Source organism: Allobosea sp. (genome assembly GCF_017308075.1).
GTDB lineage: Bacteria > Pseudomonadota > Alphaproteobacteria > Rhizobiales > Beijerinckiaceae > Allobosea.
The window spans coordinates 1-55,790 of the sequence record NZ_JAFKFX010000042.1 but is presented as its reverse complement, the minus strand read 5'-3'; the positions used below and the strand labels follow the sequence as shown (position 1 = coordinate 55,790).

58 protein-coding genes and 3 pseudogenes (1 of these 61 running past the window's edge) are annotated in these 55,790 nt (G+C 63.1%); 31 read left to right on the top strand and 30 right to left on the bottom strand.

Features of this window, described 5'->3' with window-relative positions; all coding sequences use genetic code 11:
* The 6 genes in view from J0J10_RS22040 to J0J10_RS22015 are tightly spaced (at most 47 nt apart) and all read right to left on the bottom strand, a layout consistent with a single transcriptional unit that may run on beyond the window.
* Positions 1-585 carry the 5' portion of an ABC transporter substrate-binding protein gene (locus tag J0J10_RS22040; protein WP_291649198.1) on the bottom strand. 360 nt of this gene lie to the left of the window's left edge, so 585 of the gene's 945 nt are visible here — the first part of the coding sequence; it begins with the start codon at positions 583-585; its stop codon lies beyond the left edge, outside the window.
* 47 nt (positions 586-632) lie between these two features.
* Positions 633-2,402, bottom strand: a complete 1,770-nt coding sequence (locus J0J10_RS22035; protein ID WP_291649196.1) for an amino acid ABC transporter permease/ATP-binding protein — start codon at positions 2,400-2,402, stop codon at positions 633-635.
* A 26-nt stretch (positions 2,403-2,428) separates the two neighbouring features.
* Positions 2,429-2,956: a GNAT family N-acetyltransferase gene (locus J0J10_RS22030; RefSeq protein ID WP_291649194.1), complete on the bottom strand. Its 528-nt coding sequence runs from the start codon at positions 2,954-2,956 to the stop codon at positions 2,429-2,431.
* Positions 2,957-2,970: 14 nt separating this feature from the next.
* On the bottom strand, positions 2,971-4,149 hold the full coding sequence (locus J0J10_RS22025; RefSeq protein ID WP_291649192.1) for a M20 aminoacylase family protein: 1,179 nt from the start codon (positions 4,147-4,149) through the stop codon (positions 2,971-2,973).
* The gene (locus J0J10_RS22020) at positions 4,146-5,498 is read right to left on the bottom strand and encodes an LLM class flavin-dependent oxidoreductase (RefSeq protein ID WP_291649190.1); all 1,353 of its coding nucleotides are present in this window, start codon (positions 5,496-5,498) and stop codon (positions 4,146-4,148) included. The genes J0J10_RS22025 and J0J10_RS22020 overlap by 4 nt, the downstream gene beginning before the upstream one ends.
* A gap of 29 nt (positions 5,499-5,527) precedes the next feature.
* Positions 5,528-6,499, bottom strand: a complete 972-nt coding sequence (locus J0J10_RS22015; RefSeq protein WP_291649188.1) for an MsnO8 family LLM class oxidoreductase — start codon at positions 6,497-6,499, stop codon at positions 5,528-5,530.
* A gap of 439 nt (positions 6,500-6,938) precedes the next feature.
* Here J0J10_RS22015 and J0J10_RS22010 point away from each other — a divergent pair, with 439 nt between their 5' ends.
* Together J0J10_RS22010 and J0J10_RS22005 are read left to right on the top strand one after the other, a co-directional pair.
* Positions 6,939-7,865 carry a LysR substrate-binding domain-containing protein gene (locus J0J10_RS22010; RefSeq protein WP_291649186.1) on the top strand — a complete coding sequence of 309 codons (927 nt, stop codon included), beginning with the start codon at positions 6,939-6,941 and terminating at the stop codon, positions 7,863-7,865.
* Between the two features lie 353 nt (positions 7,866-8,218).
* Positions 8,219-8,845, top strand: coding sequence for a GNAT family N-acetyltransferase (locus tag J0J10_RS22005; protein WP_291649184.1), 627 nt, complete (start codon positions 8,219-8,221; stop codon positions 8,843-8,845).
* A gap of 257 nt (positions 8,846-9,102) precedes the next feature.
* Here J0J10_RS22005 and J0J10_RS22000 read toward each other — a convergent pair whose 3' ends face one another.
* The 9 genes from J0J10_RS22000 to J0J10_RS21960 all read right to left on the bottom strand — a co-directional run bounded on the left by J0J10_RS22000 (position 9,103) and on the right by J0J10_RS21960 (position 17,952).
* Complete coding sequence (locus tag J0J10_RS22000; RefSeq protein ID WP_291649182.1) at positions 9,103-10,839, bottom strand: CopD family protein; 1,737 nt, start codon at positions 10,837-10,839, stop codon at positions 9,103-9,105.
* A gap of 40 nt (positions 10,840-10,879) precedes the next feature.
* Positions 10,880-11,233 (bottom strand): copper homeostasis periplasmic binding protein CopC, encoded by a 354-nt coding sequence (gene copC, locus J0J10_RS21995; RefSeq protein WP_291634457.1) that lies wholly within the window; start codon positions 11,231-11,233, stop codon positions 10,880-10,882.
* 37 nt (positions 11,234-11,270) lie between these two features.
* Positions 11,271-12,077: an ABC transporter ATP-binding protein gene (locus tag J0J10_RS21990; RefSeq protein WP_291649180.1), complete on the bottom strand. Its 807-nt coding sequence runs from the start codon at positions 12,075-12,077 to the stop codon at positions 11,271-11,273.
* Positions 12,071-13,090, bottom strand: coding sequence for an ABC transporter permease (locus J0J10_RS21985; protein WP_291649179.1), 1,020 nt, complete (start codon positions 13,088-13,090; stop codon positions 12,071-12,073). The genes J0J10_RS21990 and J0J10_RS21985 overlap by 7 nt, the downstream gene beginning before the upstream one ends.
* Positions 13,077-14,096 carry an ABC transporter substrate-binding protein gene (locus J0J10_RS21980; RefSeq protein WP_291649177.1) on the bottom strand — a complete coding sequence of 340 codons (1,020 nt, stop codon included), beginning with the start codon at positions 14,094-14,096 and terminating at the stop codon, positions 13,077-13,079. Before J0J10_RS21980 ends, J0J10_RS21985 begins: the two co-directional genes overlap by 14 nt.
* 49 nt (positions 14,097-14,145) lie before the next feature.
* Positions 14,146-14,682 (bottom strand): OsmC family protein, encoded by a 537-nt coding sequence (locus J0J10_RS21975; RefSeq protein ID WP_291649174.1) that lies wholly within the window; start codon positions 14,680-14,682, stop codon positions 14,146-14,148.
* Between the two features lie 469 nt (positions 14,683-15,151).
* Positions 15,152-16,156, bottom strand: a complete 1,005-nt coding sequence (locus J0J10_RS21970) for a PLP-dependent cysteine synthase family protein (protein ID WP_291649173.1) — start codon at positions 16,154-16,156, stop codon at positions 15,152-15,154.
* A gap of 453 nt (positions 16,157-16,609) precedes the next feature.
* Entirely contained in the window at positions 16,610-16,951 is a 342-nt protein-coding gene (locus J0J10_RS21965; RefSeq protein WP_291649171.1) for a hypothetical protein, read from the bottom strand.
* A gap of 548 nt (positions 16,952-17,499) precedes the next feature.
* Positions 17,500-17,952 carry a hypothetical protein gene (locus J0J10_RS21960; protein ID WP_291649169.1) on the bottom strand — a complete coding sequence of 151 codons (453 nt, stop codon included), beginning with the start codon at positions 17,950-17,952 and terminating at the stop codon, positions 17,500-17,502.
* A 359-nt stretch (positions 17,953-18,311) separates the two neighbouring features.
* Between J0J10_RS21960 and J0J10_RS21955 the strand changes: the two genes are divergently transcribed.
* Together J0J10_RS21955 and J0J10_RS21950 are read left to right on the top strand one after the other, a co-directional pair.
* On the top strand, positions 18,312-18,575 hold the full coding sequence (locus J0J10_RS21955) for a hypothetical protein (RefSeq protein ID WP_291649167.1): 264 nt from the start codon (positions 18,312-18,314) through the stop codon (positions 18,573-18,575).
* A complete protein-coding gene (locus J0J10_RS21950) occupies positions 18,556-19,824 on the top strand; it encodes an AAA family ATPase (protein ID WP_291649165.1) in 1,269 nt (422 codons plus the stop codon). Before J0J10_RS21955 ends, J0J10_RS21950 begins: the two co-directional genes overlap by 20 nt.
* Positions 19,825-19,965: 141 nt before the next feature.
* On the opposite strand, the gene J0J10_RS21945 is transcribed toward J0J10_RS21950, so the two are convergent.
* The gene (locus tag J0J10_RS21945) at positions 19,966-20,505 is read right to left on the bottom strand and encodes a lipocalin family protein (protein ID WP_291649163.1); all 540 of its coding nucleotides are present in this window, start codon (positions 20,503-20,505) and stop codon (positions 19,966-19,968) included.
* A 1,455-nt stretch (positions 20,506-21,960) separates the two neighbouring features.
* A complete protein-coding gene (locus J0J10_RS21940; protein WP_291649161.1) occupies positions 21,961-22,224 on the bottom strand; it encodes a hypothetical protein in 264 nt (87 codons plus the stop codon).
* 582 nt (positions 22,225-22,806) lie between these two features.
* On the opposite strand from J0J10_RS21940, the gene J0J10_RS21935 reads away from it, so the two are divergent.
* The 6 genes from J0J10_RS21935 to J0J10_RS21905 all read left to right on the top strand — a co-directional run bounded on the left by J0J10_RS21935 (position 22,807) and on the right by J0J10_RS21905 (position 26,595).
* Positions 22,807-23,346, top strand: a complete 540-nt coding sequence (locus J0J10_RS21935; RefSeq protein ID WP_291649159.1) for a hypothetical protein — start codon at positions 22,807-22,809, stop codon at positions 23,344-23,346.
* A 187-nt stretch (positions 23,347-23,533) separates the two neighbouring features.
* The gene (locus J0J10_RS21930; RefSeq protein ID WP_291649157.1) at positions 23,534-23,776 is read left to right on the top strand and encodes a hypothetical protein; all 243 of its coding nucleotides are present in this window, start codon (positions 23,534-23,536) and stop codon (positions 23,774-23,776) included.
* A 109-nt stretch (positions 23,777-23,885) separates the two neighbouring features.
* Entirely contained in the window at positions 23,886-24,239 is a 354-nt protein-coding gene (locus tag J0J10_RS21925; RefSeq protein ID WP_291649155.1) for a hypothetical protein, read from the top strand.
* Between the two features lie 319 nt (positions 24,240-24,558).
* On the top strand, positions 24,559-24,753 hold the full coding sequence (locus J0J10_RS21920; protein WP_291649153.1) for a hypothetical protein: 195 nt from the start codon (positions 24,559-24,561) through the stop codon (positions 24,751-24,753).
* A gap of 426 nt (positions 24,754-25,179) precedes the next feature.
* Complete coding sequence (locus J0J10_RS21915) at positions 25,180-25,509, top strand: hypothetical protein (protein WP_291649152.1); 330 nt, start codon at positions 25,180-25,182, stop codon at positions 25,507-25,509.
* Positions 25,510-26,175: 666 nt separating this feature from the next.
* Positions 26,176-26,595 (top strand): DUF669 domain-containing protein, encoded by a 420-nt coding sequence (locus J0J10_RS21905; protein WP_291649150.1) that lies wholly within the window; start codon positions 26,176-26,178, stop codon positions 26,593-26,595.
* Between the two features lie 278 nt (positions 26,596-26,873).
* Here the strand turns inward: J0J10_RS21905 and J0J10_RS21900 are convergent, their stop codons facing one another.
* Entirely contained in the window at positions 26,874-27,410 is a 537-nt protein-coding gene (locus tag J0J10_RS21900; protein ID WP_291649148.1) for a DUF1236 domain-containing protein, read from the bottom strand.
* 73 nt (positions 27,411-27,483) lie between these two features.
* On the opposite strand from J0J10_RS21900, the gene J0J10_RS21895 reads away from it, so the two are divergent.
* Together J0J10_RS21895 and J0J10_RS21890 are read left to right on the top strand one after the other, a co-directional pair.
* Positions 27,484-27,735 (top strand): XRE family transcriptional regulator, encoded by a 252-nt coding sequence (locus tag J0J10_RS21895; RefSeq protein WP_291649146.1) that lies wholly within the window; start codon positions 27,484-27,486, stop codon positions 27,733-27,735.
* 95 nt (positions 27,736-27,830) lie between these two features.
* Positions 27,831-28,886 carry a tyrosine-type recombinase/integrase gene (locus tag J0J10_RS21890; RefSeq protein ID WP_291649144.1) on the top strand — a complete coding sequence of 352 codons (1,056 nt, stop codon included), beginning with the start codon at positions 27,831-27,833 and terminating at the stop codon, positions 28,884-28,886.
* 210 nt (positions 28,887-29,096) lie between these two features.
* On the opposite strand, the gene istB is transcribed toward J0J10_RS21890, so the two are convergent.
* Positions 29,097-29,936, bottom strand: coding sequence for an IS21-like element helper ATPase IstB (istB, locus tag J0J10_RS21885; protein ID WP_291649250.1), 840 nt, complete (start codon positions 29,934-29,936; stop codon positions 29,097-29,099).
* A gap of 415 nt (positions 29,937-30,351) precedes the next feature.
* On the opposite strand from istB, the gene J0J10_RS21880 reads away from it, so the two are divergent.
* Positions 30,352-30,537: a hypothetical protein gene (locus tag J0J10_RS21880; RefSeq protein ID WP_291639912.1), complete on the top strand. Its 186-nt coding sequence runs from the start codon at positions 30,352-30,354 to the stop codon at positions 30,535-30,537.
* A 430-nt stretch (positions 30,538-30,967) separates the two neighbouring features.
* Positions 30,968-31,744, top strand: coding sequence for a transglutaminase-like domain-containing protein (locus J0J10_RS21875; protein ID WP_291649142.1), 777 nt, complete (start codon positions 30,968-30,970; stop codon positions 31,742-31,744).
* Positions 31,745-31,961: 217 nt separating this feature from the next.
* Here the strand turns inward: J0J10_RS21875 and J0J10_RS21870 are convergent, their stop codons facing one another.
* The 5 genes from J0J10_RS21870 to J0J10_RS21850 all read right to left on the bottom strand — a co-directional run bounded on the left by J0J10_RS21870 (position 31,962) and on the right by J0J10_RS21850 (position 35,853).
* Positions 31,962-32,150: a hypothetical protein gene (locus tag J0J10_RS21870; RefSeq protein WP_291649140.1), complete on the bottom strand. Its 189-nt coding sequence runs from the start codon at positions 32,148-32,150 to the stop codon at positions 31,962-31,964.
* Between the two features lie 140 nt (positions 32,151-32,290).
* The gene (locus J0J10_RS21865; protein WP_291649138.1) at positions 32,291-32,509 is read right to left on the bottom strand and encodes a hypothetical protein; all 219 of its coding nucleotides are present in this window, start codon (positions 32,507-32,509) and stop codon (positions 32,291-32,293) included.
* A 47-nt stretch (positions 32,510-32,556) separates the two neighbouring features.
* Positions 32,557-32,811 (bottom strand): hypothetical protein, encoded by a 255-nt coding sequence (locus J0J10_RS21860; RefSeq protein ID WP_291649136.1) that lies wholly within the window; start codon positions 32,809-32,811, stop codon positions 32,557-32,559.
* Positions 32,812-32,974: 163 nt separating this feature from the next.
* Complete coding sequence (locus J0J10_RS21855) at positions 32,975-35,050, bottom strand: catalase (RefSeq protein WP_291649248.1); 2,076 nt, start codon at positions 35,048-35,050, stop codon at positions 32,975-32,977.
* A gap of 407 nt (positions 35,051-35,457) precedes the next feature.
* Positions 35,458-35,853: a PRC-barrel domain-containing protein gene (locus J0J10_RS21850; protein WP_291649135.1), complete on the bottom strand. Its 396-nt coding sequence runs from the start codon at positions 35,851-35,853 to the stop codon at positions 35,458-35,460.
* 274 nt (positions 35,854-36,127) lie between these two features.
* On the opposite strand from J0J10_RS21850, the gene J0J10_RS21845 reads away from it, so the two are divergent.
* The 14 genes from J0J10_RS21845 (at position 36,128) to J0J10_RS21780 (ending at position 49,233) form a co-directional block, all read left to right on the top strand.
* Entirely contained in the window at positions 36,128-36,412 is a 285-nt protein-coding gene (locus J0J10_RS21845) for a PepSY domain-containing protein (protein ID WP_291649133.1), read from the top strand.
* A 26-nt stretch (positions 36,413-36,438) separates the two neighbouring features.
* On the top strand, positions 36,439-36,975 hold the full coding sequence (locus J0J10_RS21840) for a general stress protein (protein ID WP_291649131.1): 537 nt from the start codon (positions 36,439-36,441) through the stop codon (positions 36,973-36,975).
* A 67-nt stretch (positions 36,976-37,042) separates the two neighbouring features.
* Entirely contained in the window at positions 37,043-37,555 is a 513-nt protein-coding gene (locus tag J0J10_RS21835; RefSeq protein ID WP_291649129.1) for a cupin, read from the top strand.
* A 72-nt stretch (positions 37,556-37,627) separates the two neighbouring features.
* Positions 37,628-38,188 carry a type 1 glutamine amidotransferase domain-containing protein gene (locus J0J10_RS21830; protein WP_291649127.1) on the top strand — a complete coding sequence of 187 codons (561 nt, stop codon included), beginning with the start codon at positions 37,628-37,630 and terminating at the stop codon, positions 38,186-38,188.
* 196 nt (positions 38,189-38,384) lie between these two features.
* On the top strand, positions 38,385-39,374 hold the full coding sequence (locus J0J10_RS21825; RefSeq protein ID WP_291649125.1) for a L,D-transpeptidase family protein: 990 nt from the start codon (positions 38,385-38,387) through the stop codon (positions 39,372-39,374).
* 168 nt (positions 39,375-39,542) lie between these two features.
* Entirely contained in the window at positions 39,543-39,836 is a 294-nt protein-coding gene (locus J0J10_RS21820; protein ID WP_291649123.1) for a SemiSWEET family sugar transporter, read from the top strand.
* A 1,041-nt stretch (positions 39,837-40,877) separates the two neighbouring features.
* Positions 40,878-41,123, top strand: a complete 246-nt coding sequence (locus tag J0J10_RS21815) for a hypothetical protein (RefSeq protein ID WP_291649121.1) — start codon at positions 40,878-40,880, stop codon at positions 41,121-41,123.
* 125 nt (positions 41,124-41,248) lie between these two features.
* Positions 41,249-41,896, top strand: a complete 648-nt coding sequence (locus J0J10_RS21810) for a cytochrome c oxidase assembly protein (RefSeq protein WP_291649120.1) — start codon at positions 41,249-41,251, stop codon at positions 41,894-41,896.
* On the top strand, positions 41,874-43,022 hold the full coding sequence (locus J0J10_RS21805) for a c-type cytochrome (RefSeq protein ID WP_291649119.1): 1,149 nt from the start codon (positions 41,874-41,876) through the stop codon (positions 43,020-43,022). The genes J0J10_RS21810 and J0J10_RS21805 overlap by 23 nt, the downstream gene beginning before the upstream one ends.
* The gene (gene coxB, locus J0J10_RS21800) at positions 43,019-44,002 is read left to right on the top strand and encodes a cytochrome c oxidase subunit II (protein WP_291649117.1); all 984 of its coding nucleotides are present in this window, start codon (positions 43,019-43,021) and stop codon (positions 44,000-44,002) included. Before J0J10_RS21805 ends, coxB begins: the two co-directional genes overlap by 4 nt.
* Complete coding sequence (ctaD, locus tag J0J10_RS21795) at positions 43,999-46,551, top strand: cytochrome c oxidase subunit I (protein ID WP_291649115.1); 2,553 nt, start codon at positions 43,999-44,001, stop codon at positions 46,549-46,551. The genes coxB and ctaD overlap by 4 nt, the downstream gene beginning before the upstream one ends.
* A gap of 35 nt (positions 46,552-46,586) precedes the next feature.
* Positions 46,587-46,880 (top strand): hypothetical protein, encoded by a 294-nt coding sequence (locus tag J0J10_RS21790; protein ID WP_291649113.1) that lies wholly within the window; start codon positions 46,587-46,589, stop codon positions 46,878-46,880.
* Positions 46,881-47,449: 569 nt separating this feature from the next.
* On the top strand, positions 47,450-47,707 hold the full coding sequence (locus tag J0J10_RS21785; RefSeq protein ID WP_291649111.1) for a hypothetical protein: 258 nt from the start codon (positions 47,450-47,452) through the stop codon (positions 47,705-47,707).
* A 338-nt stretch (positions 47,708-48,045) separates the two neighbouring features.
* Complete coding sequence (locus tag J0J10_RS21780) at positions 48,046-49,233, top strand: YihY/virulence factor BrkB family protein (RefSeq protein WP_291649109.1); 1,188 nt, start codon at positions 48,046-48,048, stop codon at positions 49,231-49,233.
* A 28-nt stretch (positions 49,234-49,261) separates the two neighbouring features.
* Here J0J10_RS21780 and J0J10_RS21775 read toward each other — a convergent pair whose 3' ends face one another.
* The 6 genes and pseudogenes from J0J10_RS21775 to J0J10_RS21750 form a co-directional block, all read right to left on the bottom strand.
* Positions 49,262-49,489 carry a DUF6894 family protein gene (locus J0J10_RS21775; RefSeq protein WP_291649107.1) on the bottom strand — a complete coding sequence of 76 codons (228 nt, stop codon included), beginning with the start codon at positions 49,487-49,489 and terminating at the stop codon, positions 49,262-49,264.
* 42 nt (positions 49,490-49,531) lie between these two features.
* Positions 49,532-50,269: a Crp/Fnr family transcriptional regulator gene (locus J0J10_RS21770; protein ID WP_291649105.1), complete on the bottom strand. Its 738-nt coding sequence runs from the start codon at positions 50,267-50,269 to the stop codon at positions 49,532-49,534.
* A gap of 362 nt (positions 50,270-50,631) precedes the next feature.
* Complete coding sequence (locus J0J10_RS21765) at positions 50,632-51,675, bottom strand: sensor histidine kinase (RefSeq protein WP_291649103.1); 1,044 nt, start codon at positions 51,673-51,675, stop codon at positions 50,632-50,634.
* Between the two features lie 22 nt (positions 51,676-51,697).
* Positions 51,698-52,111: a response regulator gene (locus J0J10_RS21760; protein WP_291649246.1), complete on the bottom strand. Its 414-nt coding sequence runs from the start codon at positions 52,109-52,111 to the stop codon at positions 51,698-51,700.
* 26 nt (positions 52,112-52,137) lie between these two features.
* Positions 52,138-53,577, bottom strand: a complete 1,440-nt coding sequence (locus tag J0J10_RS21755) for a sensor histidine kinase (RefSeq protein ID WP_291649101.1) — start codon at positions 53,575-53,577, stop codon at positions 52,138-52,140.
* Positions 53,578-53,794: 217 nt separating this feature from the next.
* Positions 53,795-54,454, bottom strand: a pseudogene (locus J0J10_RS21750) (PQQ-dependent sugar dehydrogenase); the annotation flags it as partial.
* Between the two features lie 51 nt (positions 54,455-54,505).
* On the opposite strand from J0J10_RS21750, the gene J0J10_RS21745 reads away from it, so the two are divergent.
* From J0J10_RS21745 to J0J10_RS21735, 3 genes and pseudogenes are all read left to right on the top strand, one after another.
* Positions 54,506-54,820, top strand: coding sequence for a transposase (locus J0J10_RS21745; RefSeq protein ID WP_291649098.1), 315 nt, complete (start codon positions 54,506-54,508; stop codon positions 54,818-54,820).
* A 109-nt stretch (positions 54,821-54,929) separates the two neighbouring features.
* Positions 54,930-55,514: pseudogene (locus J0J10_RS21740) on the top strand (IS30 family transposase); the annotation flags it as partial.
* A 4-nt stretch (positions 55,515-55,518) separates the two neighbouring features.
* Positions 55,519-55,644 (top strand): annotated as a pseudogene (locus tag J0J10_RS21735) (IS3-like element ISMxa1 family transposase); the annotation flags it as partial.
* Positions 55,645-55,790: the final 146 nt, after the last annotated feature.

Here is a 55,790-nt window from a genome sequence, read left to right as displayed (position 1 = left end):
GGCCTTGATCCAGCGCAGCAGGATCTGCTCCTGATTGGTGCCGGAGCCGACGATGACCTTGAGGCCGGCGACGTCCTCCGGCTTGGCGATCTCCTTGATCGCGCTCTTGCTGCCGACATAGAAGCCGAGTTGGTCCTTGCGGTAGGTCGAGAAGTCGAACCGCTCCTTGCGCTGTTCGGTGACGGTGACGTTAGAGATCGCCGCGTCATACTTGCCCGAGGTGACACCCAACGGCCAGTCGGCCCAGGCCACCTGCACCACCTCCAGTTCGAGACCCAGCCCGTCGGCGATCAGCCGCCCGATATCGGGCTCGGACCCGACGATGATCCTCTGATTGTCGGTCGCATTGATGCCGAACGGCAGGCGCTGTCCGGTCGTCGCGATGGTGAAGGTGCCGGGCTTGGCGAGCTTCACGTCCTTGCCGAGCAACTTCACCGCTTCCGGCACGACCTCGGCGCGCGGCTGCGCCTTCTGCACGGAGGTCAGATCGAACTGCTGCTGGGCGAAAGCCAGCGAGGGGGCGAGCGCGACAAGCGCAACGAAGCCGAGCGCAACGCGGCGCGGCATGGCGAGGGAATGCGTCATGAGCATCAGCCTTTCAATCTTCGGAGAGAACGCGTGTTGGAAGGGGATCAAAGGACCTTCGCGAGGAATTCCGCCGTACGCGGATGCTCGGGTGCGCCGAGCACCTTTTCGGGCGCGCCGACCTCGACGATCCGGCCGGCATCCATGAAGACGACCGTGTCGGCGACTTCGCGGGCGAAACCGATCTCATGGGTGACGATGACCAGCGTCGCGCCGGAGCGGGCGAGTTCCTTGATGACGGCGAGCACTTCGCCGACCAGTTCCGGATCGAGCGCGGATGTCGGCTCGTCGAAAAGCAGCGCCTTGGGCTTCAGCGCCAGGGCGCGGGCAATCGCGACGCGCTGCTGCTGGCCGCCCGAGAGCTGGCGCGGATAGGCGTTCACCTTGTCGAAGAGGCCGACGCGGGCAAGCAGTTCGCTTGCGGCGGCTTCCGCTTCGGCGCGGGCGACGCCGCGCGCATTGACCGGCGCCTCGACGATGTTCTCGAGCGCCGTCAGATGCGGGAACAGGTTGAAGTTCTGGAACACCATGCCGACATCGACGCGCCGGCGGAGCACCTCTCTCTCCTTCAGCTCGTAGAGGAGCTCGCCCTCCTGCCGATAGCCGATGAGCTGGCCGTCCAGCGTGATCACGCCGCGGTCGAGGCGTTCGAGATGGTTGATCGAACGCAGCAGCGTCGACTTGCCGGACCCGGAGGGGCCGATGATCGCGGTGACCGATCCGGACGGCAAGGTGAGCGAGACGTCGTCCAGGACCTTCAGCTCGCCGAAGCTTTTCGAGACGTTGCGGATGGTGATCTCGCCCCCGCGACGCCAGACCAGCGGAGCGGGAACCACCGGCGCGGCGGAGGCGGCGGCCGGCGGCACGGCGGGCGCGGCCCTGCGCGCGAGACGGCGCAGCAACGGATCGAAGATCGAGGGCGGGAGATGCCGGAGCGCGCCGCGGGCATAGTAGCGCTCGATCTGCGCCTGGACCACGGAGAGCACGGTCAGGATGACGAGATACCAGACCGTCGCCACCATCAGCAGCGGGATCACCTCCAGGTTGCGGCGGTAGATCACCTGTACGGTGTAGAACAGTTCCGGCAACGCCAGGATGTAGACGTTGGAGGTGCCCTTCGCGAGGCCGATAATGTCGTTGAAGGCCGTCGGGATGATCGAACGCATCGCCTGCGGCAGCACGATGCGGAAGAATTGCCGCTGCCGCGGTAGGCCGAGGGCCGCGGCGGCCTCATGCTGGCCCTGGTCGACGGAGAGCAGCCCGCCGCGGATGAACTCGGCCGAAAAGGCGGCCTGGTTCAACGTGAGGCCCAGCACTGCCGCCATGAAGGGGCTGATGAGCTGCGTGGTGGGATAGGAAAAGAAGTTCCAACCCGTGAAGGGCACGCCGAGCGAAACCGTCTCGTAGAGATAGCCGAGATTATTGAGGATCAGCAGGAGCACGATCAGCGGGATTGAACGGAACAGCCATACGAAGGTCCAGGACACCGCGGCCAGAGGCACCGAGCCGGATAGCCGTGCCAGCGCCAGGAGAGCCCCGATGGAGAAGCCGAAGAGCGCACCAAGCAGCGTCAGCAGCAAGGTGCGGCCGAGCCCAGCGATCACCGGCTCGGAGAAGAACCATTCGGCAAAGACGTCCCAGCCCCAGCGCGGATTGCCGAGCACGGAGTTCACGACCGAGAAGACGAGGACGAGCGCGAAGGCTCCGCCGACGAAGCGCCAGGGATGACGGGCCGGCACGATGCGCAGGCCGGCCGCGTCGAGGCGCGGCTGGGACAGGGGTACGGCGGCCGCAGAGCCGTCGACGGCGAGAGACATGTCAGGTTCCTCTTCGGGATTTGGGCTCAGGCCGGGAGGGCGGCCGCATCGGCCAGCGCGCTCAAGGGCGTGGCGAGCCGCTTGCGGAACGACAGAAGGCTGAACTTCGTGGCATCGACGTTCAGGTCGAATTGCGGCTCGTAGGCGAGCGACCGGTAGAGCCGCACGGCTTCCGGCTGGCGGCTGCCGGTCGTCAGGTAGAGGTCCGTGTAGCCCTGCAGCCGCGCGAGCCGTTCGAGTTCCATGACGACTCGCGCCGCGAGCCCCTGCCGCCTCAGATCGGGCCGCGCCCAGACCCGCTTGACCTCGGCCGTCGCCTCCTCGGCATGCGGCATGAAGGCGCCACCGGCGATCGCCTCGCCGGCACGCAGCACGAGCAGGAAGCGGCCGCGGGGCGGCAGGAAGAGCTCGGGCGGATAGCGGTGCAGCTCGACGACCGCCGGGTCGCGACCGGGAATGTCACCATAGCGGCCGTCATATTCACGGATGAGGTCCTGGATCAACGGTTGCGCCAGCGGATCGGCCGGGCTGGTCGAAAAGAACTGATCGGCCATCGGATCTCCCTCGCTCAGGCCAGAAATCGCTCGGCGAGACGCGTCCAATAGGTCGCGCCCGGCGCGATCAGCGCGTCGTTGAAATCGTATCGGGGAGAATGGAGCGGCGGGCCCTCCCCAGCCCCGATGAAGAGGAAGGCGCCGGGGCGTTGCTCCAGGAAATAAGCGAAATCCTCGCTCGCCGAGCGTGGCCGCAGATGCTCGATCACCCCGGCTGCGCCGAAGGTGGACAGCGCGGCCTCCCGCGCGAAGCGGGTTTCGGCGGCGTGGTTGACCACGGCCGGCATGCCGAGCCGGTAATCGACGTCGGCCTTCGCGCCGAAGGCGGCGGCCTGGGCTTGCGCCAGCGCCGGCAGCCGCTCGGCCAGCAACGCGCGGACCTCGGGCGTGAAGCTGCGGATCGTCGCCTGAAGCTCGACCGAATCCGGGATGACATTCGACGCCGTGCCGCCATGGATCGAGCCCACCGTGACGACGGCCGCGTCCAGCGGATCGATATTGCGCGAAACGAGGCTCTGCAGCGCCGTGACCAGATGGGCGGCTGCCAGCACCGGATCGACGGTCTCGTGCGGCGCGGCGCCATGCCCGCCCTTGCCGGCCACCGTGATGACCGCCTTGTCGACCGCCGCCATGGCCGGCCCGTCGACGAAGCCGAAGACGCCCTCGGGCACGCCGGGCCAGTTATGCAGGCCGAAGATCCCATCCACGGGGAAGCGCTCGAACAGCCCGTCACGGATCATCGCCCGGGCGCCGGCACTGATTTCCTCGGCCGGCTGGAAGATCAGCCGCAGCGTGCCGTCGAAGGACTTTCTCAGGGCGAGCGCACGGGCGGCCGCCAGCAGGATCGTGGTATGCCCGTCATGACCACAGGCATGCATCACGCCCGCGCTCCGGCTCGCATAGGGCAGGCCCGTCGCCTCGGCGATGGGCAGCGCGTCGAAATCGGCACGGATGCCAATGGCGCGCTGGCCGGCCCCATTGCGCAGGGAGGCGACGACGCCCTCTCCGCCAATGCCCGTCTCGACCTCGTAGCCCCATTCGACGAGCAGCTCCGCGATCCGCCCCGCCGTCTGCCGCTCCTTGGTCGAAAGCTCCGGATTCTGGTGGAAATGGCGCCGCAGCGCGACGAAGCGGTCGAGCTCCGCCGCGACTTCCCGCGTGGTGAGCGGCGGGGCTCGAAACGGAGCGTTCATCGCGCCGTCGCCCGCAGCGCAGGCGCCTCGTTCTCGGCGTAGCGGCTCGGCTTGAAGGGCAGGCCGAGATGGTCCCGCAGGGTTTCGCCGGAAAGATCGCGGCTGTAGCGCCCGCGCGACTCGAGTTCGGGGATCACCAGCTCGACGAAGTCGTCCAGCCCCTCAGCCGTCACCGAGAAGCCGAGAATGAAGCCGTCGGCTGCGCCCGCATCGATCCAGCGGATGATCTCATCCGCCACATGCGCGCCGGTGCCGATGAAGTTCGGCTTGGGCGTCGCGGCCTCGAGCGCGACCTCGCGCAGCGTCTGGCCTTTTTCCCGTGCGTTCTTCTTGATGCGGTCCGTGGTCGAGCGGAAGCTGTTCCTGCCGATCTCGCCCAGTTCCGGGAATGGCGCGTCGAGCGGGTACTGCGTGAAGTCGTGATGGTCGAAATAGCGGCCGAGATAGGCCAGCGCGTCGTCGATCGACAAGAGGTTCCGGATGACCTCGTACTTCGCCTGCGCCTCTTGCGCCGTGCGGCCGACGATCGGGCCGATGCCGGGGAAGATCTTCACGTCGTCGGCGCGTCGTCCATGCGCGACGGCCGCCGCGCGCACCTGATCACGGAAGGTCTTCGTCTCGGCGACGGAGGGCGAATGGGTGAAGACGGCATCTGCGTATTTGCCGGCCAGCTTGATGCCGGCCTCCGATGAGCCGGCCTGGAAGATCACCGGCTGGCCCTGCTTCGAACGGCCGATGTTCAGCGGACCTTCGACCTGGAAGAAGCGCCCCTTGTGATCGAGCCGATGCAGCTTGGCGGGATCGAAGAAGCGGCCGGTCGCGCGGTCGCGCAAGACTGCGTCGTCATCCCATGAATCCCAGAGGCCCTGCGTGACCTCGAGATATTCGTCGGCGATCTCGTAGCGCAGCGCATGCTCGGGATGCTGGCGGCTGTAGTTGTTGGCCGAGCCCTCGAGCGGCGTGGTGACGACGTTCCAGCCGGCCCGTCCCTTGGAGATGAGGTCGAGCGAGGCGAACTGCCGGGCGATCGTGAAAGGATCGGAATAGGAGGTCGAGACCGTGCCTGCGAGACCGATCTTCGTCGTCGCGACCGCCAGCGCCGACAGGATCGTCAGCGGCTCGAAACGGTTGAGGAAATGCGGGATCGACTTCTCGTTGATGTAGAGGCCGTCTGCCACGAAGGCGAAGGTAACGCCTGCCGCCTCGGCCTTCCGTGCCGTGTCGATGTAGAAGTCGAGATTGACGCTGGCATCGGCCCGGCCGGAGGGATGGCGCCAGGAATTCATGTGCCCGCCCGCACCATGCAGCATGATGCCGAACTTCACGGGCTTCTTGTCGGTCGCGGTCATGGGGCGCCTCATTCCTTTCAGGTCAGCGGTCAGGCCGCGGCGCGGCGGGTGCCGGTGGCGATCAACTCGATGGAGAGCCGGCGCGCGGCACCATCGGGAACCGGGTTGTCGAGCACGAGTTCGTTCACGTCGAAGCGCTCCGCGAGCGCATCGAGTGCGGCGCGCACATCCTCGCCCGAGCCGGCGATGACGTGGGGCTGCGTCTCGCGGATGGTGAAACCGCTGTCGCCCGCCTGCCGCGCGAAGCTCTCGGCCTGCTCGCGGCTGCGCAGATTGAGCGCACGTCCATCCGACAGCGTGACGCGAAAGATGCGCGTTTCGCGCACCGCGTCCCGCGCCGAAGCTGCCGAAGTTGCCGCGAAGGCATGTACGGCCAGCGCCGGTGCGCGGCCGCCGCCGGTGCGATAAGCGCCGAGGCTGGCCTCGATCAAAGCCGCATCGCCATTGAAATGGCCGGCGAAGACGAAATCCCAGCCGAGTCGGGCGGCAAGCGCACCGCTGTCCGGGGAGCCGCCGAGCAGAACCCGCCGCGGCGCGACGCGCGGCAGCGGGCGTGCGAGTTCGCCGTTCAGATGTCCGTCCAGCTCCTCGGCCAGAGCGGCGAAATCGGGCGGAGCCGACTTGTCGAGGCGGGCTTGAAGCGCCTGGGTGGTCTGCGGCAATCCGCCGGGCGCCCTGCCGATCCCGAGGTCGACCCGATCGGGCGCGAGCGCAGCCAGAAGCCTGAAGGTCTCGGCGACCTTGAAGGGGCTGTAATGCTGCAGCATGACGCCGCCGGATCCGACGCGAATACGTTCCGTCGATGCCAGAACCCACGCGGCCAGGATTTCCGGCGCCACGCCGGCGACCTCCGCGCTGCCATGATGCTCGGCCAGCCAGAAGCGATGATAGCCGAGCTTCTCCGCATGGCGTGCATAGGCGACGGTATCGGCCAGGGCACGTTCAGGGTTGGAGCCCCCGGGAATCGGGCTCTTGTCGAGAAGGCTCAGAAAATAGGTCATGTTCGGCTCCGCCGGCGCCGTGGAAAGCGACATGCGATAAATTACGCGTCGACCGGCAGGCGGAGTGAAACAAGTATTTCATCTTTACTTATCGAAATAGATCATAAGGCGAAGAAACAATACGTATATTCCCTTCACCCGCTTTCCAGCGGCAAGGCTATTCTCCGTTTCTCGCAAACTTTGCGATGAATAAGCTGCCGCCCCGGGCCTGAACGGTGCCGGAACCGATGGGGCCAAACGCCGGGGCGATGCTGCTCTTTGCAGAGCCGGTTCCGGCCGGATTGCCGCTTCGATGCCGCGCCTGGAAAAACCCATGCGTGTCAGGCCGTGACAGCGTCGTTTCGTTCTCCGGAAGCGGCCGATTTCGCAAAGACCCACTCGCGGGCGGGCCCTATCATGGCCGAAGAGCCACCAGGCCCGGACAAACGCCGCCAACCAGATGAATCTGCAGCAGTTTCGCATTCTCCAGGAAGCCGTCCGCAGCGGCTACAACTTCACCGAGGCTGCGGCGGCGCTGAATACCTCGCAATCCGGCGTGTCGAAGCACATCCGGGACCTTGAGCTGGAACTCGGCGTCGAGCTGTTCGAGCGACGCGGCAAACGCATGATCGGCCTCACCGAAGCGGGCCGCTCCGTCATCAGCTATGTCGAGCGCATCCTTGCCGACGCGATGAGCATCAAGCGCGTCACTGACCAGTTGCGCGATCCCGCTTCCGGTGAATTCGTGATCGCCACGACGCACACCCAAGCGCGCTATGCGCTGCCTCGCATCATCAAGCAATTCCGGGACGAGTTTCCCCGCGTGCGTCTCTCGATCCGGCAGAGCGAGCCCACCGAGATCGTTGCCCGCTTGCGCGAAGGAAGCGCCCATATCGGCATAGCCACCGAAAGCCTTGCCCAGGCGGCGGATCTGGTCGCCTTCCCCTACTACAGCTGGCGCCACATCGTCATCGCCGGCCGGAACGACTCGCTCGCCAGCCGCAGCGATGTCGGCCTGTCCGAGATCGCGGAGCGGCCGATCGTAACTTACGGCCAGGGCTTCACCGGGCGCCCGCTGATCGATGCGGCGTTCCATGATCGCGGGTTGAGGCCCGATATCGTCGTCTCTGCCATCGATTCCGACGTGATCAAGTCCTATGTCGCATTGGGGCTGGGCTTGGGCATCGTCGCCGAGGTCGCCTTTGATCCGGAATGCGATCCTGGCCTGGTCAAGATCGCCGACGGCCTTTTCCCAATAGCGACATCCTATATCGCAGCGCCGCGCGGGCGCTTCCTGCCCGGCTACGCCCATCGCTTCATCGAACTGTGCAGGCCGGAGCTCGAGGCGGGCATCGTGAGCAGAGCCATCGGCACAGTGCCGACCTGAAGCCCGGCATACGCCATTCCTGAATATAGAAAATCCAATCTATCGATAAAAAATAAAACGAAGCTCAATTATAATCTGCGCACGAAAAATATACTTCTTACGCAAACTCAATATTCGATTGACGAAAAAGCTTATTCGATCATTTAATTTGACCCAACACGAAAGAATTGCCTTATTCATAGCAGCCAAACGGCTTAGAGAGCCCGATTTACTGCATTTTCAAGGCTTGACCCGGCTTCTCCAGCCGATGCGCCAGGTCGGAAGCCGAGCACCATGCCGACATTGCCTCCTGCATCTGCCGTCGCCCCGGACGGGTGGCTCTCATCGAATGGCCCGGCCGAGAGGCTGCTTCCATGAGCGACGTCATCCTCAGATCGTCGCATCATTGCGAGGCGGCGCGGCCGCTCGTCGAAGGGCTCATCCTCGAATATGACGGGCGCTATGGCGCGAACAGCCGGCCCGGCGGGGCGCGCTCGGAGCTGTTCCGCTATCCGGCCGAAGCCTTTTCGCCACCGCTAGGCGACTTCATCCTGCTGCAGCGGTCCGGCCGGACCATCGCCGGCGGCGCCTTCATGAGCCATGACGACGAGACGGCCGAATTCAAGCGCATCTGGACGGATGACGGATTTCGCCGTCAGGGGCTGGCAGAGCGCATCGTCGCCGAATTGGAAGCGCGGGCCGCCGCACAGGGCTACAGGCGGGCCTATCTCACGACGGGCTTCCGCCAGCCCGAGGCGACGGCGCTCTATATCAAGCTGGGCTATCGGCCGCTATTCGACGTGACCGCCGATCCGGCGCTCTACCGCTCGCTGCCATTCGAAAAGCGCATCGGCGCCGAGACCGGGCAATCCGGGACCTCGCCGATCTACGAACCGGCCGCATCCCTCGAAGCTGCGACGGCGCGCGTCACCGCGCTGAAGCATCAGCAGGAAGCCCTGATCCTGGCGCGGCTGGCCGCCCATGGCGTCCTTGCCGCCTGAGCACCGATCGGAAGGGCGACACGCGCCGGAGCGAGCCTGTCGTTCCTAGCTTGGCTGCGATCGGCCGAGAGCATTCCCGTTCGGGCCGCTCAGCGCGGATCGGCGGCTTCATGGCGACTGCAGACCTTGGTAGGCCGGCCGCTAGCGCGGGATGCCGTTGGAGGCGGCCAAGCCTTGCCGTATCGCTTCAAGCCTTGCAGGTCAGCGTCATCGCCAGCACCTCTCCCCGATGACCTGCGGCGAAGCCAGAGAGGCGATCAGTGATGTCGCGCTGCGCCGTCGAGGGGGCGTTCGCGGATGAGCGCGAGATCCGATGCGACGGTGTCTTGCGAAGCATCGCCGTCCGTACCGAAGGCGCGCCGCAGCCAGCCATTGGCGTCGACGAGGATTTGCGCCGGCGGCACGGAAGCACCCGCCAGCTCGGCCAAAGCCGCCGCCAACGGCTCGGCATCCTCGATCACGCAACGCTCGCCAAGGCCATCGACCTGGACCCGCCCGCTCGCGCCATGTTCATCGCGCCCTGTCCAGATCCGCAGCGGCCTGCCATTTCCGGGCGCGACGATGGCACCGTCGGCGCAGCGCGCGACGAAGCCCGGCATACGCGCGGCACCGGACCAGCGCATCTCGTCAGGGGAGAAGATGCGCGCACCGGCACGCAGCCGGATGAAATCGACCAGGGACCAGATCGCCGCATCGTCGAGTCTTGCCGCCGGCGGCATCGCACCGATGCCGTGCCTGATCGACCAGAACAATTCGCCGCCCGGCCGCCCTGCGATCAGGGGCGCGGAGAGATCCGGCGGCCAGACGGACTGGGCGATCGCAAGGGCTCCGCGGCCACGCGCATCCCCACCATGGCAGCTCGCGCAGCCACGCTGGAACAGGTCCCGACCGTTCGCGATCGAGCGCGCGCCATAACCGGTCGGGGATGGCTGGAAACTCGTCGGCACCGCAGCCACGACATAGGGGCGCCAGGGCGGGAGCTGGACGAAAGCCAGGCTGACGGCTCCGGCGAGAAAGGCCGGCCAACGCAGCCTGCGAACTGCCATGGCCAGGGCGAAGAGAGCGATGGCGATGGCAACCGGGCTCAGCAGGCGCCGGAGCCCGTCGCGCAGATAGGCATCCTCCCAAAACGCCGGAACCGGCCTCAGGGCGAAAGGCCAGGCCGGCGGCACGTGGATCGCGGGCGGTTCGCTGGCGAGCGCGGCCGCGACTGCCACGATCGCCAGACCCAGCCCGGTCTCCGTGGCGATCGACAGGGCAAGGCTCCGCACCGAGCCGCCGGTTTCGGCCGAGGGCACGAAGCGGAAGCGGTTTGCGAGCGCCAGCAAGAGGAGCCCGCCGAAGATGGCGAGCTTCGCGAGTGCAAGCTTGCCATAATCGGTGCCGAGCAGCGCCGGCAGCCCGCCGACCAGAGTCTGCACCTGAAGGACGGAGGTCGCGGCGAGCACGACGACGCAGCCGAAGCCGAGCGGCGTGAAGCGCCGGGCGATCGCGGGGGCTTGCACAGGCCGACGAAGACAGACGGCCAGGAGCGGCGGCAAGGCTCCTAGCCAAAGGCCGGCCGCCAGGACATGCAGGCCGAGAGCGACCGCCGTCCAGAGATCGACCGCGGCGCCATGTCCCAGCTGACCTTGCAGCAAGGCCGCAGCCGCCAACAGGATCAGCCCCGCCGCCCGCATAGACTCCTTGCCGCGCAGAAGCAGGACCGCCAGCAAGAGAAGGCCGGCACGCAGCAGCAGAGCCTCGCCGAAACGGGTCCCCGCCACCACTGCGCCCGCCTCGATGCTGCCCAGCGGCCGGCCCAGCATGGCGCTGCCCTGCAGCCAGAACCAGACCGCGCCGCTGGCGAGCGCCAGGATGACCATCAGGCGGCTGCAGGCGGCGAACCCGCGCAGAAGCTTCCGGCCTTCCGGCGTGCTGGCGAGCAGGCGATGCGACAGGAGACGAAAGGCCTCGATGCCGAGCCCTGACAACAGGGCGAGGAGGTGGAGCAAGCGGACAGCCGGCAGAGCCGGCCCGATCAGCGCGTCCACATCAGGGCCTGACGTTGAAGCGATACTGCCCGGTGACGCGGTGGGTATCGACCGAAGTCGCAGCCCATTCAACGCTGTAAGCGCCAGCCGAAACCGGCTTCAGCCGAACCTTCAGAGCCTTGCGGTCTCCGGGCACCGCCTCGACCGGCGCCAGACTGACGGTCGCGCCGCGCGCATCCTTGACGGTGATGCTGCTCAGCTTGACCTCCAGTTCCTCCGTGAAGCCGAGAATGATCTCGCCCGGAGGAGCCACCGTCGCACCGTCGGCGGGAGATGCGGTCTTGAGATGAGCATGCGCGAAAGCCTGCGAAGCAACGAGGGCGAAGGCAAGCGCCAGCCCGAAACGGCGAGACATGGAGATCATCCTGTGAGGAGAGAAGGAAGGGTTTTGCTCACCAGCTCGCGCCGAGACCGAGATGGGCGAGCGCCTGTCCGCGCAGTTCCGCCAGGCGCGGGTCGCCGCGATGGCGCGGATAGGGCAGGTCGTTGACGATCTCGGCCTTGATCCGGGCCGGGCGCTCGCTCAGCACGATGACGCGCTGGGCCAGGAACAGCGCCTCCTCGACATCGTGGGTGACGAGAAGGGTGGTGAAGCCGCGCTGGCGCCAGAGCTCGGCGAGCTCGGCCTGCATGGCGATCCGCGTCAGCGAATCCAGCTTGCCGAGCGGCTCGTCGAGGATGAGCACGCTGGGATCGTTGACGAGGGCGCGGGCCAGCGCCGCGCGCTGGGCCATCCCGCCGGACAGCTGGCGCGGGAAGGCTCGCTCGAAACCGGCGAGGCCGACGGTCTTGAGCGCCTCGTCGACACGGCCCTTCTGGCTGCCCAGCAGGCCCCGCGCCTCGAGCCCAAGCGCGACATTCTTCCAGACCGTGCGCCAAGGATAGAGCGTCGGATCCTGGAAGACGACGACGCGGGACGGATCGGGCGCGGTGATCTCTTCGCCCGCCGCCGCGATCCGGCCCTGCGAGGGCTGTTCGAGACCGGCGACCAGCCTGAGCAGGGTCGACTTGCCGCAACCGCTCGGCCCGAGCAGAGCGACGAACTCGCCGGCCTTGATGTCGAGATCGATGTCGTCGAGCACCGGTAGCGGGCGGCCTTCGAGATCGAAGGCATGCGAGACCCCGGCGATCGTGAGCTCGGCGCCGCTGGACGCGGGCGCGCCGGGCTGCGGCGAGAGGGCGAACTGGGCCGCTACCATTTCACCACATCCTTCTGCCAGCCGAGGAGGCGGTCGCGCAGCGTGAAGAGCAGCGTGATCAGGCTCGAGAAGATCAGCGCCATCACGATCAGCGCGCCATACATGTTGGAATAGGCCGCCCAGCCCTGTGCCCATTGCAGATAATAGCCCAGGCCTGACTTGACGCCCATCATCTCGGCCGCGACGAGCACCGAGAACGAGGCGCCGAGCCCCATGAACAACCCGACGAAGACATGCGGCAGCGCAGCAGGGATCGCGACCTTGAAGATCAGGAAGGCGCGGCCGGCACCCAGCGTCCGGGCGACGTCGTAATAGGCCTTGTCGACGCTGGCGACGCCGGACCAGGTCAGCACCGTGACCGGGAACCATGTGGCGAGCGCGATCAGGAAGATCGCCGCCGAGAAACTCGACGGGAAGAAGAAGAACGCCATCGGCAGCAGTGCGGTCGAGGGGATCGGGCCGAGGAAGCGCAGCACCGGATGGACCCAGTAGCCGAGCCCCCGCGACCAGCCGATCGCGACGCCGGTGACGAAGCCGGAGACCGTCCCGAACAGGAAGCCGAGCGCCAGGAGGCGCAGCGAATGCAGCACGCTTTCGCCCAGCCGTGGCCAATCCTCGGCATAGACCTCGACCAGCGAGGATGGCGGGGCGAAGAAGGGCACGGGCAGCAGGCCGAGCTTGGCCGTCAGCAGATCCCAGACCCCGACGAGGAGCGCGAGGACGACGAGCCAGGGCGCCGCCCGGCCAAGGCGCTGGCCCAGCGGAGGCCAGAGCGCGCCCACGACCGTCGCCAAAGCCAGGGCGACGGCCCAGCCGACAAAGCCGGCGTTGGTTTCGGCGACATAGAGAGGGTCGGCAAAGCCGACCTTCCTGTTCGCGAGCAGGGTGACGGAGGCCGCGACCGCGGTCCACGCCGCCGTGGCCAGCGCGCCCCGCGCCAGTACCGAGCCATCGACCTGTAGGCGCGGCTGGGCGAAGGCCGATACGGCGCCGGTCTGTTCAAACGGGGACATGGGGCACGATCTTCTGCGCGAAGGCCTTGGCGTCGGTGTTCTTGCGGATCACGTTGACGAGCTTGAGCTGCTCGGTGAACAGCGCGACGTCGTCGCGCAGGGCCGCGCCGGTGGAATGGTGGTCATGGGTATGGCTGCGCAGGATCGCGGCCACCGTCTCGGGCGTGACCTTGGCCGGGACGAAGGGCGCGAAGATCTCGGCCGTCTTGTCGGGGTTGGCGGCAGTCCAGGCCTGCGCCTCGACGATCGCACGGGAGATAGCGCCGGCGACCTCAGGCTGGTCGCGGATCAGGGCGCCGCGCAAACCCAGCACGCAGCACGTGGATTTCGCGTACTCGCCTTCGAGATTGGTGGCGAGCTCGACGAGCTTGTCGCGCTCGCGGATCAGGTAGAGATGCGGATCGTCGCCGGCCAGTGCCTGGACCTCGCCCTTCTTCAGCGCCTCGCCGAACAGGTCCTGCGGATACTGCACCCAGCTGACGTCCTTTTCGGGGTCGAGTCCGATCTGGGCCAGCCGGATGGCGAAGAAGTTGCGCACCGGGCTCGCCGGGTCGGTGACGGCGACCGCCTTGCCCTTGAGGTCCTTGAGGCTGCGGATATTGGCGGCCTCCGGCACCAGCAGGCGCATGCAGCCGCCATGCGTGCCGACCGTGAGGCCGACATCGAAACCCTGCTCCAGCGGTTTCAGCCAGCGTAGCGCCATACCGATGCCGCCATCGGCATGGCCGGTCGCGATCGCCTGCAGCAGGGCGTCGGTCGGGCCGCTGAAATTCACCGGTTCCACCGCGAGATTGTACTTCTCGAACAACCCCTGCTTCAGCGCGACCGAGATCGGCGACTGGCAGACGGCGGTCTGGCCCCAGGCGAGCTTGATCGTCTGGCGCTGCTTCAGCGGCGTGACCTGGGCGAAGGCGTGGTGCCCGGCCAGTCCGGCGAGCGGCGCGGCAGCCAGCGCGGCGGCACCGCGCAGCAGGGTACGGCGGGAGGGGAAGCTGGTCTGGGTCATGGTCGCTCCTTGCCGCTCCGGTCGCGGCGGCATGCTGGGTCGGGAAAGGTCAGGCCGCGGCGCGGCTGGCGGGAATGCGCTCGACGGTGCCGCGTACAGCGACGCCCTGCCGAAGCAGGTTGAGGATCGGGCAGAAGCGCTCGACGGCGGCGTGGAGGGCAGCGAGCTCGGTCACATCCGTCGTCAGCCTCACCGTGTAGGACAGATCGTGCGGATAGATCGGCGTGGTCTCGTGGCCGGGCGCTCCGGCACGCGGATCGAGCTGACCGAGAACCTCGACCGAAACATCCTCCAGCGCGATCTGCAGGTCGGCGGCCTGGATGAGATAGGTGTGGGTCAAGCAGCTCGACAGCGCGCCGAGCAGCAGCTCCGGCGAGCTCGGCCCGAGATCGTAGCCGGCGAAATCCGGCAGGCTGTCGCTGATCACCTGGAAGTCACGGATGCGGATACGCCGGACGCCGCTGCGCCCTTCTGCCTGAGCTTGCGCCTGCAGGCGCAGCGGGTGCGCGCCTTCCGAGCGGGCATGAGCCCTGCGCCGCAGCACGGCGTCGCGCTTCTGGGCGAGATATTCCTTGAGATCGGACATGGAAGCGGCCTGTCTGGACTGGATGGACGCGCGGGTTCGATTGCGCAGCCGCGCTTGCGGCCCGCATGGGACTGCGCCGATCCAGGGCTGTGACTGAATCGAAGGGAGTGCAGGATCGCGGCCCGAGCCGCTCCTGGCGACGGCTCAGAAGGTCAGGGCCTTCGATGGAAGACCGAGCCCATGGCCGATTTTGCTGTACTGAACGTCATAGACATTCGCGCCTCCAAAATAGAAGGAGCCCACGAGACATCGTGGTGCTTTTAGCGTTGTTGACGCGGCGCAAGCTGCTCCAGCAAATCCCGCGGCGAAGACGTTCGAAGCATCAACGCATTTAGGATTGTTGCTTGGATTATTATTTATTGCAATGAAACAAAACATGCGTTTTTCCTCAGATGAGGCGAGGATTTGTTTCTGAGCGACCGGAACGCGAGACGATTGGTCGCTGCACGGCGATGGCCCTGCTTCTCGGCTACGCAGGAGCGTCCGAAAAGGGCGCTCGCGCTGACTTCTCGGCAAGAGCGGGGCCGAGCTTTGGCGGGCTGAGATAGCGCTCGCCGCTGTCGGCGACGATGGCGACGATGGTCTTGCCGGCGTTCTCGGGCCGCCGCGCGAGCGCAGAGGCGGCGAACAGCACCGCGCCGGACGAGGTTCCGGCCAGGATACCTTCCCGCTGCGCCAGAATCCGGACGAACTCCCGCGCCTGCGCCGTCTCCGTCACGATCACCTCGTCGACGACGGATGCGTCGAAATTCTCCGGCAAGTAGCCGGGTTCGACATCCGTGACCTTGTGAACGCCCTCGATGGCGTCCGGATAAGGGGTTTCGAGCGAGGGCACGGAGGCCGGCCCGGGCTCGACGACGACGACCTTCACCTCGGGATTATGCGCCTTCAGGAAGCGCCCCGTGCCGGAGATCGTGCCTCCGGTTCCGACCGCTGCCACGAAAATGTCGATCTGGCCTTCCGTCCCGCGCCAGATCTCGGGGCCGGTCGTTTCGAAATGGATACGCGGATTGGCAGGGTTCGCCCGTTGATTGGTGTAGTAGGCATCCGGGTTCTCGCGACGGACCCGGTCGATGATCGCGTGAATGGCGCCCGGTTCGAGGAAGACGCTGTTGTCGATCAGAACGATCTCGGCGCCATAATGCTGGAGCAGCTTGAGCTTGTCGTCGCTGATCGTGTTGCGCAGATAGAACTTCGAGGGATAGCCGCGCGCGGCTGCCAGCGCGGCGAGCCCGATCCCCGTATTCCCGCTGGTGAGGTCGACGATACGCTGGCCCGCCTTCAGCTGGCCGCTTTCCTCGGCGTCGCGAATGAGGCCCCAGGCCGTCCGGTCCTTGATGCTGCCGGCAGGATTCAGATACTCGATCTTGGCAAGGATCCGCGCGCCGAGCTTAAGTCCCTCGGCGAAGCGGTTGAGTTCGAGCAGCGGCGTATCGCCGACCAGCGCCGCGAAATGATCGTGTCCAGATGCCATGATACGCTCTCGATAAGATTTGAGGCAGCTATGACTGCACTCCGACTTCGGCAGGCGGTCGTCATCGATATTCGTACCTGGATCGAATGCTTGATCAATAGCATCGGGAGAATAAGTATATTTATTCAAAATCCCGCACTGTCAGCACTTACTATGCTCGACGCAGGTCTGCTCGGAGATGAAATTATTCCGACTGGGAAACGGCGGCGGATATCGGCTGACGAGTCCGGAGGGCGTCCGGGCGAGATGCTTTACCGCGCCCCTGAGGCCCGAGACGGAGGACGAGTCGCCTCCCAGCCCACCGGCAGAGCCCGGAGAGCAACCGTATGCACACCTTAGGTGTTTGGAGAATATTGGCGTAGCCGAGGTCCAGGCCGTCCGCGTCGGGAGCGGAGCGCTCTCATGAACCAGCGCGCAAAGAAAAGAGCGACGGTTGCCCGTCGCTCTCCAACATCACCACCGCGGAGGCGGACGATATCCCGGACGGGGACCATAATAGCCCGGACCACGACCATAACCCGGACGCGGGCCGTAGCCGTACCCCGGGCCGTATCCATAGCGCGGCGGCGGCCCGTAACCACGATTATACCCTGGCCCACCGCGACCATAGCGCTGCTGCCGATTGGCCTGATCCATCATGTAGAGCCGGCGCCGCTTGGCCTCGGTCATGCTGTACGCGGCCGCGGTGCCGTCCAGCCGTTGCGCCAGACTCTGAGAAATCGCCTCGGAAGCCTGAATGGGGGTGATAAAGGCAGCGCCGACCGTAAAGGCCGCCAGCGCGAAAAGTTTATGCATGACTTCTCCTTCTCTCCCGGCATTGGACGCCGGCACAGGTCAACGGGAGGTGAACAAGACCGTCGGTCGATGTTCATCGGGATGGAGCGAGGCATCGGGAAGCCCCAGCCCCACCGGCGCGGACCGGTCGCGTAGGCTCGCGATAGTCCGGACACAGTTTCTTTAACGCGCGAGACGATCGCTATAGCCCTACGCGCAGCCCTGCCACCAAACAGCTCACGAGCAGAAACCCGTAAAACATGGTCCGGACTATATAAATCCATTCGATGAGAATGGCGATACCTTCCGTCATTGTCATCTCGCGGCCTAGAAAGATGATTTGACGCAAAATTTTGAATTACAGAGCGATATCTCTGATCCATCATGATGCGCTCCAAATCAGGCGTCTTGGACTGTTCCTGACCAAGCAGAGCACGCAGAGAGCTTATGATGTTAAAGATTTGTTAGATAAGAAATATAATAAATATACTGTATTAAAGTGTTATTTTTAAAATAATATTACTATTTCTCCCACGATGACAATCGCAACATTCTTCATGGCAGGCGTCTTAGCGCACGATGCAAGAGCTAACGAAGGCTGAAACCCGGTCCGCCACACCGGCGCGCTTACTGCTAGTCCAGGCAACGGTCGTCCGACCGCGCTCTGGGGCGGCGAAGAGAAACGTTTCGATGGTCAAAGTTGGATAGACGACCAGTACCTGAAGGACCCCCTCTTGTTCTCTGGAAGCGATCGTGGCGCCATCTTCTAAAGCCGAGAATTTCGCTCCGGTCGCATCGCCGATGAGGAGATCGTAATCAGCGTTTCGCTTGCGCAGAACGATGACGCCTTTGCTGATGCCGTCAGAGGACCATCCATCCCCATTCATCATAAAGCTATGGCCGGTCGATGCGCCGCACGCGTAGACGTCGGTCCAGCCATCAGTATCTTTTGCCCGGGCCATGCCGGGCACGCATGCGAAGCACGCGAATAACGCAGCAGCGATCGAGACGTGAACAATCATCCCACCCTCGCTTACCCGCCCTGTGGACGTGGCACCGAACAAACGAGAGCACGCTCGCCTGCTCACGCCAATCAAGCAGAGGCGTTAATGCGCGTCACCGCGCATTTTGAACTGGACTAGGCTATTTGATGAATATTCAACAGCCGAAGCAAAATCGACGCTAAGTCGCTGATTTTGCTGGCGCTCCCTAGGGGAGCCAAAGAGCCAAGTGATGACAAGTAGTTAGCGGAAAGTGGGACGAAATTTCTTCCCATGTAATCGCTACGTTTTCTTTCGTCACTGTCCCACTGATTTTTGGACAACTCCCCTACCCCGCCCGCGTTCGCCGGCGGGTCATTCCACACATCGGAGACTGCTAGATGCAGATCATCGACTTCGTGCCGCTGCCTGATCCAGGTGGCAGCACGGCGCGCACTGTCGCGCGCTTCTCAATATCGTTCGACGACATGAAGCTCTCGGGCTTTCGCCTTCGGCTGCGCCCCAACGGCACGTTCATCGCCGCGCCGCCGGCAGCTTTTGGCCAGCGAGTCGCGAACTTCTCGCCGGACCTCTTCGCCAAAATCAACAACGCCGCTGAAGCGGCCTACCGGAGGCTTCACGCCCTTGACCGAAACTGCGCCTGAAACCGACCGTCCTCGCCTGATTTTTGGTGGAGACGAGACGCCGGAGCAAATTGAGGCCATCGTCGCCGAGTACGTGGCAGTGCGCACCGCCATCCTCCGAGATGAGCGCGAAGAACTCGAACTTGAGTTCGAAACCCGTGAGGCGGCACTGGCGGCCCGCCCGAAAGCCGACAACGACAACGACCCTTCAGGCCCAAAGGGCGCACCACTTCCCTTCGTCAATCCGGCCGACTGGCACGGCGTGCCGGTTCCGCAGCGCGAGTGGTTTATTGAAGGCCTTATCCCAACCCGTCAGGTGACAATCCTCGCCGGGGATGGCGGCGTCGGTAAGAGCTTGCTTGGCGTTCAGATTGCCGCTGCAGCCTGCCTCGGCGTCGAGACGCTAGGGCTCACCCCAGCCCCGTGCCGGGTTGTCTATCTGGGCGCGGAAGATGAGGCAGACGAGTTCCACCGCAGGCTTGCTGACATCGTCGCGGCGCATGACCGGACGCTCGCCGATCTAGCCGACTTCCGGCTTATTCCTCTGGCCGATCGTGACGCGCTACTTGCGACGCCTGATCCCAAGGGCGTCATGCAGCCGACCAGTAACTTCTTCAGCCTCGACAATCATGTTGCCCGCCACCAGCCAGGGTTGGTCGTACTCGATACGAGCGCCGACTTGTTTGGCGGCGACGAGATCAAGCGTGGCCAGGTCCGGCAGTTCGTCGCGATGCTTCGCGGCCTGGCCATCAAATGGAACTGCGCTGTGCTCCTGCTCTCGCACCCGTCGGTGTCCGGCATGCAAACCGGTTCGGGCACGTCCGGCTCTACGGCCTGGAATAACTCGGTGCGGAGTCGGATCTATCTGACGCGACCCGAGGGGAAGGACGTCGATCCTGACATTCGTGTTTTGAAGACGATGAAGGCCAATTATGGCGCCGCCGGCGATGAGATGAAGCTGCGCTGGCGCGCCGGTGCTTTCGTTCTGGACGATGGGTTGCCTCCCGAGGCACTGGCGTTCGTCGAGAAACGCCATGAGGAGATCTTCCTGGCACTCCTGCAGAAGCTCACCGATCAGGGCGTCAACGTCACTGCGACGCCGTGCTCAACATATGCGCCGACAGTCTTCCTGAAACATTCTGAAGCCAAGGGGCTGAAGCGGGACAACCTCGTCGATGCCATGCGTCGGCTCATGGACGAGGGCCGGATCCGGATGGTCACGGAGGGCTCAGCCTCGCGCAAACGAAGCCGCCTGGTCGTGTTCGAATGAGCTAAACTCACCAGCTTCCAACTGGCCTTCCAACTGGCTTCCAAGGCTTCCAACGCCGTGTGTGTGTATACCCCCTATAACCCCCCGCCAGTTGGAAGCACCTGGCACCGGTTGGAACCGGTTGGCGCTTCCAATGCCGCTCTAGAACTTTGTCCGGCGAAGCATGGACACGTCGTAGCCAAGCCCTGCTGCCCGCTGAACGAGGCGCTGATATTGCCTCTCGGAGACGTTCGGAGTGCGTGACAGGATCCACAAGTTCTTGCCAGACGGCTCGCCGACGATCGCCCACGAGTAGTCATTAGCGCGGTCCAGGACCCAGTAGTCGCCGTATATTGGTTGGAAGAACGAGACCCTGAGTTTGGCCCCGTTGGATCCTTCAACCGGCTTGGCCACAGCCTCAGCAGATCGCGCAGGACCTTTAGGCGAATCCTGACGGCAGGTGTTGATGACTCTCACGTCACCGTCGGGCCGGAGCGAGTATTTCGCGGTCACCGCTTCACAGCCGCGCTGAAAGCTGGCCTCGTACCTGGCCAGTTCATACCACTTACCCAGGTAGCGCTCGAGTTCGACCGACTTGGCAGGCTCAGGTACGCGGGCGTTGCCGACAGGTGCATTGTCGAGGGGATTGCAGGCTCCGAGGAGCAGGCCAGTGGTGAGGGCAATGATCGAGCTGTAGCGCATCTGAAATCCCGCGTGGCGAAATGCGATTCTGCAACGCGGGTAGCACGAGGTGGTTCCCAGAGGGGGCGCCTCTATCTCTCCCGCCCGCCCACCACAGGAACGGTCGCGTAATCGAGCACTAGTCCAAATACAGTTTTTCCTCATGCGCGCGCAAGCGCGCGAGGGAGTCAGCTTCAGTCAACTGGCCTCCGTTCAGGTCATCGTTGGGGCTTTCGTCAGGTTCTTGCTGCTGCAACACCTGCACAGTGGCCGGCTTTGCCCTCCGGCGCCGGGCTCTGGCACGTTCCAATAGCACCGCGAAGCGCGGTCGCATTGCTCTTCTTGACATCCCAAGCCCCGTTCAATTCGACACAATGTGCTTCAGATCGGCAGGCGCAGGCATAACGCCTAAAATAAAGCGCACCTGCGGGGCGGGAGCTTTGATCTTGCGCAACTGCGCGGCTGGGGGTGAGTCAGGGCATGGAGCGCTCGCCCGCAGGAACGGCCGCGTATACGAGCTTTTGCGCTAACATGGGAAATTGCGTCTCACGCGCGCGATCACGCACAGCGCGCGAGGGCTACCGCAAAAACACCAATGGCAGGAGAACGCCAACACCCAGTACAGCAACGATCGCGACCCTGAGCAGGACGCCCCACACGCGTTCAGTTATAAGCATAGCTGCCCCTCCCGGGCAGCCTACGCGCGGCGGATCAATTGGTTCCAGCCCGAACTATTCAGATACTCGCCGGCAGAACGGAATGACATTCGAGGGGGGCGCCGGCTGCTCAGCATACGCAAGCTCTGCTAGCAGGCCTTCGATAGCTGCCCGAAGTCGCTGACCCTGCCGGGTTTGACCATCCAGGCAGAAAAAAGCCGATAGCAAGTGAACTGTCGCCTCAGCATGATTTGAAGTGGGTCGGCCTCTCGTCGGCATGTTGGCCCCGCGCGATACACAGCGTTTCGGAACGACACGGCATAGGCAAAGCAAATCAGGGAAGCGCAAAAATAGCGCCGCTGGACCGTCAAATGACATACCCAACAGGAGTAACCCTCGGGTTCCCGCCCTCACACGGCCGCACCGGCCCGGTAGTAAGAAAGCTCGTTCGTAAAATTCCGAACCGGACCGGAGGTACCCAACGAGTCAGCGGCAACGGCGCACAACATTGCACACCGTCGACGCCCCAAACGTTGTCGTTGCCACCATCTCCGGACCGCAGTGCGATGTCGGGGCGTTGACTGACTTCCGAAATGTCAAATAAGCGTTCGGAGTGGAGGCGTCGCAGGCGCATTATCGTTCTCTGCGGCAAGAACGATCTTCGCATTCTGAAGCACCAGATCACGAGCGTCTCTCTTTGCTCGCTTTCGCCTTTCATCCGCACGCGCCCTAATACTGAGATATCGTAATCTATCCACACGTTTGAACATCATACCCTCGTTGCCAATACTGGCTTTTGGAGAATGCAGGCGCAGTCAGACTAGGCCGCCAGAGCTTCCTCTGCAGGTATCATGCGTCCCGCGACGGCCAGATGCCGATCGCTTCGGCTGACCACGACAACAAGGACGGTAGTGCCGTCATCGCAGTCCAGTCTCATTCGATGGCCAAACAGGCCGTCGTCAAATTCTTCTGTCTCAAAAAACAAATAACCGGCTCGTTGATCGTCGTATTCGCTGGAGAACTGATAAGATACATCAGCGCCGCGCCCATCAGGCAGGTTTAAGTAGCCATTTCCGGTGATCATTAAGTGTCTCCGCTTGGCGACATCAACTGATGCCGCACGCGGTCATATCCATAAGCAAGGAGACAACTGCCTTTATAGGAGGCGCCCTTTCATGGCGAATAGCAAGGATATTCGTAGGGCAGCCGGGCGGGGGCGTCGATCATCGCTAGCTCAACGGCCAAACCGCCGAACCTGCCCTGTTCGCACGCGCAACTAAATTCGTGGCTTTGATTTTTTGAATTCGATCGCGGGGAAGGCCTCTGTGGCAATGCAGCGACAGTAGAAATAAGTTTGCCGGATCGCGTGAAAATTCCCTACGAAAGCCACATCTACCTACCAGATGTCGTGCTGCGGTCAGGCGCATACACCAATCCTTGACGCTCTCCGCTCCGCGGGACTAAATTTTGTAAGACGGCCGCAGGGCATCGAAACGCACCCTTCTGACATCAGGGCTTAGCAAGCCGCTGTGCGGCTTCTGCCTAGTTTGGCTATCTGCCTACCAAATACTTCCAAATAGCCGCCAGCGGCCCGCTCTGGGCCGAGAAAATGCATTCAATACCAAGAGCGCAGCAAGCGCCGTCTTTAATCTGCTTAGGGAACGACATGAACACCAATTTCAAGGCGCTTTGGGCGTATCGCAATCGCCCGGAAGGGCCGTATCAGCCTGTTGGATCGAACTGGACGACCATAGCCGCGAATACGAACGCCAATACCGACGAGGTCAGAGCGCTGCGCCACGAGCGGAAGGTCCTCGTCACGCCGTCCGTCAAGTACATGATGGAGCAGGTTGAGGCGGACGACGTCGAGCGCAACGCCAAAGGCCAGATCGTCCGCATCGGCAAGCTGCGCTTCTCGGACGGAACGCAGACGGAATGGACTCAGCGCCTCCAGCCCGGCAGCACCACGAAGGTCGAGGTATATCGGCGCCGCATGCGAGCCGGTGCGATGCTCGGCACGCGAGAGGAAACCGACGTCGCGCTGGGCGGCTCGGATATGACGGATGAGGACGTGGCGGTCAGCAACGCGCACTTCGCGGACCTGCTGGGCACCCAACCGGCCCGCTACGTGATCCGGATCGAAGAGCGGCTGGCCCTCGCTGTGTTCCGGCCCGACGCCTTTATTCATGGCGATCTGGTGGCCTGACGCAATGGGGCGCCTTCGGGCGCCCCTACAGTTTGGGGGCGTGAAAGACCGGCTAGCTCAGTCGGACAAGGTCGCGTCGGTGCCCCCTGGCTCCTGTTAGCCGACGCGACCGCTGAGCCCGCCGCCGCTGAGACCCCGTGCTTCGGCATGCAGTGGCGGCGGTTATGCATTTGAATTGAGGTACTTAGTGGCAACTGGCCAGATTACATATTGGAACTATCAGCGTGGCTTTGGCCGCATTTCTGATCACGCGAACCGAGAGTGTCGCGGAAACTTTGTCCACCTGAACAACATGCCTGACCGGCGCGAGCCGATGCTGGGTGATGAGTTCGTGTACGACGTGATGACGGACCGCGACGGACGCACGTCTGCCCGGAACCTCCGCGCACTGACGGTGGAGCAGGCGGAGGCCCGCCGGGTGCTCGGGTGACCGGGGCGGGGGTGCCTCCGAAGTCTCAGCCCGACCGGTCCTTGGAACGGTCGGGCTCCACAACGCGCAACCGCTCTGCCCCGGTTCAAATAAAAATCTGGAGTAACCCTTGTCAGACAAGGATTCACCGGCGTTCCGGGTGCCAAAACACCTGCGAAAGCCCACTCAAACATGGGTAAAATCCGTTCTGAAAGACTTCGATCTCGAAGAACATCACTTTAAATTGCTGGTTTTGGCGGCAGAAAGCTGGGACCGAGTGTGCGCGGCGCGTGAGATCATCGATGCGCAGGGAATGACGTACCTTGATCGATTTGACCAGCCGAAAGCACGGCCGGAAATCGCGATCGAGCGTGACCATAAGATCGTTCTAGCGAGGCTCTTGAGAGAGATCAGTTTGGACGGCGTGGATGCCCCCGAAGCCCCCCGCATGGCGCGGACGGCAGATTACGGCGGGAGGCGCTGATGCCGGTACGTAGGCGCAGATCAAAGGCTAGGGCCAGCGACGTTGCGGCTTGGTCCGACTATTTCCAATGCGGGGCTGACTATTTCGATGAACTGGCTGCCATCGGCCTGACGGAAGAGACGGCAGCACCCATCGCTGCGCAAGTTTGGCGCGAGATCGGCGAGGCGGTGATCGCGCACATCGACTCGGTCCATCGCGGATTCGCGCCACCCGAGCGTCCCATCTGGGCAGAACGTGAGTTCGGACCTGCTGTTGGGAGGCGCAGGCGATGCCGGTGAGAGCACGGCGAACGCGCCGCAGGGGTGCCGAACTGTCACAATTGGCCCGGCGCTGGTTGCGCGGCGAGCCCAGTTTCTGGGGCCTGCTCGGCCATTGCGCCGAGGCCGGCTGGATCGGCGGAGATCAGCGCTTCGAGGACCGGCGCGAATTCTGGCTTCGTCACCGCCTATGGGCGCTGGCTGAAGCCAGCCGGCTCGGACTGCCCGAGCCGTGGCAAGAGGCGACGTTTCGATAAAAAGCCGGCGCGTTCCAAGACAGCCGCGCCGGCTTAGCCGCGCGGGAACTAAGCCGCCTTCAGGGCTCCGCGTCCTCGCAACTCCTCCTCGCCAAGAAATGCTTCCTCACATGACCAAGCATGATCGCGCCCACAGTCCGGGCATGTCAGTACTCGTCGAATGCTGAGTGCGTCGAAGCTGGCTTTTGTCGTGCGGAGGCCGGTCTCGACCGAACGTCCCGTCTGGGGACATTTCACTAAAATCGGATGCATCTGGCTCTCCTGTACTGAACGCGGGAGCCTTTATGCTATCGATAAACTCATTGGTTAACAACCTTTATTGGCCTTTAGGCCTCAAGATCTGGCCCGCAGCCTGGCACTGCAACCGGAAGGCCCGCCGGCCGGGCGCCGATCGGTCTTGATTAGCGCCGCGGCGCGGGAAAATTCATGGCAGTCGACGTAGAAAAATTGAGCCTCCTCTTAGAGGTCCAGGCTACCCAGTTCAGCAACGCCCTCAAGAAGCAAAACTCCCAGGCGTTTCGCCTCTTTAAACAATTAGAAGATCGCGCTTCGGCGATGGAAAAGTCCGTCGGCGGCTCGCTCAGCGCGCTTGGCAAACGCGTCGCAGGCGTTTTCGCCGGCGTAGCTGTCGGCTCGGCGCTGAACGACATTCGGAGGTACGCGGACACGTACACCGGCATCTTAAACCAGCTGAAAACAGCAGGCGTGATCCGCAATATCGAGTTCGCGGCATGGACGACCGGGAGCGGGTTATAGGCGAGGCGCAGATTGATTGGCCGGGCAGGCCGAACTCTCCGCCCGTCCCCGAAGCCCTCACAACCCGATTACCGAGATGTTCAACCGCCTGCTAAAGCCCAAGTAGCCTCCATCAATCCTCACTATTTGTCGGAGCTGGGCTTGCCGCGAGCCTGCCCGATCATCTCGGACTCGTCCGTAAGCGCTCCACGGCGCTCGGCCTTCTGTTCCGCGGTGGCGTCCGAGCCGATTAGAGCTTCGTCTACGGCCTCTGCAGCCTGAAATCGGGCATGGTCCGCGCTGGCCTGCATTTCGCCTTGGGTGGCCACGTGTCGTGGGGATGTGCGCAGAGCGACTCCGTTGCCCGTAGCCGCTTGGCCGCCAGCCAGGAACTGGACGCCTGCGGCCTCAATAGCGGCTCGAATGGCGGCGAGGTTGTTTGGGATCGGCTGACGGGTTCCGCCCTCAAACTGTCTGATGGTCGACAGGCCTACGCTGGCCGCCTCTGCGAGCCGGCTTTGCGACCAATCAAGGAGGCCGCGCGCGGCCCGACATTGCTCTCTCGTGATCATGCCGCGTTTATAGCAGAACTGAATCAAACAAGGCGAACTATTTTGGTTGACATGGGACCATGGTGAATTCATTTTGCTCAGGCGAACGCATTTGGTTCACTCAAGGAGCGCCGCCATGGCCAGCATCGCATACAGCTTCAACCCCAACGCCGTCCCCAGCAGCGGCTACATGCCGCTTCCGGCAGGTGAATACACCCTCGAGATCGTAGAGAGCGATTACCGGCCGAACGCTAATGGCACCGGCATGCTTCTAGCCTGCAAGGCTCAGTTCGTTGGCGGCGAGTACGACGGGCAGCCCTACTATCTGAACTACAATCTGGAGAACCAGAACGAGACGGCGCAGGAGATCGGCCAGCGCGATTTCGCGGGCTTGCGACGCGCGACGGGCGTGCTGGCGCCGGAGTGGAGCACGGACCTCCATTTCAAGCCGTTCCGCGTGAAGATCGGGGTGCAGGCCCACAAGGCCATTGGCGAGCCGCGGAACGTCGTCAAACAGTACCTATTCGAGCGGGACGACAAGCCGGCTGCGGCTTGATAGACGCCGGGTCGCATGGGGGCTGGGGGCACTTGCACGACCCGGCGTCCGCTGCCGCATCACTGTGGCGCCCGCTAGCGGGCTCCCCGATTCCGGCTGAATTGCGGCGCCGCCTGAGATTCGCGGCCAGCGTCCGTTCGAACACCATTGCCGCAGTGCCGCGAACGCCCGTCATCGCAAGGTGGGTTAGCAATGGCGCCTGCCTAGCGTGGACGGAGCGAACAAAGCGAGGATTGTGCTCGGCCGCCCCGTCCGCCCCCTGTAACGCCGGAGCGGGATCAGTTGATGATCTGGACGATGCGCCGGGTGCCAGGCTCCACCAGAACGGTGCGGCCGTTCACCACCGTGTAGCTATAACCCTGCGGGCCGAACTCGGCAGGTAAGTCGCGATAGACTACGCCCTGCTGCGGCAGCACGGCGCCGACCGCCATCGGCTCGGCGTACGTGTAGGACGGGACGCGCTGCTCAACTATGTAGGCTCGGAATCGCGGCGTGTCGTCGATCATCACCCCGCCCGCTGGATCGCGCCTCAGGGGAGCCTCAACAGTGCCGACGCCGAGCGCTGGATCGCGCGTTGAGCCGCCAGTTGGATCACGGACGACGACACCGGAATTCTGTGCGAACGCCATGGCGGGCAGTGCGACTAACGCAAACGCGAAAGCGAGTTTTTTCATGACCGATCTCCCAAGTTGCGTGCTCGATGAAGCAACTTGGATGCGGCGATGAGGTTCCGGCGAGACCGGGATAGGCGGCGCGCAAAATCCGAGCGGCAGATACTGCTGCTGCTTGACAATCAATTGTGTGAACCGGGTCATAGGCAGCCAGCGCTTGACTTCGCCATGTAACCACTCCCCCTTTAGAGGGCATTCGCCCGCCGTGGAACCTCGAATGCAGCCAGCCAATGACAATCGACGCAGTCACGGCTTCATGCCGCGGGGGCTCTCGCGCGTGGAAGCGGCGTTCTACTTCGGCATCTCAGCGTCCCTCTTCGACGAACTTGTGCGCGATGGCCGCGCGCCCTCTCCTCGCGTGATCAACAAGCGCACGATTTGGGACGCGCGCGACTTGGACGCCGCGTTTGAATGCCTGCCCTACCGGAGCGCTCCGCCTGACACTAACCCATGGGATGATGTCGCCTAATGCCCCGTCCAAACCCTCCTCGGCTCAGCAAGGATGTGGACCGGCACGGCAATGTGCGGTGGTATGTCCGCGTGCCTGGGAAACCGAAGGTTCGGTTGGCACATGAGTACGGCTCCGACGCGTTCTGGGAAGCGTACCGCGACACCCTCGCCGGCAAGTCACCAAGCAGGGCTTCCGCGACTGAAAAGGCCGTGAAGGGCAGCTTTCACGAGCTTTGCGGGAAGTACTACGCCAGCCCGGAATTCAAGGCCTTAGATGCCAGTACTCGGGCTTGGCGCAAGCGGGCGCTGGATCTCGTCTGCGAGACTAAGGGCAGCCTCCCCGTCGATCGCATGGAATCCAAGCACGTCAGGCGTCTGCGCGACGAACTCGAGAAGGGGGCGGCCAATCAGCGCCTGAAAGCACTCAAGGCACTTTTCAGCTGGGCCGTCGAAGCTGAGGAGGCCGCCGCCAATCCGGCCCGCGACGTAAAGCTTGTGAAGTACAAGACGAATGGCCATCACTCGTGGACCGTCGAGGAGGTCTTGCGCTTTGAGAAGCGTTGGCCGCTAGGCACAAAGCCGCGGCTCGCAATGATGTTGATCTACTTCTCTGCAGGCCGCCGAGAGGATGCTGTGCGGCTCGGACCTTCGCACATTCAGAACGGCCGGCTTCGCTTCACACAGGCGAAGAACGAGCACCGCTCGCCGGTAGATATCGATATCCCAGCAGATCCTCACTTGCTCGAGGCTATCGCCGCCGGCCCGTGCGGTGAGGAAACGTTCCTAGAGACGCAGTATGGCGAGCCGTTCACACCGAATGGCTTCGGCAATTGGTTCCGCGAGCGATGCAAGGATGCCGGCGTTCCTGGCCGCGCCCACGGCCTGCGCAAGGCAATCGCGGCAAGGCTGGCAGAGAGCCAGGCGACCGCCCACGAGCTGATGTCCGTTACCGGCCACAGGACCCTTGAGGAGGTGGAACGCTACACCCGAGCAGCACGCAAACCGCAGATGGCGGATTCAGCGATGATGAAGCTTCAGGCTGGATCTATCATTGTCCCACCGGATTCCGAGGTGGGACAAGAGGAGGAAAAAAGCCTTACAAAACAGGCTCATTTGGCCGCAATGGCGCTCCCTAGGGGATACGCACCTATAACGACAATAAGTAAATAAAATCAAATATTTACAATGCCATCTGATTTCAATTCATACCATCATTCCTACCATAATTCATACCATAAGGTAGCTACTTGTTTTTGGGGCGTTGAACGTTCTCCGATCAAAGGCCACTGTGTCAACGACGGTCGGATTCCAGGCCAGCGTGCGGCGGCTATGGCGAGGGCCCCGATCGGGGCCCTCGCCATATCGCGCTGCCGGGATTGCTCAGGCGATGATCTCGCCGGTTTCGGGATCGGCTTCGTCGGCGGTGGCCTGGTTTTGCTCCGCCGCGGCGGTGGCGCGGCGACGGCCGGCGGATTGCCTGAGGCGGTAGCTGTTGCCGTTCACGGCCAGGATGCTGACGTGGTGGGTCAGCCGGTCGAGAAGCGCACCGGTCAGCCGCTCGGACCCGAGGACCGAGGTCCAGTCCTCGAAGGGCAGGTTCGAGGTGACGATGGTCGAGCCGCGCTCGTAGCGCTGCGAGAAGACCTCGAACAGAAGCTCGGCGCCGGTCGGCGACAGCGGCACATAGCCGAGCTCGTCAACGATCAGCAGCTTGACCGCCTGCAACTCGCGCTGGAGGCTGAGCAGGCGCTTCTCGTCGCGGGCCTCGAGGAGCTGGCTGACCAGCGAAGCCGCCGTGGTGAAGGCGACGGAGAAGCCCTTCTGGCAGGCGGCCAGCCCGAGCGCGATCGCGACATGGGTCTTGCCCGTGCCGCTGTTGCCGAGCGCGATGATGTTCTCCTGGCGCAGGATGTAGCCGCAGCGCGCCAGTTCCAGCACGAGCATCTTGTTGATGCTCGGGATCGCCGTGAAGTCGAAGGTGTCGAAGCTCTTCACCGCCGGGACCCGCGCCGCCCGGATCCGCCGCTCGACCATGCGCCGTTCCCGGTCGATCAGTTCGAGCTCGACCAGCCGCAGCAGGTAGCGGGGATGATCGACGCCGTCCCGGGCGCATTCCCGCGCGACCTTGTCGTATTCGCGCAGGACCGTCGGCAGCTTCAGATGCTTGAGGTGATGGGCCAGCAGCACCTGCGGCGTTCCCGCGGTGGTGCCCGCCGGCATCACCTCCTTCGCCGGGCCCGTCATGCCGCCGCTCCAGGCAGGAGAACGGCATAATCGGCGGCCGAGGTCGTCTTCACTGCCGTCTTCGGCAGGTGCGGATAGGCCGCTAGATCGAGGCGGGCTGGGCGCCGCAAGGGCCGCAAGGACCGCTATGTCATGCTCGCCTCCTGCGGCAGTGGTGGCGGGTGAAGCGGCCCCTCGGCTGGCTCTTCCCCGGCCAGCAGCCGGGCCAGCCGATCGCAACGCGCCAGCTCAGCCGCCTCGGGACGGCCAGAAGCTCGTGACTCCGGCAATGCGGGCACCCAATCTACGTCGCTAGCTGCCGCCCTGGAGCAGTTTATCGATCGGCCGGCGCGGGAACGCAGACGCGCGCCTCGCGTTGCTACCTCTAAGATCGAGCACCCAGGAGGGCGACGTGACCGAAAAGAAGAGTCCCGCGGTGAAAAGCCTCGAGCAGGAACAGAAGGCTCAGCGCAAGGAAGAACGCGAAATGACGGTCGACCAAAAGCTGGAGAAGGCTTTGAAGGACACCTTTCCAGCGAGCGACCCGGTTGCCGAACAGGTTCCCGTCATACCAGGCGGCACAGAGGATAAGCAATGATCAAAGCTTCGTTCTCTAGCCTAGCGGGTGCGTGGATAGCGCACGATGTTGCTCACGGCGAAATCCCTGAGAACATGGCAGTGCCATTGACGTTGCTCGCATCTCGTCTGCCGACACCCGTTCTCGTTGCCGGTACTATAGCTTATGGGGTCTATCGCTTGAATATCGAGGCCCGAGCCCGACGAGCGAAGGACGTCACGCCCAAACGGCGATCGAAGTCGGCCGCGACGCCAACCTCATCGCACGCCCGTAGGAAGAAGCGCTCTACATGACGGGAGCGACCTCCTTTTCGAGAGAGGCAGCGGTCGGAGCCAGTGATTTGCAGCGACGCTGAAATCCGCACGCGCGACAAAATCCTCATCGAGCCAATACCGATTGAACGCTGGTCGGCGGTCACGATTGATCGCGCGACACTATTCGAGGCGACAGAATGCAAGTCCGAACGACTACAACCCTGGTCTACGGCTTTGCCTTTCCAACCCAGGTGATTGGCAAGATCGAGGCAGCCCGGTCCTCGGATCAAACGGTGCTGTCCGAAGCACTCTCGGCGATGCCCTCGACAGAACTGGCATGCGATACCGGTCCCGACGGCGAGCGGGGCTTCCGGGCCTGTCTGTCCGGGGAAGTGACAATCTCCTACGACGCCGTGGTCGACAACGGCACGCGCGCGCTCCTGCCCTCGGCCGCCCGGCAGCACCTCTGGAGCGAACTTCCAGCCGACGTTCTGCCCTATCTGCTTCCAAGCCGCTTTTGCCCCAGCGACCAGTTCCAGCGCTTCGCATTGCGCGAGTTTGGTCAGGCGGAGGACGGGGTCGCTCGGGTCATGTCGATCATGGAATGGATAAATCGAAACGTAGATTATGTGTCCGGCGTCAGCACCGCCGAGACCGACGCCGCGCACACATTCACGGTTCGCGCCGGCGTTTGCAGAGATTTCACCCACCTAGGCATTACGCTTTGCCGGGCGCTGTCCATTCCATCACGAGCGGTCAGTGCCTACGCAGTCGACCTGCAACCGCCTGACTTTCACGCGGTCATGGAGGTCTTTCTGGATAATCGATGGTGGCTCGTCGATCCGACCAGGCTCGCTCCGATCGAGGGGCTGGTCCGTATCGTGCACGGGCGAGATGCCGCAGACCTTGCATTCCTGACGACCGACAAGCCCTGCCAACTGATACGCCAGGTCATCTTGGCTAAAGCGATCTGAAGACACAGTTCTGCGGTGGTCTCCGACAATCCGGGCAAGCGGAAACGCGGAGCTAGCGGGTCGTAGTCCTGGCCGGCTCATCGATCTTCGGGAAATGGCGGCCGATCGCGGAGAAGAAAGCAAGCTCCCGGCTGCCTTGCTCGCTCAGCCAATTCCGTTCCTTGCTTCAAAGCCGGCCTGACCCCTCAAGCAATTGATGCCCAACCGATGGCCCACCTTATTCACCTGGCCCGGCGGCCGGCTTGTCTTCCGATTTCACATCGGGCTTGTCCGCTTCGCCAGTATCCTTGTCGGCGTGCGGATCGATCGAAACCTTGTTCAAGGAGTCCTTGTCAGGGGCACCCTGGATCGACTTTGCCCGCTCTTGCTCTTCGGGCGAGAGCTTGTTGCCGTGACCGTCACGCATGGGTTCCTCCATCGCCCCCCACGGAGCAACCGCCCAACCCGCAGCAGGTTCCTTTCAGGTCACTGCGCGCGCGATCCCAGATGGTGCTCCGCTTGCGGCTGAGCTTGCAGCGGGCCAGTGCCGTCCTCGGCACGGTTAGACTACTGCCTTGGCACTTTTTTGGCCTGCTCCTGCGCTGCGCGCGCGAGCATGACTTCCAATTGGACAAGCACCGTCGGCGAGAGGACAAGCCAAAGATCTGCGTCGGCTTCCGTCTCTAGCTTGATCATCGCGCCTTCCCCCATATCCGTAGTGACGACGACCTCCGAGACATTCACGACCGGGATCTCAATAATGGGCTTTCCAGTTATAGACGGCATCCAAAGCTACTCCCCGACGGCCAGCCGGTAATTGTCGATTAAAGACCCTACGCGGGAGAGCGGAGCAGCCTGGCAGCTGAGATCAGCTTTTCCAGCTCTGGGCCGTTTAAGGCGATGTCGCCAGTTTCAGAGTGGACGCGCACATCCGGAAGGGGCTCGCCTTCAGTCGCATCGGCGAGAAACAGCAGGCATTCATTCAGGGTGCTGAAATTTCTCGCCGGGGTCGATGACATCCAGAACTGTGCGGTGGATGGCGCTTGGCCGAACCGTCGAAGCGTTTCGAAAGCCGCATCTGTGGTCATGGTGCAAACTCCGACTTCACGGCGACATAACCGGCTGCCAGAGCGCTGGTTCCTGTTCGGCTGCGGCGGCGAAGCGCAGCAGGGACAAAAACCAAGCGCCTCGAGGAGGAAGCTTAGAGGCGATGGCCGAGAGCAAGCTCATCGCAGTCGCCGGCTCACTGCTTCAGGCGAGTGAGCGAACTTGGGCTTCTCGGTCCCATTGCCGCGTGCGAGCAGCTTCCACAAAGGCAGCTGGGTCATCACTCAACGCAACGATACCTGCATCGACGAATACACCAGCCTTTTGCAGCAGCGGCCTTGCTTGGGGGCTAAAGCCCATCGCTTTGAGATGACCGAAGGCGTCCTTGGTGAAGTCGACCGCGGCGGCATCATCAAGCAGGCCGATACAGCCTTCTTCGGACAGGACGAGCGCGACTGCGTCGAAAATCACCGAAGGGCTCCCGGCCAGTTGACCATCTGCCTTCAGCTTCCCGCCCTTCTTCAACGAAACGCCGCCTATCCTGGGCGCGACGATCTTAGTCTTGCCACCCTCCGTTTCGACTGCTGTCTTGAGAGCATTGATCATCTCGCCATCGGCGCCATCGGTAACCAGGATGCCGATGGTTCGGCCCTCCAGGGTCTGCGGATACTTTCCGATGATACGAAGGGCCGGCGACGCCTCCATGTCCTGCGGGGCGAGAGCGGGTTGAGAAGCCGTCGGCAGCGGCATGCCCAAAGCGTCGGCAACTCGCTTGGCCAGGGTTTCGTCGACATTCCGCAAATTGGAAAGCATGCACACTCGGACGTGCTCCAGAGCGACCTTCGACAACTCGAAAGCCAGAGCGCTGGCGATGTGGGCCTGTTCAATCTCCGTCTGTGAGCGGAAAAATAGCCGAGCTTGTGAATAGTGGTCGGCGAAGCTCTCGGCGCGGAGCCGAACCTTCGCTCCATCGAGATCCTTGGCAAACGTTCGAAAGCCACCGCGTGGGTCTTCACGAGGCCCGCCCTCCTCGCCCGCTTCATTCAGGCTGTTAGGCTCGTAGTTGGCGCGGCCGGCGAAGACCTGCGTCTGCATCTGGCCATCGCGCTGGAGGTTCTGGAAAGGGCACCCCTTCGCCCGATTGATCGGGATCTGGTGGAAATTCACCGTACCCAAACGCGATAGCTGCGTGTCCTGATAGGAAAACAACCTCCCCTGCAGCAAGGGGTCCTCCGAAACGTCGATGCCGGGCGGCATATTGGTCGGAAGAAATGCGGCTTGCTCGGTTTCGGCGAAGAAGTTTTCGGGGTTCCGATTGAGAACCATTCGGCCCACCATCCGGACTGGCACGAGCTCTTCCGGGATCAGCTTCGTTGCGTCCAGGATGTCGAAGGGCAATGCATCAGCATCCTTCTGACTTAGGAGCTGGACCCCGAATTCCCATTCAGGGAAGTCGCCCGCAGCGATCGCTTCATATAGATCGCGACGATGATAGTCGGGGTCGGCACCTGCAATCTTGACTGCCTCATCCCAGCAGGTCGATTGCGTCCCAAGCTTGGGACGCCAATGGAACTTGACGAACGTAGCTTCGTCACGGTCGTTCAGCAGGCGGAAGGTGTTGACCCCGAAACCCTCCATCATGCGGTAGGATCGGGGGATCGCGCGGTCCGACATCGCCCACATGATCATGTGCGTTGCTTCAGGCATGAGGCTGACGAAATCCCAGAAAGTGTCATGGGCGCTCGCGGCCTGCGGATAGCCCCGATCGGCTTCCATTTTGACCGCGTGAATTAGGTCAGGGAATTTGATCGCGTCCTGGATGAAGAACACCGGGATGTTGTTGCCAACGAGGTCCCAGTTGCCTTCCTTCGTATAGAATTTGACCGCGAAACCCCGAACGTCTCGTGGGGTGTCGACCGATCCGGCGCCACCCGCCACGGTCGAAAAGCGGGTGAAAACCTCGGTCTTCGCTCCGACTTCGGTCAGGATCCTGGCGCGAGTGAATTCCTCAAGCGAATCCGTGAGCTCGAAAAACCCATGGGCCGCCGAACCCCGTGCGTGCACGATCCTCTCGGGGATGCGCTCGTGATCGAAGTGCTGGATTTTTTCGCGCAGCACAAAGTCTTCAAGGAGGCTAGGACCTCGTGAGCCGGCCCGGAGCGAGTTCTGGTTGTCGCTGACCGGTACGCCATGGTTCGTCGTGATCCGCTGTTCTCGCCCCGTTGCGGTCTGATGTGTTTCACCGGCATTTCCCGGTTTGGATTGCTTGGTCCCCTTCATCAGCCAATCTCCCTGAATTGCCCGGCTCGGCGGCGCCAGAAGCGGCACCGCGCTCATTGGCCAATTCAACGCTGCGCGACGCCTGCCGTTCCCGGGGCGTCTAATCGACGCTCCGCCTTCGTTCAGCGCTCCCAGTGAAACAGGCCAGTTCCTCCCCGACGCCCGTCCCTTGGCCCGAATACCGCCGACCTAGGGCTTTTGCTGCGACGGTCTCACGACGCCCTCTGGGCGATCGCTGCCGAACGGGCTCTCTTCTGTCTAATGTGATCCGTGACGGCCACCCTGGGTGGCACACCTTCCCGGTATTAATCCGACGCGATCGACTGCGGGCTTTGGCCCGTGGCGAGCCGAAGAGAGAGCCCCGCCAACCGGAGTCAGCGGGGCCATGATGAGCAACTAGCAGAGCGCTATCTGGCGAAGCGGCCTTCGTATTTGAACTGGGGCGCAGCCTTCAGCTGATCCTTCGTTGCGTTGATCCGGGCATTCCACTTTTTGTCGGCTTCATTCCACGTAATGGCGATGGAGTTCGGGCTGACCGCGACATAGTGGGTTCCCATTCCGAGGAAACCGCCGACGGAAAGAATGTACGACGCGAGCGTGTTGCCGACGACAACGAGATCCTCGATCTCGCCTACGGTTTCGTCGCCGGCATTCTTCACGTTCAGGCCCTTGAGACTGCTCCCAAGCGCTGAAGCCTGATTAACCTCCGTGAACATGGGCGGCTGAGCCAATGTCGGCGCCGACTGCGCAAAAGCGGCGCTCGTCAGCAGCGACAGGCCAAGGGTTGCAACGGTCATGCGCATGGGAAACCTCGAGAGTTCGATTTGCACCCAGGAGCCCTGGGCGGCCACCGTGATCTGGCAGTGATCCAATCCTGCCTGGTCGCAATTGTTCCGTGGCATTCCAGACATCGGGATTTGGCAAGGCCCTTGAAGACGCGATCGCGTCAAAGCCTCCGGAAAGCGTTTCCTCCGCGTCGTCCGACGGCGTCTAAACCACCTCCGAACTGGAACTAATTTTGGCTGCCCCCGTTCTCTGCGGCATCGGCCTTCAGGCCTGCGTTCTCGGGAGGAACACATGAAAAAGCTCGTCATCACCGCGATAGTCGCGTCGTTCACGTCGCTAGGGGCGTTTGCACAGACGTCGACGACGTCGCCTGCTCCGGCGGATGCGAATGCTCCGCTTCCGGGAGCGAACAGCTTCACCGAAGGCCAGGCCAAGAGCCGCCTTGAGGCCAACGGCTATACCGCCATCGGCGAGCTCAAGAAGGATGACAATGGCGTCTGGAAGGGCACTGCCACGCATGGCGGTCAGCCGGTCACCGTAAGCGTGGACTATCGCGGCAACATTACCCGTCACTGACCAAGGTCGCTGAAAGGAGATTTGAAATGCCCCTCACAATTACCCGATCGTATGAGGACTACGCCACTGCGGCCGCGGTCGTGGAGGAGCTGGGAAATGCTGGCTTCTCGGACAGCGACATTAGCGTCATCGGGCACCGCGAGGATCACGAGGACAGCAATGCCGGGGAAGGTGCAGGCATCGGAGCAGGCGTCGACGGAGCGGCCGGGCTTCTCGCAGGCCTGGGCATGATTGCCATCCCCGGGATCGGACCAGTCGTGGCGGCAGGATGGCTCGCGGCAACAGCCGCCGGGGCGGCGGCCGGGGCGGCTGCAGGAGGCATCATCGGTGCCATGACAAGCGCCGGCGTCGACGAGCGGGACGCGCACGTCTACGCCGAGAGCGTCCGGCGCGGCGGATCCGTAGTTTCGCTTCGCACTGCTGAGGAGCGAGCGCCAGAAGCGGAGGCGATCATGGATCGCGCGACACCGATCGACATGGCGGTGCGCCGAGCCGACTATGAGCGCGAAGGCTGGACTCAGTTCGATGCCAATGCGACGCCCTATGTCAGGCCAGGTATCTGACCGCGAATAATGGATTGAAAGCCCTACCCGGCTCCAGCCTGGCAGGGCGCGAATGAAAGGCGAAGCGATGTCGACGCCAACCATTCTGGCGCTGCCTTTCGAAGAGCGGGGCAGCATCCCCAACAACCAGCGCTTCCCAGCACTCGTCTATCGGGCGGCATTCGGGCGCCATATCTCTGATCTCGCGAGCTTGATGGAAGAGCGCTTCGATCATAACGGCTGGCCGCCAGCTTGGCGTAACGGCATCTACGACTTCCACCATTATCACTCCAAAGGCCACGAGGTCCTCGGCATTGCGCACGGCTCGGCCGAGTTGATGATTGGCGGCGCAGGAGGACGAGAACTCCAAGTGTCGGTCGGTGACGTGATCCTGCTCCCCGCCGGCACAGGTCACCGACGGCTGACGGCCACCGCGGACTTGCTGGTTGTCGGCGCCTACCCGCCAGGCCAAAGCGGCGACATTCTGCGCGACGCGCCCACTGCAGAAATCCGAGCCGCTATCAGCAAGCTCGCCAGACCTTTGATGGACCCGGTCTTTGGGCGGGATGGTCCGATGCTCCAGCTGTGGGACGGATTTTGATTGGCGAGCTTTGTGGGAACGCTTCATCGCTTCCTTGGTTGGTCTTCGAACCCAATCAGTGAGGAGCACGCCATGAGCGCCCTGAACGGCAAGGCCATTCTGATTCTCGCAACGAACGGCTTCGAGCAGTCGGAGCTCGAGCTGCCGCAGACGAGATTGAAGGAAGCGGGAGCGGACGTGCACGTCGCCTCGCTGGAGCCCGGAGGGATCAAGGGCTGGGACAACAAGAACTGGGGGCGCGCCGTGAATGTCGACAAGACCCTGGACGAGGTCGACGTCGCCTCCTACGACGCTCTCGTTCTTCCTGGCGGCCAGATGAATCCGGATACGTTGCGCGGCGACGAAAACGCTCTCGCGTTGATCAAGGCCTTTTTTGATCAGGGCAAGGTCGTTGCGGCCGTTTGCCATGCGCCGTGGCTATTGATCGATACGGGAATCGCAAAGGCTCGAAAGGTGACGTCCTATAAGACGATCAAGCAGGATCTCATCAACGCCGGCGCCCAATGGGAAGATGCCGCGGTGGTAACCGACAACGGCGTGATAACCTCGCGCATGCCTGATGATCTGCCAGCCTTCATCGCCAAGATCATCGAGGAGCTTCAGGAAGGGAAGCACAGTCGTCGGGCAGCCTGACGACTTCTGGGGATGACCGCTTTGAACCGCCATCGCGGTCATTACCCCTGCCTCTCCCCCGGATGCGCGAGCTCGGCTCGGCAGCAGCTGCCGATCGGATTCTGAAATCTCGCTAGCTCCAGCAATGAGTAGGAGGGAACTGTCAGCTGCGGCGCAGCGTTAGCGACAGATATTTTCGCAGCAACGGTCCCTTCTTATGCGCATCCTCAATACTCTAAAACGCCAAGCGGCCTGGATGTACTGCCTGGCGCTTGCGATCGGAAGTGCCGAAGCCCTTACCTTGGATGAGATCAACAAGGCCGGGCCTCCCGTTCCAGGACGGAGCAAGGTGACCCGACCCACATCATCGATTGTGAAAGCGCAGGTGCTGTTGGCGCGCCAAGGCATCTCACCTGGCGAGATCGACGGCATCGATGGCGAGAATTATCGGAAAGCGGTCGCGAACTTCCGAAGCCGTGCGAATCTCGGCAGTGGCGACGTTATCGACGCTGCAACATGGCAGGCTCTGCTTGAAGCAAGCAGCAGCGACATCATCACCGAATACAGCATCACCAAGGAGGATGCACGGTACAGCTACGTCAGACGAATACCGCACGATTACGCCCGTCAGGCCCGTATGAAGCGACTTGCCTACAAAAAGCCGGTCGAAATGTTCGCCGAACGATTTCACATGAGCGAGAAGCTATTTATCGCGCTTAGCCCGGACGCACGCCTTCGGCGCCGCGGCGAAACCCTTTATGTTGTTGCGTCCGACCGCACACGACCGACCGATGAAGTCACGCTGATCCAGGCTGATAAGACCCGCGGCACGCTGAGTGCTCTGGATGCTACTGGAAAGGTCATAGCTAGCTACCCGGCGACCATAGGCAGCGAAGATACGCCATCGCCGGAAGGCGAGCATCAGGTGGTTCGCGTGGTGAAGAACCCCACATACCATTACGATCCGGGCAAAAATTTCCAGCAGGGGAAGAACAAGCGCCGGCTGGTTTTGCCAAAGGGACCCAACAACCCCGTTGGAACGATCTGGATCGAACTCTCGAAGCCCACTTTCGGCATTCATGGCACCCCCGAGCCGTCGCGGATCAGCAAGGCATCTTCCCATGGCTGCATCCGGCTGACGAATTGGGATGCCGAGGAATTGGCGCAGATGGTCAAGCCCAGGACGCTCGTTCGGTTCGTGGAGTGATCGGCTGCGCGCTACGAACTCGTCCTGCATGTGGCGTCAATGATGAGCGCCTCATGCCTTACGAAACTCGTTGGTGCGATGAACTACCCAACGACGGAACCGTAGATTAGGTCGGTCGTTCTCCGCGTGAGGCCAGCACGGCCGCCGATTTACTGGGGGAGCTTGTCCGTGAACTGGATCACTGTCGCTGGCGCGCTAGCCGCCATGTGCTCAATGATCAGTTTCGTTCCACAAGCCTGGCGCATCGTCAGGAGCAGAGATACCAGCTCGATTTCTCCAACGACGTATGGCTTCACCGTTTCAGGCTTCTTGCTCTGGACCATGTATGGAGTTGGGCTCGGAGAGTGGCCCCTGATCCTCACAAACAGTGTCTGCTTCCTGCTCGCCTTGTTCATCCTGGCCATGACGCTTCTACCACAGGAGAAAAAGGACGCGGTTGCCGACAAGATTGATCCAACTTGACTCGATGCCTCGGCCTCCCCAGCCTAGGGAGGGCGGAGATATGTGGCATGTTGCGGCGCGTTATTTCATCCGACGTTCGTGGCGCCTGGATTAGGGCGGCTATCGTGGTGGGGTTGGGGACCCTGATTGCTCTCCCACTCGTCTGAGCCCGTTCAGGCGGGAGGCATTGTTCCGCTTAGAGCGCGGCTATGCCTCTCTCGCCCGCCAGCTCTCGCCGTTCAGGAGCTCGATCAGCCATTGCCGCGTTCCGACTTCGGAGCCTCTGACGGTCCGATAGGTCGGCACTTTCAGAAGGAGCGCGCCACCGCATCTTCGAAACGAGGCAAGGACCATACCTCCATCCCCAAACTCGACCAGGCATTCTCCTTCGGCCAGACCGTCGTCGGCAACGATGACACGGGCGCCAGGGAAGGCGTGACTGTGAGGAAATGAGAACCGCACCCTCGGCCTCTTAGCGCGCCACAGCTTGTAACCGGATCGTACCTCAGCGGCTATCCCGCCATCGTGCACCTGGAAGCGGATCGTGCCGGCAAAACCTCGGTTTGGACAGTGGCCGTTTCGCAGTATTTTTGAGCTGCTGCGCGGAAGCGTTCCCAAGCGGGTGTGGACGCAATTGGCGAAACGCACGGCTCGGGCAACGAACACGCCGCATCGGTTGAAAGTAGGGAGTCTGGATCGACGCGTGCGGATCGGCAAAGAGCCCTAGCGATCGCTCGGACGCGGGATTCGTCCATGGCAGTGTCTCCCACGCGAGACTCAAACCCGCAACCCAGTTGCCATGAACCTCCGCGGCTCACTCGGCCAGCGGACAAGGCTCCTGTCGTCGGCACGCGGAGAACGCGTCGCGGTGTCTGATGTTCCCTGCCCCTTGATGCGTCAGAACAGGCAGCACTTCGTCAGAACCGCCGTCAGAAGCAACGCCGATAGTCGACGAGCCAGTGTGCGTGCTGCCTAGAGCATCGTGTGGAACAATCGTGCAGCCCAACGGTCTCCCTATCGGTTGCGACGGCTAAACGCGCGGCCTGATCGAGGTGTGGTGCAATGAGCAATGCAAACGACAGCGACATCAAGCAGGCGACCGCCCGCGCCGAGAGGCAGAGCGAGTTTCCCGGCGGTTCAGTGGTGGCACCCATGCGCGCCGACGACCATTCCAGCGAAGACCCTGCTGTGGCGACGCCCGTTGAAAGCCGGCAAGGCTTCCTCGGCAGACCCGTTTTGGCTGTTCTGATCGGGGGACTTCTGTTGGCCGGGCTGGCCTGGGTGATCCTTCACTACGCGGTCCGGTAGGAATGATAATCGCCGCGCCAAGGCTGTGCGCCACCGCGTAGTAGGGAGTCGGCCGGCGCCCTCTTTGAGCGATTGGCGGGGAACCCAGACCGCATCCACCGGTTGTCATACCGGGGGGAGAGCGCTTGCATCACGTCCATCGGCCAAGCTCGAGCACCGTTCCGGTCCTGGCCGGGGCGTCTGCATTGCTCGTCGCCGGAGGGGTGACGCTGCCACTGGTCGAACCCGGTCCGCTATCCGTGCAGATGATGCTGCATCTCGGGTTGATGAACATCGTCGCCCCCGTCATCGCAGTCCTGCTCCGCCATCGCTTCGACGCCAGCACCTCGATCCTTCCCGCAGGCCTTGCGCAAATAGTTGCCCTTTGGGCGTGGCACGCCCCGATGATTCAGCAGCTGGCGGCGAGTTCGGGGCTCGCGCAATTCGCTCTCATCGCAGCGCTGGGCGCCACAGCCATCTGGTTCTGGTCGGCCGTGATCGCGGCTGCCGATTGGCGAGCCCTCGCCGCCTTGCTGCTGACAGGCAAGCTTGCCTGCCTGCTGGGGGCACTGATGGTTTTTGCCCCGCGCGATCTCTACGAACTGCCGGGGCTTGCCCTCTCGCTTTGCGCGACCGGGCCCTCGACGATCGCCGACCAGCACCTCGCCGGCCTGCTGATGATCACCGCCTGTCCGCTGAGTTATCTCGTCACGGGCGTGGCGCTCGCTGCCAGGCTGCTTGGTCGCCTCGACGACAATCCCAGATCCGACGATGCAACCGCTCGCGCACGCTAGGCGGACAGCGGCGTGGCTTCTTGCGGCGCCGTCCCGCGTTTTGGTCGCGGCCATTTCGGCCCTGGTGTTGGTATTGGCCGGTGCCGTGCTGTTCGCCTGGAGCGGCGTCTACAATGTCGCGGCGAGCACCGGCCATTTCCGCGTCGTCGACCACTTCCTGCGCTTCGGCATGGAGAATTCGGTTCGGGCGCGCGCTCCTTCGACAAGCCTTCCGCCCGGTATCGACGAGAGCCTTGTGCGCCTGGGCGCCGGTCATTTCCATGCCGGCTGCGCCTACTGCCATGGCTCACCGGGGACGCCGATCAGTCCGGTCGCCGCGAGCATGCTGCCGCCGCCACCGATTCTCACCGAAAGGGTCGGCCGTTGGAGCGACGGAGAGCTTTTCTGGATCGTCAAGCACGGGCTGAAATATGCCGGCATGCCGGGCTTTCCCTCGCTGCACCGCGACGACGAGATCTGGGCCGTCATCGCCTTCCTGCGCCGCTTGCCGAGCCTGGACCGCCCTGGCTATCGCGCCCTCGCGCTCGGCGAGGTGGAACCCGAGCCGCAGCGCGGCATGGACGTCGCCACGGGGCAGAGCGAGCCGGATGCGATCGGCGCCTGTGCCCGTTGCCACGGCGCGCGGCAGGGACCGCCGAGCCGGCTTGTGCCGATCCTGCACGGTCAACCCGCCGCCATGCTCGAAAACGCTCTGCGCGCCTATGCCAAGGGCGAGCGCGACAGCGGCGTGATGCAGACAGCAGCCATCGGCCTGCCGGACAGCACGGTCAGGCACCTCGCGGCCTACTACGCCTCATTGCCCCGCCCGCCAGCCAGCATCGAGACAAGCGATCAAGCCGCGGCGGCACGCGGTGAGGCGATTGCGCGCGACGGCGTCCCCTCGCATGGCGTGCCGTCCTGCCTCGGCTGCCACGGGCAAAGCGCTGCTCCCGGCTACCCCCACCTCGCCGGCCAACCGGCGCGTTACCTCGAAGGGCAGCTTGCGGTCTGGCGAAAGGGTCTCAACGATCGCAGTGCAACGGGCCGGATCATGGCGCCGATCGCGCGCCGGCTCAGCGAGGCGCAGTCGCGTGATCTGGCAGCCTATTTCGCAAGCCTCGCTGCGCCCCGCGAGGCCCCCCGATGACAGTGCGCGGACGCAGACTGGCGGCGATCCTCATCCTGGCCGCCCTCCCCGGCTGGGCGCCGCAGTCAGCCCTCTCTCCTGCCGGCGATGAGGCCGAGCGCATCGCTTTGCTGAGCTGGATCCTGTTCGTGGGGGCAACGGCGATCCTGCTGATCGTGATCGCCGCCCTGGCGCTAGCGATCCGTGGTGCGGAGCCCGTGCGGCGTGTCATCGGCAGCGAAGGCGCGATCAGATGGGGCGGCATCGTCTTTCCATCGGTCGTGCTGACCCTGTTGCTCGGCTACGGCCTCTGGCTGATGCGCGAGACCATAGCGGCGCAGACGACGCCGGCGCTTCGTATCGCGGTGACCGGCGAACAATGGTGGTGGCGCGTCCACTATCAGCGCGACGGCGCCGCGCCCGTTCGCGAGGCGAACGAGATCAGGATTCCGGTCGGCCGCGAGATCGATTTCGCGCTGCGCTCCAACGATGTGATCCATTCCTTCTGGGTGCCGAGCCTCGGCGGCAAGCTCGACATGATCCCCGGCCGGACCAACACGCTTCGCCTGAAAGCCGAGCGGCCCGGCATCTATCGCGGCCAATGCGCCGAATACTGCGGCGGACCGCATGCACTGATGGCCCTGGAGATCGTCGCCGTGCCAGAGGCCGAATTTCAGGCATGGCTGGCTGCTGCTGATGCTCGAAACGAACCGGCCGAACCCAAGGTCGCTGCGGGAGAAAAGCTCTTCCTCTCGACCGGCTGCGGAGCCTGCCATGCGGTTCGCGGCACCCAGGCCGCAGGCATGGTCGGCCCCGATCTCAGCCGGGTCGGCGGCCGGCGCTTCCTCGCCGCCGCGACCCTGCGCAACACCGCCGAGAACCTTGCAGGCTTCATGACCGATCCGCAGGTCGCGAAGCCGGGTGCGCTGATGCCGCCGTTCGCGATCTTCACGAGCGAGGAGATGGACGCCTTGACCGCCTACCTCGGAAGCCTGCGATGAGTGCCGGCCCGCAAATGGGCCCGGCAACCGCGGCCGAGCTGCCCTCGACCTTGCCGCGGCCGGAGGGCGAGCTCGAAAGATTGGAAGCGGTCTGGAAGGGGCCGCGCGGCTGGCGCATCGTCAGCGAAGTCAACAACACCATAATCGGCTACTTCTACATCGCCGCCGCGTTCCTGTTCTTTCTGCTCGCCGGCGTGCTCGGTCTGCTCATCCGCCTCCAGCTCGCGGCGCCCGGGAACGACTTCCTCTCTCAGGAGACCTACAACCAGATTTTCACCATGCACGGCACGGTGATGATGTTCCTGTTCGCCGTACCTGCCGTCGAGGCAGTCGGCATCCTGCTGCTGCCGCAAATGCTCGGCGCCCGCGATCTGCCGTTTCCGCGGCTCGGCGCCTTCGCCTTCTGGGCCTATTTCGTCGGCGGGTCGGTGTTCTTCTGCACGCTGTTCTTCGGGGTCGCTCCCTCGGGCGGCTGGTTCATGTACCCGCCGCTGACCGGAGCCCGCTTCTCACCCGGCGTCGGCGCCGATTGGTGGCTGTTGGGAATCGGCTTTATCGAAATCTCGGCCATAGCGGGCGCGATCGAGATCATCGTCGGCGTGCTGCGTACTCGTGCTCCCGGCATGACGCTCGCACGCATGCCGATCTTTGCCTGGACCATGCTGATTTTCGCCGGGATGATCGTCTTCGCCTTCCCGGCGGTGATCCTGGCGACGATTCTGCTCGAACTCGAGCGCGCCTTCGACTGGCCCTTCTTCATCGCCGAGCGCGGCGGCGATCCCCTGCTCTGGCAACACTTGTTCTGGTTCTTCGGCCATCCGGAGGTCTACATCATCTTCCTGCCGGCGGCCGGCATGGTCTCGATGATCGTCCCGACCATGGCCGGCACGCCACTGGTCGGTTACCGGCTGATCGTGGTGGCGCTGATCGCCGTCGGCTTCTTCTCCTTCGGCCTTTGGGTCCACCACATGTTCACCACGGGCATCCCGGCCCGCTCGCTCGGTTTCTTCTCGGCGGCGAGCATGGCAGTCGCGATCCCGAGCGGCATCCAGGTCTTCGCCTGGATCGCGACGATCGCCGCCGGACGTCTCAGGCTGACCGTGGCGTCGCTCTTCGTGATCGGCTTCCTTCTGATCTTCACGCTGGGAGGACTGACCGGGGTCATGGTCGCGATGGTCCCGTTCGATCGCCAGGCGCACGACACCTATTTCGTCGTCGCCCATCTCCACTATGTGCTGTTCGGCGGCATGGTCTTCCCGCTCTTTGCCGCGATCTACTACTGGACGCCGGCCTTCAGTACCCGGCCGCTGTCCGAACGGCTCGGCCGCTGGGCTTTCGGCCTGATATTCGCGGGATTCAATATCGCCTTCCTGCCGATGCACCTGACCGGGCTGATCGGCATGCCGCGGCGCGTCTACACCTATCCGGCCGGGATGGGCTGGGACGGGCTGAACCTGGTCTCGACGATAGGCGCCTTCATCCTCGCCACCGGCATCCTCGTCTTCCTGATCGACGTCATCAGCAACATGCGCCTGACGGGCGAGCGCGGGGCTGGCGACATCTGGCGTGCGGGCACGCTCGAATGGCTACCGAACCACGCCTATGCCACGCGCAGCATACCGCGCGTCCGCGGTCGAGAGCCGCTCTGGCAGCAGCCCGACCTCGCAGGACATGTGGAGGCCGGCGCATACTACCTGCCGGGAACGGCGACCGGCGCGCGCGAGACGATCGTGACCTCGCCGATCGAGGCTGAGCCGCAATACGTCATGCGCCTCAGCCGCCCCGGCTACGCGCATCTATGCGCCGCATTGTTCACCGCCGCCTTCTTCCTGCTGCTGACCGTCAAGGCCGTGATGCTCGCAGCGACCTGCGGCGTTCTCGCCGTGGCGTCGATCCTGGTCTGGATGTGGAACAGTGATCCGCCGTCGGCGGGGAATGTCGATATCGGCGGCGGCATCATGCTCCCGACCTATGCGTCGGGGCCGATCTCACACAGCTGGTGGGCGACGATCATCCTGCTGCTGGTCGCCGCGGCGCTCTATCTCTCCTACCTGTTCGGCTACCTCTACCTCTGGACGGTCGGTCCCGAGGGATGGCCCCGGCAAACCGACCTGCCATCGGCAGTCAGCGCATGGGTGTCCCTGGCGACCCTGGGCGCCAGCGGAGCGCTTCTTGCCGGCACCCGTTTCGTCCTTGGTCGTGATGTACCCCGCCCCGGTCTCGTAGCCAGTCTTCTCATCGCCGGGGGAGCGGCGCTTGCCGGCGCGCTCTTCATCGATGTCGCCAGCCATTGGCGTAGCGGCCTTCGCCCGCAATCCAGCGGCTATACCGCGATGGTCTACGCGAATGCCGCCCTGCAGGCGCAGATGGCAGCAGCCGTCCTCGTCACGGCCCTGTTCACCGTCGCACGCCTTCTCGCCCACCGGCTCGACCGCAACCGGCGGGCGGTCTTCGATGTCCTGATGCTCCTCTGGCTCTACACGCTCGGCCAGGCAGCTTTCGGGCTCCTGCTGACCCATGGCTTCCCGCGGCTGGTTGCGCAGACATGAGCAACACCGCCCCCTTGCGCCGGGCCGGCTTTGCCTTGACCGGGCCGGTCATCTGGGCCGCCCATTTTCTCGCGGTCTATGCCTCGGAATCGCTGGCCTGCCGCTGGAGTGAGCCGGCGGCCCATGATGCGATCGTTGCCGGTTCGACCTTCTTCGCGATTGCCGCGATCCTGTTGCACGCCCACAGAACCGTCCGAAATACCGACACGAGCGGAAGCTGCGAGGCCGAACGGTTCATACGGTTGACGGCGCTTGCACTCGACGGTCTGAGCCTTATCGGCGTCTGCTGGGCCGGCCTCGCAGCGCTGCTGCTCGACGCCTGCCGATGACCGCCGGCCCGGCGGCGCGCTGAAGGTCACTTTGGTCAACTGTGCGCGCTTGCTCGGCCAGCAGTTTCACCGTCCTTGCATTCCATCCAGCAGCCGCAAATAGCGGGCGCACACAGGTCGTCGTACTTTCCGAGCTGCGTGGCAGGAAGCTCAGCTCGCGACAGTGAGAAGCACCAATCCGGTCGGAGACATGTGTTCAGCGGCAAACGACGTTCTGCCCTCTCATCGTGCAGGTACTGACAGGACGATGTTCATCGGGCGGCGGATCATAGGTTCCTGCTCCGACCGGCACATAGCTGTGCCCATCGCTTTGCATAGGATCCACGCCCGGAGCCCCTGCTAATGCCCGCACATCCCGCCAACAGCAGGCAGCACATCACGGTGGACAGCTTCTTCATGCTTCGCCCCCAATTCCGCGTGATCTTGCCGTGCGCACGGGATGTCACCGCCCGTTGAACGAGCCGCATTTCGGACACCAGCGTGAGCCTTTGCCGCGTCGTCCGTTGCCGACCTAGGAACCGTCAGAGCGATAGCGGGTTAGGAGGGCAGCCAAGGAAGGAGCCGAGCAAATGGCGGACGGACCCGAAAGTGTCGACGGAACCGACATGGAGCAGATCAAGATCGTTTTGAACACGCTCTATCTATGCATCGCCTTCGCAATGACACATATCGCAAAACATGAAGGGGCCCAGGCAGCCGTCGATTTTAAGGCCAAGCTGCTTTCGGCCCTCAAAAGCGGCGACCTCAACATGGCGTTGATGGAAGAAACGAAGTCTTTTGACTTCGTCATCGAGAAGATCGAGGCGCTCGGCGAGCCAGAAGCGTAGCGTCTTCCGGATCCAAGCACTGCCACAGTTGTCGTACCGGCGTAGTCCGATCTTGGCCACGACTGCCGAACAATCGCATTTTTCCAGCCTGCTATCTCTCTCCTCGCCCGATCCGATCGCGTCCCATTGCAGTAGAGCGGCAGCATCCTTGGCGGCGGCTCAGTCCAACTTCAGCGACGACCACCGCCAGTCCGCGTCCTGGACGACTTCGCGCACGGGGTGAGAGACCGCAGGCCCGCCTTTGCCAGCGGTTGGAACGAGTGTCGCCACGCGCGATCTGCTCGGTGGGAACCCATCGGTTCTCCCGCTGTTGGGAATGAAGCAGCGCAGGAGCAAGCATGGCCGCTCAGATTGATCTCACCTCACTCTGGCAAGGTGCTTTCAAGCGGCATCGGCGTAACGCCCACTCCATTGCGTCGATCAGGCGGAAGCGCTCGACCAATCCAGTGCCGGCGGATCGCGATAGAGGTTCAACCAGCGTGATGGCTGCCCTGGCTGGCTCGCTCGGCCTGCTGCTCGCATTTCTCCTGGCGACGGGTGTTGGAGCCCGAAGCGCACGCGATCGGCATTATGACGGTAAGGCGGTCTCGCGAAGCGACCAGGGAAACCAAGCGTCCGCTCCCACCGAAATACCTTTCCCAGGCTGGAAGGAGATTTTTCGGCGCACTTACTTCGAAGTCGGGCGCGACCGCGTCCTGGCTGTCGCTGCTGGCGTGACCTTCTATGGCCTCTTGGCACTTTTCCCGGCACTGACGGCTTTCGTGTCGCTCTATGGCCTCGCGGCCGATCCCGGAACCATCGCCGGCCACTTCGCCCTGTTGGATGGCTTCCTGCCGGCGGGCGCTCTCGACTTCCTCCGCGATGAGGTTGCTCGAATTCGCGGCAGCGGCGGCGCAACGCTTGGCGTGGCATTCTTCATCAGTCTCGCCGTTGCGATCTGGAGCGCCAATGCCGGCGTGAAGGCCTTGTTCGACGCACTGAACGTGGCCTATGGCGAAGATGAGAAGCGAGGCTTCTTCAAGCTCAATGCAATCTCGCTCGCCTTCACCGTCGGAATCCTGCTGTTCCTCCTGACGGCCCTGGGAGCGATCGCGGTGATTCCCGTGGTTCTCGACTATCTCTATCTCGGCACCTTCAGCGAATGGCTGATCTCGGTCGGGCGCTGGCCGGTGCTATTCATTGTCCTCATGGCCGCTCTCGCCATCCTCTATCGGCTTGGCCCGAGCCGCGACGATGCTCAATGGCGCTGGGTCAGCCCAGGCGCCCTCTTCGCCGCAATTTCCTGGATCGCGGGCTCGATCGCATTTTCCTGGTACGTCGCCAATTTCGCCGACTACAACAAGACTTACGGCACGATCGGCGCGGTGATCGGCTTGCTGACGTGGATCTGGCTCTCCGCGACAATCCTGCTGATTGGAGCGGAATTGAACTCCGAGGCCGAGCGGCAGACAGATCGAGACACGACGAAGGGGCCGGCAATGCCTATCGGCCTGCGCGGGGCCGACGCCGCAGACCGAAAGGACTGAGCGACACGGTTGTCGAGTGGGCGGCGCCCTAATGCCCATCAAGGTTCAGGGTCACCGAATACACTTCCGCGCCGGCTGAGTTTTTCACGGTGACCGCTAGTTCCATATGATCTCCGTTCGGGAGCTTTTCGAGGTTCAACCCGGATAGGAGTTCCTTGGCGGCGTTCTTCGCGGCCTGATCGTCGGGCAGGTCAGTGCCCTCGTCGTCCAGCTCGACATGTCCGCCGTCTCGGGTGTGGAAGAAGTACTTGGGCATGTTTGTGAAATGCGATTCACAGCCCGGTGTTCCGACGCCATCTCAAATTTTGGAGCTGCGTCGAAGGTGCAGATAGTCGGGATCGAATTCAGCCAGTTCGCACAGGCCATTCCAGTCGAGAATGGTCAGTCGGCTTGAACGGACCCGAACCAGCCCAGCCTGCCGGATTTCGCGCAGTTTCTTGTTCATGTGGACGGTGGACAGTCCGAGCGCGTCGGCAATTTCTGACTGTGTGAGAGGCAGCTCGCATGTGACGCCGTCAGATAGTCCAATCGCGGTCATCTTGGTGATGAACTCGCAAAATAGATGAGCGATACGGCTCGGGGCAGAACGTCGGCCAATCCCGACCATCCACTCGCGATAGATGGAGGCCTCAACAAGGGTCTCGCGCCAGAATGCTTCGGCGATCCGGTAATAGGAACGCGTCAAGGCCTTGACCGCCTCATGCGGGATGAAGCCGACGGTCGCCGGAGTTAACGTTCCCAGATTGTGATCCATCTGCTCGACGAGCAGAGAATGAATATCCGGAATGTCGCCTGGAAGGTGCAGAGACAGGATCTGGCGCTGTCCGTCGCCGACAATCTTGTAGCGGCAGACTAGGCCTTCCGAGACGAGGCAGCACTGCTTGGTGCGCTCACCTTCGCTGACGATGTCCTGGCCGCCCTCGAAACGCTTCAGGGTCAACGGCAGGCGATGCAGCTGTTCGCGCTCTTCTAACGGAAGGGGGGAGCTGGTCTCGAGCTTCCGAACCAGTCCTTGCAGATATTGTTCTTTATCCATCGGCCCTCTTCGGAATGAGGTTCTGGGTCGTGCGGATCCAATCCATCGCTTTCCTCTTTGCCCGCCAGGACGCCTAGGTTCCCGTTCCTGCACGCCCTATCAGACGCGGATCCCAAGCGCTTGTTGCGCAGTGAGGCCGGGCGCAACCGACAGTTAACCATCGTCGGCAGCATTTGAACTAAATCGGAACGATCGCCCTCACTGCGAATTGCTAAGCGACCAGCGAGGGACTGTTCGATGCGGTACGGCGTTTCAGTTGAATTCTGGCTCTTCCTTGCCCTGGTCCTCAATCTCGCGCTCTCTCTGGCGATAAATCTCTGAATGGGGCACGCGAGCTCCGTTAGCGGAGGTCGGCACCGTCGCTAGCTTGCCATCTCGTCGAACGTGATCGAAGCCAGCGTACCGATCGGCCGATCGTGATACTCGAGCTGCGCACCCAGGCTCTTCGACATTGCAGCGATGATCTTGCTGCCGAGACCACTCCCTTTCGCCGTCCCGTTGCCGTTCCAGCCGATGCCATCGTCACTAACGCTCAGGGTAACCTGATTGGGCGGAGTTCGGGACAGACTAACGCGAACTTCGCCCTCGCCAACGGGATAGGCATACTTCAAAGCGTTTGTGACGAGCTCGGTCGCGATCATGCCCACGGACACGGCGCGATCGGTCTTGATCGAGACCGGCTCGGCGTGAAGTTTGATCGTAGGCGTCCGGCCTGAAGCCGTGATGGAATTGCCCAACTCGCCGACCAGCGTTTCCAGATAGGCGGCGAGATCGACCTGCTGAACATCCGTCGATGTGTAGAGGCTGCGATGCAGGTTCGCGATCGCGGTTATCCGCGCCTGCGTTTCCGCCAGAGCGGCCTTGGCACCGGGATCGACCACGGCCGACGCTTGCATCCGAACGAGCGAGCCGACGAGCGCCAGACTGTTGGCCACGCGATGATTGACCTCCGCAAGAAGCATCTCTGCCCGATCCTTTGCCTGCCGGACCTGGCGCTCCGCTTCTTCCTTTGCCCGCATCAGCCGGGCGCGCTCGACCGACTGCTCCAGTGCAGCAACGAGCAGAACTTCGAAATCATCTCCGACCGTTTTCACGACATAGTCGACGGCCCCCGCCTTCAGCGCCTGGACGGCGATGGAGAGTTCCGTCGAGGCAGTGACGTAAACGACCGGTGGGCTTTGCTCTCGTACCCGGAGCGCTTCGAGAACGGCGACACCGGAACTCGTTCCGAGGTCATGATCGAGGATCACGACATCGACATCGCCATCAGCAATACGGGCGAGCCCGGATTCTGCGGTCGTGACGTGCTCGACCTCGTAACCGCGGCGGCCGAGGATGCGCTGGACGAGCCGCCCGAGTGCGGCATCGTCGTCGATATAGACAGCCTGGATTATGCGGTTGGGCATTACCGCGTCTTCGCCGACTGCATCATTCGGTTTCCGGGACCTGCATCACCGAGAAGAACAGTCCCAGCTGCCGGATGGCGTTCGCGAACCCGTCATAGTCGACCGGCTTGGTGATGTAGACATTGGCGCCAAGATCGTAGCAGCGCTGGATCTCGCGGCTGTCGTCAGTCGTCGTCAGGACGATAACCGGCGAGCGCTTGGTATGCGGATTCGCCTTGACCCTCTCCAGGATGTCGACGCCGGCCATGTCCGGCAGGTTGAGGTCGAGCAGGATCAGCAACTGCCTCCCCGAGCTGGCCTCGCCCGTACCGTCCTCGCCGAGCAGGAAACTCAGCGCGTCGGTGCCGTTCCTGAACGGGATGATATCGTTGTTGACCCCCGCGCGGCGGATATTCTTCTCGATGAGACGAGCATGACCTTCGTCATCCTCGATCATCACGATCGAAACCGGCTTCCCGTTGCTCACGTCGTGGAACTCCGCTGAACCGCGCCGAGGTCGGGCGGCAATAGAATGGTGAAGGTGGTGCCGACGTCCAGCTCGGAGCTGACGGTGATATCGCCACCGAGGTTGCGAACGATCGTCCGGACATGTGCGAGACCGATGCCCTCGCCCGGCATATCCTGCGTCCCTGATCGTCGAAAAAGCTCAAAAATCCGTTCGTGATCGGCAGGCGAAATACCTCTGCCGTTGTCTTCGATCTCGACAACCACCCAGCCCGACTTCTCACGTTTGCCGCGCATGACCACCTTGAGCGGTCGCCTCGATGACCGATACTTGATGGCATTGTCGAGCAGGTTTCCGAGCACCTGCTCCATGGAAAGACGATCGGTGCGGATCTTGAGCGGCTGGCACTCGACAATTACGCCACCACCGCTCTCGGAACTCTCGGTCGCCTGGTGATGTACGGCCGCTGCCGCGGCTTCCAGCGTCGCTGGTAGATCGATCGCCTCGGCACGCAGGACGCGCTTGCCTTCCCTCGATATCTTCAGGATCGCGTTGATCAGCCCATCCATCTTGCGCGTCGAGGAGCGAATGAAGCTGATCGCTTCCGGAAGATCGACGTTGACCGCAGTGCTGGCCTCCTCCAGCGCCGCCGGGGCCGCCGACGAACCGGCCTCGAAATACGCCTTGATCGGAGCTGCTGTCGCTTCGAGTTCGCTCGTAAAGCCCATGATGTTCACGAGTGGCGCTCGCAGATCGTGGGTCACGATATAGGCGAAGCGCTGGATCTCTTCATTGGCCCTGGTGAGAGCCTCGGTCCGCTGCTGGACCCGCTGTTCGAGCCCGAGATTGAGGGCGGCGACCTCGTTTCGGGCGGCACTGATCTCGCGCGTGTAGTGTGCAATCGTCCAGAACGCCGCTGCAGCCAAAAGGATGAGGGCAACCGCGCCGGCCGCGATGGTCCAGCGCAATCGAGCCGACGCCGCCTCCTGCCCTGCAATGGCGTGCTGCAATCGTTGCTCCGATTGCGAGACAATTGCACTGAGTCCGGCGCGTGCCTCGTCCATCAGATTACGGCCAGGTCCTTGCCGAACCGCAGCGATTGCCTCCTCCCAGCCGCCCCGTTCAGCCAGGGTGACGACCTGGGCAAGTTCCGCCAGCTTGCTGCGCAACGCACCCTCGAGACGGTTGAACTCTGCCCGCGTAACGTCAGTGGCGCCGGCCGTTTCCTTCAAACGCTGGAGGGTCGTGTCGAACCTGGAGACTGCGTTCGTATAGGGACCAAGATAGGCAACGTCGCGCGAAAGCAGATAGCCGCGCTGGCCGGTCTCGGCATCCTGGGCAAGCGAAAGCAGGTCGGCGGCTGCACTTCGGATCTCGCGCGCCGCGACCACCTCGTCGAACTGGCGCTCCGAAATCCGGGTGAGCCAGAAGGACGCGAAGACAATCGCGAGCAGCACCAGCGCCCCTCCTGCAAGCAGGATGAGGTTGGATCTTAGAAACTGCGATTGAGAGATAGGCATCGACAAAACCCAGCGGCCAAGGGTGCATGGCGATGCCCTGAGAAACGCGCAATAGCAAATGACAGGGTTTCGCGATTTATCGCGCGGCCCCTTTCATCGAGGTCGTGTTTGCCCGCCTTCGGAGTGATCGAGGTCTCGCCGGACGGCGTGATAGTCAAGTCGGGGGCACGGTTAGACGCCAAATGACATTTCCAACATCATCGGCGACGAGCAGGCCATTGCGGCGATCCACGATTACGCCGACGGGACGCCCCCGAGCCTGCCCCTTGTCGTTCAGAAAGCCGGTCAGGACAGGGATTGGCATGCCCGAAGGCTTGCCATTGGCGAACGGGACGAAGATCACGCGATAGCCAACTGGATTCTTGCGGTTCCAGGAACCGTGCTGGCCAATAAAGGCACCCCCCAGATACCTCGGCCCGAGCCCCTCGCTCTTGACCAATGTCATTCCGAGCGATGCCGTATGCGACCCGAGGGCGTAATCAGGCTTGATCGCCTTGGCGACGAGATCCGGCTTTTGCGGCTCGACGCGCTTATCGACGATCTGGCCAAAATAGCTATAGGGCCAGCCATAGAAGCCGCCGGGTTTGACCGACGTCATGTAGTCGGGAACAAGGTCGTCGCCGATCTCATCGCGCTCGTTGACCGCGACCCAAAGCTCCTTGGTGACTGGGTTCCAGTCGATGCCGACCGGGTTACGTAAGCCGCTAGCGAAGACTTGCGTCGCGCCCGTCGTCGTATCGATCTCCAGGACGGCCGCCCTGCGTTCCTCCTCCGTCATGCCGTTCTCCCCGACATTGGAATTCGAACCGACCTGGAGTTGACCCGGTTTTGTGGACACCCTTGAAGTCATTTTCTGGAGTGTCCCATGCCGCGTTTTCGAAGCGCCTACCCGCCGGAGTTCCGGCGGCAACTGGTCGAGTTGGTCCGATCAGGACGAACGCCTGAAGAGCTGTCGCGCGAGTTCGAGCCGACAGCACAATCCATCATGAACTGGTTCCGTCAGGCCGAGCGCGATGCCGGCAAGCGAACCGACGGCCCCACATCGGCCGAGCGAGAGGAGTTGATCCGGCTCCGCCGCGAGAACCAGCGCCTGCGTCAGGAGCGCGATATCCTGTCAAAGGCGGCGGCCTGGTTCGCGCGGGAGAGCAAGGCGAACCCGAACGGGTTTTCCGGTTCATGAGCGCGCATCAGGCCATCTTCCCGATCAAGACCATGGCCCGCGTCTTCAAGGTCTCCGCGTCAGGCTATTACGCCTGGCGTGGCAGGCCCGCATCGGCGCGGGCGACGCCATCATGATCAGTGAACGACCACCGGCGGTCGAAGACCGGGCGATACCGGGGCATTGGGAAGGTGATCTCATCCTGGGCCTGCACAGCTCGGCGATCGGCACGCTCGTCGAACGCAGCTCGCGCTTCACGATGCTGCTGCACCTGCCGCGCCAAGAGGGATATCAGCGGGGACAGAGGGTCAAGAACGGCCCGCCACTGGCCGGACACGGTGCTGAAGCTGTTCGCACGGCGATCGTCCAGTCCATGAGCGAACTGCCGGCGACGCTTCGTCAATCGCTGACCTGGGACCAGGGAGCCGAGATGGCTCAGCATGCACGGCTCCGCATCGAGAGCGGGCTGGAAGTCTACTTCTGCGATCCGCAAAGCCCGTGGCAGCGCGGCTCAAACGAAAACACCAACGGCCTTTTGCGCCAATACTTCCCGAAAGGCACCGATCTCAGCCGGCACTCAACCGGGGAGCTGGCTGCCGTCGCTTACGCGATGAACACGCGGCCTCGCAAAACGCTCGGATGGAAAACACCGATCGAAATGCTCAATCAGTTCCTCGCTCAGCAGTATGATGCCGGTGTTGCGACGACCGGTTGAATCCGCCCAATATACCTCGCTGGCGTTCGGCAATCGCTGCAAGGACGCCGGCGTCAGGCCCTCGACCGGCTCGGTCGGCGATGCCTACGACAATGCCATGTGCGAGAGCTTCTTCGCGACGCTCGAATGTGTGCACGGCGGTGAGAAAACCATCCAGTGAAGCGCCGGCGCTTGTGCGGGCGCGGGCGGTGTAAAAGTCGTCCACTGGATAGGCTGGCCCCTTTGGGGTCGGCGAGGATGTTCGCTGTGGAGGTCTACGCGGCGGTTCGCGATTTC

Bases quoted from the DNA above. Each gene is read 5' to 3' on its own strand.
- J0J10_RS22035 (WP_291649196.1), bottom strand. From the start codon at position 2,402: ATGTCTCTCGCCGTCGACGGCTCTGCGGCCGCCGTACCCCTGTCCCAG.
- J0J10_RS22030 (WP_291649194.1), bottom strand. From the start codon at position 2,956: ATGGCCGATCAGTTCTTTTCGACCAGCCCGGCCGATCCGCTGGCGCAA.
- J0J10_RS22025 (WP_291649192.1), bottom strand. From the start codon at position 4,149: ATGAACGCTCCGTTTCGAGCCCCGCCGCTCACCACGCGGGAAGTCGCG.
- J0J10_RS22020 (WP_291649190.1), bottom strand. From the start codon at position 5,498: ATGACCGCGACCGACAAGAAGCCCGTGAAGTTCGGCATCATGCTGCAT.
- J0J10_RS22015 (WP_291649188.1), bottom strand. From the start codon at position 6,499: ATGACCTATTTTCTGAGCCTTCTCGACAAGAGCCCGATTCCCGGGGGC.
- J0J10_RS22010 (WP_291649186.1), top strand. From the start codon at position 6,939: ATGAATCTGCAGCAGTTTCGCATTCTCCAGGAAGCCGTCCGCAGCGGC.
- J0J10_RS22005 (WP_291649184.1), top strand. From the start codon at position 8,219: ATGAGCGACGTCATCCTCAGATCGTCGCATCATTGCGAGGCGGCGCGG.
- copC (WP_291634457.1), bottom strand. From the start codon at position 11,233: ATGTCTCGCCGTTTCGGGCTGGCGCTTGCCTTCGCCCTCGTTGCTTCG.
- J0J10_RS21990 (WP_291649180.1), bottom strand. From the start codon at position 12,077: ATGGTAGCGGCCCAGTTCGCCCTCTCGCCGCAGCCCGGCGCGCCCGCG.
- J0J10_RS21985 (WP_291649179.1), bottom strand. From the start codon at position 13,090: ATGTCCCCGTTTGAACAGACCGGCGCCGTATCGGCCTTCGCCCAGCCG.
- J0J10_RS21980 (WP_291649177.1), bottom strand. From the start codon at position 14,096: ATGACCCAGACCAGCTTCCCCTCCCGCCGTACCCTGCTGCGCGGTGCC.
- J0J10_RS21975 (WP_291649174.1), bottom strand. From the start codon at position 14,682: ATGTCCGATCTCAAGGAATATCTCGCCCAGAAGCGCGACGCCGTGCTG.
- J0J10_RS21970 (WP_291649173.1), bottom strand. From the start codon at position 16,156: ATGGCATCTGGACACGATCATTTCGCGGCGCTGGTCGGCGATACGCCG.
- J0J10_RS21965 (WP_291649171.1), bottom strand. From the start codon at position 16,951: ATGCATAAACTTTTCGCGCTGGCGGCCTTTACGGTCGGCGCTGCCTTT.
- J0J10_RS21960 (WP_291649169.1), bottom strand. From the start codon at position 17,952: ATGATTGTTCACGTCTCGATCGCTGCTGCGTTATTCGCGTGCTTCGCA.
- J0J10_RS21955 (WP_291649167.1), top strand. From the start codon at position 18,312: ATGCAGATCATCGACTTCGTGCCGCTGCCTGATCCAGGTGGCAGCACG.
- J0J10_RS21945 (WP_291649163.1), bottom strand. From the start codon at position 20,505: ATGCGCTACAGCTCGATCATTGCCCTCACCACTGGCCTGCTCCTCGGA.
- J0J10_RS21940 (WP_291649161.1), bottom strand. From the start codon at position 22,224: ATGATCACCGGAAATGGCTACTTAAACCTGCCTGATGGGCGCGGCGCT.
- J0J10_RS21935 (WP_291649159.1), top strand. From the start codon at position 22,807: ATGAACACCAATTTCAAGGCGCTTTGGGCGTATCGCAATCGCCCGGAA.
- J0J10_RS21915 (WP_291649152.1), top strand. From the start codon at position 25,180: ATGGCAGTCGACGTAGAAAAATTGAGCCTCCTCTTAGAGGTCCAGGCT.
- J0J10_RS21905 (WP_291649150.1), top strand. From the start codon at position 26,176: ATGGCCAGCATCGCATACAGCTTCAACCCCAACGCCGTCCCCAGCAGC.
- J0J10_RS21900 (WP_291649148.1), bottom strand. From the start codon at position 27,410: ATGACCCGGTTCACACAATTGATTGTCAAGCAGCAGCAGTATCTGCCG.
- J0J10_RS21895 (WP_291649146.1), top strand. From the start codon at position 27,484: ATGCAGCCAGCCAATGACAATCGACGCAGTCACGGCTTCATGCCGCGG.
- istB (WP_291649250.1), bottom strand. From the start codon at position 29,936: ATGCCGGCGGGCACCACCGCGGGAACGCCGCAGGTGCTGCTGGCCCAT.
- J0J10_RS21875 (WP_291649142.1), top strand. From the start codon at position 30,968: ATGCAAGTCCGAACGACTACAACCCTGGTCTACGGCTTTGCCTTTCCA.
- J0J10_RS21870 (WP_291649140.1), bottom strand. From the start codon at position 32,150: ATGCGTGACGGTCACGGCAACAAGCTCTCGCCCGAAGAGCAAGAGCGG.
- J0J10_RS21865 (WP_291649138.1), bottom strand. From the start codon at position 32,509: ATGCCGTCTATAACTGGAAAGCCCATTATTGAGATCCCGGTCGTGAAT.
- J0J10_RS21860 (WP_291649136.1), bottom strand. From the start codon at position 32,811: ATGACCACAGATGCGGCTTTCGAAACGCTTCGACGGTTCGGCCAAGCG.
- J0J10_RS21855 (WP_291649248.1), bottom strand. From the start codon at position 35,050: ATGAAGGGGACCAAGCAATCCAAACCGGGAAATGCCGGTGAAACACAT.
- J0J10_RS21850 (WP_291649135.1), bottom strand. From the start codon at position 35,853: ATGCGCATGACCGTTGCAACCCTTGGCCTGTCGCTGCTGACGAGCGCC.
- J0J10_RS21845 (WP_291649133.1), top strand. From the start codon at position 36,128: ATGAAAAAGCTCGTCATCACCGCGATAGTCGCGTCGTTCACGTCGCTA.
- J0J10_RS21840 (WP_291649131.1), top strand. From the start codon at position 36,439: ATGCCCCTCACAATTACCCGATCGTATGAGGACTACGCCACTGCGGCC.
- J0J10_RS21835 (WP_291649129.1), top strand. From the start codon at position 37,043: ATGTCGACGCCAACCATTCTGGCGCTGCCTTTCGAAGAGCGGGGCAGC.
- J0J10_RS21830 (WP_291649127.1), top strand. From the start codon at position 37,628: ATGAGCGCCCTGAACGGCAAGGCCATTCTGATTCTCGCAACGAACGGC.
- J0J10_RS21825 (WP_291649125.1), top strand. From the start codon at position 38,385: ATGCGCATCCTCAATACTCTAAAACGCCAAGCGGCCTGGATGTACTGC.
- J0J10_RS21815 (WP_291649121.1), top strand. From the start codon at position 40,878: ATGAGCAATGCAAACGACAGCGACATCAAGCAGGCGACCGCCCGCGCC.
- J0J10_RS21805 (WP_291649119.1), top strand. From the start codon at position 41,874: ATGCAACCGCTCGCGCACGCTAGGCGGACAGCGGCGTGGCTTCTTGCG.
- coxB (WP_291649117.1), top strand. From the start codon at position 43,019: ATGACAGTGCGCGGACGCAGACTGGCGGCGATCCTCATCCTGGCCGCC.
- ctaD (WP_291649115.1), top strand. From the start codon at position 43,999: ATGAGTGCCGGCCCGCAAATGGGCCCGGCAACCGCGGCCGAGCTGCCC.
- J0J10_RS21785 (WP_291649111.1), top strand. From the start codon at position 47,450: ATGGCGGACGGACCCGAAAGTGTCGACGGAACCGACATGGAGCAGATC.
- J0J10_RS21780 (WP_291649109.1), top strand. From the start codon at position 48,046: ATGGCCGCTCAGATTGATCTCACCTCACTCTGGCAAGGTGCTTTCAAG.
- J0J10_RS21775 (WP_291649107.1), bottom strand. From the start codon at position 49,489: ATGCCCAAGTACTTCTTCCACACCCGAGACGGCGGACATGTCGAGCTG.
- J0J10_RS21770 (WP_291649105.1), bottom strand. From the start codon at position 50,269: ATGGATAAAGAACAATATCTGCAAGGACTGGTTCGGAAGCTCGAGACC.
- J0J10_RS21765 (WP_291649103.1), bottom strand. From the start codon at position 51,675: ATGCCCAACCGCATAATCCAGGCTGTCTATATCGACGACGATGCCGCA.
- J0J10_RS21760 (WP_291649246.1), bottom strand. From the start codon at position 52,111: ATGATCGAGGATGACGAAGGTCATGCTCGTCTCATCGAGAAGAATATC.
- J0J10_RS21745 (WP_291649098.1), top strand. From the start codon at position 54,506: ATGCCGCGTTTTCGAAGCGCCTACCCGCCGGAGTTCCGGCGGCAACTG.